Annotated in this window: 46 protein-coding genes and 1 riboswitch (2 of these 47 running past the window's edge); of the genes, 14 read left to right on the top strand and 32 right to left on the bottom strand. The window is 44.1% G+C overall.

Annotated elements, in window-relative coordinates; translation table 11 throughout:
* The 3 genes from rpoN to EXU57_RS11990 all read left to right on the top strand — a co-directional run.
* On the top strand, positions 1-648 hold the 3' portion of the coding sequence (gene rpoN, locus EXU57_RS12000; RefSeq protein WP_133268448.1) for an RNA polymerase factor sigma-54. It extends 774 nt beyond the left edge of the window; the window shows 648 of its 1,422 coding nt (coding positions 775-1,422); the start codon falls outside the window, past its left edge; the stop codon is at positions 646-648.
* Between the two features lie 28 nt (positions 649-676).
* Entirely contained in the window at positions 677-2,176 is a 1,500-nt protein-coding gene (locus EXU57_RS11995; protein WP_133268447.1) for a sigma-54-dependent transcriptional regulator, read from the top strand.
* 236 nt (positions 2,177-2,412) lie between these two features.
* Positions 2,413-3,852: a hybrid sensor histidine kinase/response regulator gene (locus tag EXU57_RS11990; protein ID WP_133268446.1), complete on the top strand. Its 1,440-nt coding sequence runs from the start codon at positions 2,413-2,415 to the stop codon at positions 3,850-3,852.
* A 185-nt stretch (positions 3,853-4,037) separates the two neighbouring features.
* Here EXU57_RS11990 and EXU57_RS11985 read toward each other — a convergent pair whose 3' ends face one another.
* The gene (locus EXU57_RS11985; RefSeq protein ID WP_133268445.1) at positions 4,038-4,553 is read right to left on the bottom strand and encodes a hypothetical protein; all 516 of its coding nucleotides are present in this window, start codon (positions 4,551-4,553) and stop codon (positions 4,038-4,040) included.
* Positions 4,554-4,848: 295 nt separating this feature from the next.
* Positions 4,849-5,856 carry a YihY/virulence factor BrkB family protein gene (locus tag EXU57_RS11980; RefSeq protein WP_243745582.1) on the bottom strand — a complete coding sequence of 336 codons (1,008 nt, stop codon included), beginning with the start codon at positions 5,854-5,856 and terminating at the stop codon, positions 4,849-4,851.
* A 97-nt stretch (positions 5,857-5,953) separates the two neighbouring features.
* Here EXU57_RS11980 and EXU57_RS11975 point away from each other — a divergent pair, with 97 nt between their 5' ends.
* The gene (locus tag EXU57_RS11975) at positions 5,954-6,139 is read left to right on the top strand and encodes a lmo0937 family membrane protein (RefSeq protein WP_317130029.1); all 186 of its coding nucleotides are present in this window, start codon (positions 5,954-5,956) and stop codon (positions 6,137-6,139) included.
* Positions 6,140-6,577: 438 nt separating this feature from the next.
* Here EXU57_RS11975 and EXU57_RS11970 read toward each other — a convergent pair whose 3' ends face one another.
* The gene (locus EXU57_RS11970; RefSeq protein WP_207955467.1) at positions 6,578-6,916 is read right to left on the bottom strand and encodes a hypothetical protein; all 339 of its coding nucleotides are present in this window, start codon (positions 6,914-6,916) and stop codon (positions 6,578-6,580) included.
* A gap of 169 nt (positions 6,917-7,085) precedes the next feature.
* Positions 7,086-7,556 carry a ferritin-like domain-containing protein gene (locus EXU57_RS11965; protein ID WP_133268442.1) on the bottom strand — a complete coding sequence of 157 codons (471 nt, stop codon included), beginning with the start codon at positions 7,554-7,556 and terminating at the stop codon, positions 7,086-7,088.
* Between the two features lie 236 nt (positions 7,557-7,792).
* Between EXU57_RS11965 and EXU57_RS11960 the strand changes: the two genes are divergently transcribed.
* A complete protein-coding gene (locus EXU57_RS11960; RefSeq protein WP_133268441.1) occupies positions 7,793-8,254 on the top strand; it encodes a hypothetical protein in 462 nt (153 codons plus the stop codon).
* Between the two features lie 211 nt (positions 8,255-8,465).
* On the opposite strand, the gene EXU57_RS11955 is transcribed toward EXU57_RS11960, so the two are convergent.
* From EXU57_RS11955 to EXU57_RS11945, 4 genes are all read right to left on the bottom strand, one after another.
* Positions 8,466-10,781: a BamA/TamA family outer membrane protein gene (locus EXU57_RS11955; protein ID WP_133268440.1), complete on the bottom strand. Its 2,316-nt coding sequence runs from the start codon at positions 10,779-10,781 to the stop codon at positions 8,466-8,468.
* Positions 10,771-15,978, bottom strand: coding sequence for a translocation/assembly module TamB domain-containing protein (locus EXU57_RS11950; RefSeq protein WP_165958118.1), 5,208 nt, complete (start codon positions 15,976-15,978; stop codon positions 10,771-10,773). Before EXU57_RS11950 ends, EXU57_RS11955 begins: the two co-directional genes overlap by 11 nt.
* A 304-nt stretch (positions 15,979-16,282) precedes the next feature.
* The gene (locus tag EXU57_RS25100) at positions 16,283-16,453 is read right to left on the bottom strand and encodes a hypothetical protein (RefSeq protein WP_165958117.1); all 171 of its coding nucleotides are present in this window, start codon (positions 16,451-16,453) and stop codon (positions 16,283-16,285) included.
* Between the two features lie 383 nt (positions 16,454-16,836).
* The gene (locus EXU57_RS11945; protein WP_243745581.1) at positions 16,837-17,085 is read right to left on the bottom strand and encodes a SemiSWEET transporter; all 249 of its coding nucleotides are present in this window, start codon (positions 17,083-17,085) and stop codon (positions 16,837-16,839) included.
* A gap of 564 nt (positions 17,086-17,649) precedes the next feature.
* On the opposite strand from EXU57_RS11945, the gene EXU57_RS11940 reads away from it, so the two are divergent.
* Genes EXU57_RS11940 through EXU57_RS11930 form a run of 3 tightly spaced genes read left to right on the top strand, consistent with a single transcriptional unit; the run spans position 17,650 to position 18,771 of the window.
* Positions 17,650-17,985, top strand: a complete 336-nt coding sequence (locus tag EXU57_RS11940) for a YtxH domain-containing protein (RefSeq protein WP_133268437.1) — start codon at positions 17,650-17,652, stop codon at positions 17,983-17,985.
* Between the two features lie 46 nt (positions 17,986-18,031).
* The gene (locus EXU57_RS11935; RefSeq protein WP_133268436.1) at positions 18,032-18,385 is read left to right on the top strand and encodes a phage holin family protein; all 354 of its coding nucleotides are present in this window, start codon (positions 18,032-18,034) and stop codon (positions 18,383-18,385) included.
* Positions 18,382-18,771, top strand: a complete 390-nt coding sequence (locus EXU57_RS11930; protein ID WP_133268435.1) for a hypothetical protein — start codon at positions 18,382-18,384, stop codon at positions 18,769-18,771. The genes EXU57_RS11935 and EXU57_RS11930 overlap by 4 nt, the downstream gene beginning before the upstream one ends.
* A 97-nt stretch (positions 18,772-18,868) precedes the next feature.
* Here EXU57_RS11930 and EXU57_RS11925 read toward each other — a convergent pair whose 3' ends face one another.
* Together EXU57_RS11925 and EXU57_RS11920 are read right to left on the bottom strand one after the other, a co-directional pair.
* Entirely contained in the window at positions 18,869-19,117 is a 249-nt protein-coding gene (locus EXU57_RS11925) for a hypothetical protein (protein WP_133268434.1), read from the bottom strand.
* Between the two features lie 9 nt (positions 19,118-19,126).
* A complete protein-coding gene (locus tag EXU57_RS11920) occupies positions 19,127-20,227 on the bottom strand; it encodes a DNA topoisomerase IB (RefSeq protein ID WP_133268433.1) in 1,101 nt (366 codons plus the stop codon).
* Positions 20,228-20,615: 388 nt separating this feature from the next.
* Here EXU57_RS11920 and EXU57_RS11915 point away from each other — a divergent pair, with 388 nt between their 5' ends.
* Positions 20,616-22,073 (top strand): NAD-dependent succinate-semialdehyde dehydrogenase, encoded by a 1,458-nt coding sequence (locus EXU57_RS11915; protein WP_133268432.1) that lies wholly within the window; start codon positions 20,616-20,618, stop codon positions 22,071-22,073.
* A 49-nt stretch (positions 22,074-22,122) separates the two neighbouring features.
* Here EXU57_RS11915 and EXU57_RS11910 read toward each other — a convergent pair whose 3' ends face one another.
* The 7 genes from EXU57_RS11910 to EXU57_RS11880 form a co-directional block, all read right to left on the bottom strand.
* On the bottom strand, positions 22,123-22,479 hold the full coding sequence (locus tag EXU57_RS11910; protein ID WP_133268431.1) for a DUF6970 domain-containing protein: 357 nt from the start codon (positions 22,477-22,479) through the stop codon (positions 22,123-22,125).
* Positions 22,480-22,747: 268 nt separating this feature from the next.
* Complete coding sequence (locus tag EXU57_RS11905) at positions 22,748-24,553, bottom strand: AMP-dependent synthetase/ligase (protein WP_243745580.1); 1,806 nt, start codon at positions 24,551-24,553, stop codon at positions 22,748-22,750.
* 74 nt (positions 24,554-24,627) lie between these two features.
* Positions 24,628-24,906: a 2TM domain-containing protein gene (locus EXU57_RS11900; RefSeq protein ID WP_133268430.1), complete on the bottom strand. Its 279-nt coding sequence runs from the start codon at positions 24,904-24,906 to the stop codon at positions 24,628-24,630.
* Between the two features lie 79 nt (positions 24,907-24,985).
* Entirely contained in the window at positions 24,986-26,218 is a 1,233-nt protein-coding gene (locus EXU57_RS11895) for a DUF1015 domain-containing protein (protein WP_133268429.1), read from the bottom strand.
* A 491-nt stretch (positions 26,219-26,709) separates the two neighbouring features.
* Entirely contained in the window at positions 26,710-27,780 is a 1,071-nt protein-coding gene (gene serC / locus EXU57_RS11890) for a 3-phosphoserine/phosphohydroxythreonine transaminase (protein WP_133268428.1), read from the bottom strand.
* Positions 27,781-27,857: 77 nt separating this feature from the next.
* Complete coding sequence (locus EXU57_RS11885; protein ID WP_133268427.1) at positions 27,858-28,826, bottom strand: zinc dependent phospholipase C family protein; 969 nt, start codon at positions 28,824-28,826, stop codon at positions 27,858-27,860.
* A complete protein-coding gene (locus EXU57_RS11880) occupies positions 28,823-29,476 on the bottom strand; it encodes a DUF502 domain-containing protein (RefSeq protein ID WP_133268426.1) in 654 nt (217 codons plus the stop codon). Before EXU57_RS11880 ends, EXU57_RS11885 begins: the two co-directional genes overlap by 4 nt.
* A gap of 314 nt (positions 29,477-29,790) precedes the next feature.
* Between EXU57_RS11880 and EXU57_RS11875 the strand changes: the two genes are divergently transcribed.
* The 4 genes from EXU57_RS11875 to EXU57_RS11860 all read left to right on the top strand — a co-directional run bounded on the left by EXU57_RS11875 (position 29,791) and on the right by EXU57_RS11860 (position 36,737).
* The gene (locus tag EXU57_RS11875; protein ID WP_133268425.1) at positions 29,791-30,414 is read left to right on the top strand and encodes a TetR/AcrR family transcriptional regulator; all 624 of its coding nucleotides are present in this window, start codon (positions 29,791-29,793) and stop codon (positions 30,412-30,414) included.
* Positions 30,411-31,802, top strand: coding sequence for a TolC family protein (locus tag EXU57_RS11870; RefSeq protein ID WP_133268424.1), 1,392 nt, complete (start codon positions 30,411-30,413; stop codon positions 31,800-31,802). The genes EXU57_RS11875 and EXU57_RS11870 overlap by 4 nt, the downstream gene beginning before the upstream one ends.
* A 33-nt stretch (positions 31,803-31,835) precedes the next feature.
* The gene (locus EXU57_RS11865; protein ID WP_133268423.1) at positions 31,836-33,047 is read left to right on the top strand and encodes an efflux RND transporter periplasmic adaptor subunit; all 1,212 of its coding nucleotides are present in this window, start codon (positions 31,836-31,838) and stop codon (positions 33,045-33,047) included.
* Positions 33,048-33,164: 117 nt separating this feature from the next.
* Positions 33,165-36,737, top strand: a complete 3,573-nt coding sequence (locus EXU57_RS11860; protein ID WP_133268422.1) for an efflux RND transporter permease subunit — start codon at positions 33,165-33,167, stop codon at positions 36,735-36,737.
* 395 nt (positions 36,738-37,132) lie between these two features.
* On the opposite strand, the gene EXU57_RS11855 is transcribed toward EXU57_RS11860, so the two are convergent.
* The 12 genes from EXU57_RS11855 to EXU57_RS11800 all read right to left on the bottom strand — a co-directional run bounded on the left by EXU57_RS11855 (position 37,133) and on the right by EXU57_RS11800 (position 50,467).
* Positions 37,133-37,759, bottom strand: a complete 627-nt coding sequence (locus EXU57_RS11855) for a phosphatase PAP2 family protein (RefSeq protein ID WP_165958116.1) — start codon at positions 37,757-37,759, stop codon at positions 37,133-37,135.
* Positions 37,737-39,311: an ArnT family glycosyltransferase gene (locus EXU57_RS11850; RefSeq protein WP_133268420.1), complete on the bottom strand. Its 1,575-nt coding sequence runs from the start codon at positions 39,309-39,311 to the stop codon at positions 37,737-37,739. Before EXU57_RS11850 ends, EXU57_RS11855 begins: the two co-directional genes overlap by 23 nt.
* 123 nt (positions 39,312-39,434) lie before the next feature.
* A complete protein-coding gene (locus EXU57_RS11845) occupies positions 39,435-39,833 on the bottom strand; it encodes a hypothetical protein (RefSeq protein WP_243745579.1) in 399 nt (132 codons plus the stop codon).
* A 61-nt stretch (positions 39,834-39,894) separates the two neighbouring features.
* Positions 39,895-41,001 carry an NAD(P)/FAD-dependent oxidoreductase gene (locus EXU57_RS11840; RefSeq protein ID WP_133268419.1) on the bottom strand — a complete coding sequence of 369 codons (1,107 nt, stop codon included), beginning with the start codon at positions 40,999-41,001 and terminating at the stop codon, positions 39,895-39,897.
* A 209-nt stretch (positions 41,002-41,210) separates the two neighbouring features.
* Positions 41,211-42,083, bottom strand: a complete 873-nt coding sequence (gene sucD / locus EXU57_RS11835; protein ID WP_133268418.1) for a succinate--CoA ligase subunit alpha — start codon at positions 42,081-42,083, stop codon at positions 41,211-41,213.
* Between the two features lie 333 nt (positions 42,084-42,416).
* On the bottom strand, positions 42,417-43,223 hold the full coding sequence (locus EXU57_RS11830; RefSeq protein ID WP_133268417.1) for a family 16 glycosylhydrolase: 807 nt from the start codon (positions 43,221-43,223) through the stop codon (positions 42,417-42,419).
* Between the two features lie 251 nt (positions 43,224-43,474).
* Positions 43,475-43,927: a GNAT family N-acetyltransferase gene (locus EXU57_RS11825; protein WP_133268416.1), complete on the bottom strand. Its 453-nt coding sequence runs from the start codon at positions 43,925-43,927 to the stop codon at positions 43,475-43,477.
* Positions 43,927-44,778, bottom strand: coding sequence for an alpha/beta hydrolase (locus EXU57_RS11820; protein ID WP_133268415.1), 852 nt, complete (start codon positions 44,776-44,778; stop codon positions 43,927-43,929). Before EXU57_RS11820 ends, EXU57_RS11825 begins: the two co-directional genes overlap by 1 nt.
* 77 nt (positions 44,779-44,855) lie before the next feature.
* Positions 44,856-46,223 carry a M28 family metallopeptidase gene (locus EXU57_RS11815; RefSeq protein WP_133268414.1) on the bottom strand — a complete coding sequence of 456 codons (1,368 nt, stop codon included), beginning with the start codon at positions 46,221-46,223 and terminating at the stop codon, positions 44,856-44,858.
* A gap of 287 nt (positions 46,224-46,510) precedes the next feature.
* Positions 46,511-47,773, bottom strand: coding sequence for a homoserine dehydrogenase (locus EXU57_RS11810; RefSeq protein ID WP_133268413.1), 1,263 nt, complete (start codon positions 47,771-47,773; stop codon positions 46,511-46,513).
* Positions 47,774-47,822: 49 nt separating this feature from the next.
* A complete protein-coding gene (gene metX / locus EXU57_RS11805; RefSeq protein ID WP_133268412.1) occupies positions 47,823-48,935 on the bottom strand; it encodes a homoserine O-acetyltransferase family protein in 1,113 nt (370 codons plus the stop codon).
* Positions 48,936-49,144: 209 nt separating this feature from the next.
* Positions 49,145-50,467 (bottom strand): O-acetylhomoserine aminocarboxypropyltransferase/cysteine synthase family protein, encoded by a 1,323-nt coding sequence (locus EXU57_RS11800; protein WP_133268411.1) that lies wholly within the window; start codon positions 50,465-50,467, stop codon positions 49,145-49,147.
* A 459-nt stretch (positions 50,468-50,926) separates the two neighbouring features.
* Positions 50,927-51,040, bottom strand: a riboswitch (SAM riboswitch).
* Positions 51,041-51,779: 739 nt separating this feature from the next.
* Between EXU57_RS11800 and uvrA the strand changes: the two genes are divergently transcribed.
* The gene (gene uvrA / locus EXU57_RS11795) at positions 51,780-54,725 is read left to right on the top strand and encodes an excinuclease ABC subunit UvrA (RefSeq protein ID WP_133268410.1); all 2,946 of its coding nucleotides are present in this window, start codon (positions 51,780-51,782) and stop codon (positions 54,723-54,725) included.
* A 63-nt stretch (positions 54,726-54,788) separates the two neighbouring features.
* Here the strand turns inward: uvrA and EXU57_RS11790 are convergent, their stop codons facing one another.
* From EXU57_RS11790 to EXU57_RS11780, 3 genes are all read right to left on the bottom strand, one after another.
* On the bottom strand, positions 54,789-56,243 hold the full coding sequence (locus EXU57_RS11790; protein WP_133268409.1) for a PKD domain-containing protein: 1,455 nt from the start codon (positions 56,241-56,243) through the stop codon (positions 54,789-54,791).
* A 547-nt stretch (positions 56,244-56,790) separates the two neighbouring features.
* Complete coding sequence (locus tag EXU57_RS11785; RefSeq protein ID WP_133268408.1) at positions 56,791-57,579, bottom strand: ABC transporter ATP-binding protein; 789 nt, start codon at positions 57,577-57,579, stop codon at positions 56,791-56,793.
* 12 nt (positions 57,580-57,591) lie between these two features.
* Positions 57,592-57,671, bottom strand: partial view of a hypothetical protein gene (locus EXU57_RS11780; protein ID WP_133268407.1) — the final stretch only. It continues 1,159 nt past the right edge of the window; 80 of the gene's 1,239 nt are visible here — the last part of the coding sequence; its start codon lies beyond the right edge, outside the window; its stop codon occupies positions 57,592-57,594.

The raw sequence follows: 57,671 nt of genomic DNA, 5'->3' as shown, positions 1-57,671 counted from the left end.
GTTAACAACAATATCCTTCCCGACTTCATCCTTACGGTAAATGATAATGAAGAAATCGAGATCAACTTGTTTCGTTCCCGGTCCTCATCATTGTACATTAACCAGTCGTTAATGGAAACTGTCGACTCTGCTAACCAGAGAAAAGACAAGACGGCCGCACAATACCTTAAAAGTAAATTGAGTTCTGCACAATGGTTTGTCAACGCCATCAAACAACGTGAAAGCACAATGATGCAGATCATGAAGGCAATCGTTCAGCTGCAGCGCGAATACTTCCTTTATGGAGATGTGAGCCTTCTGAAACCCATGATCTTAAAGAACATTGCAGACAGGGTTGGTGTAGATATCTCAACCGTTTCAAGGGTTACATCAAATAAGTATGTTGATACGCCATTTGGTATCATTCTCCTCAAAAATCTCTTTACTGAAGGGATCATAAATCAGGAAGGCGAGGTAATAAGTAACCGGGTAATTCAATCCGCAATTGAGGCTGTGATTGAAAAGGAAGATAAGCTCAATCCCTATACTGATCAACAATTAGTCGCTATATTAGCAAGTAAAGGCATTAATGTAGCCCGCAGAACAATTGCGAAATATCGTGAGCAATTACAAATACCCGTCGCTCAACTTAGGCGCATGTGGGCATAAGATAACATAAAACTTTAATAACCATTAAATGAGTAAAATATTAGTTATTGATGACGATGTGGACATGTGTCTTTTATTAAAGAGATTTCTAACGAAAAATGGCTATGAAGTAGTACTTGCGCATAACGGCAAAAAAGCAATTGAATTCCTGGAACAACAGCAACCAGACCTCGTGCTTTGCGATTTTCGTCTGGAGGATTTTGACGGCAAGGAACTGTTGATAAAAATAAAGGATAAGTATCCTCGTACACCCGTGATCATTGTCACGGGTTATAGCGATATAAAGGTAGCTGTCGATGTAATGAAACTTGGGGCATACGACTATGTTACCAAGCCCCTGTTTCCCGACGAAATTATCCTGTCTATCAAAAAAGCACTCGATAAAAGTTCATCTGTTCCGGCTGACTCTGACGCGTCACCAGAGTCTATAGAAGAGGCAAAGAAGAGCCGTGCAAAAACCATTACCTCAGGGCAGTATATTTTCAGTGACAGCCCCGAGTTTAAAAATATCCTGAAGCAAATAGACCTTGTCGCTCCAACCAATTACAGCATTCTTATTTATGGAGAAAGCGGAAGTGGTAAAGAAGCAATTGCCCAGGAAATCCATAAACGCAGCAAACGCCATGATCAGCCATTTGTGGCCATTGATTGTGGTGCACTTTCTAAAGAGCTCGCCGGTAGCGAGCTCTTTGGTCATGAGAAAGGCTCTTTTACCGGAGCATTAAATCAGAAGATCGGCAGCTTTGAGATTGCAAATGGAGGTACCATCTTCCTTGATGAAGTTGCAAACCTATCATATGATATCCAGGTTGCACTGCTCAGGGTTGTGCAGGAGAGAAAGATGCGGCGTATTGGTGGAAATAAAGATATCGATCTTGATGTACGTATTATCATTGCGAGCAATGAAAGGCTGCTGGATGCTGCTAGAAAAGGGAAGTTCAGGGAAGATCTTTACCACAGGTTCAACGAATTTAGTATCGAAGTTCCACCATTGCGGGATCGTAAGTACGACCTTATGATATTCGCAAACCATTTTCTGCGGCTTACCAACCAGGAGCTTGGAAAAAACATTCGGGGATTTTCGCCCGAGGTCGAGGCCATATTTAAGAACTATGTATGGCATGGTAACCTGCGAGAGTTGAAGAATGTGGTTAAAAGGGCTACTTTATTATGCGACACGGAATACATAATGCCCATCGTACTTCCCTTCGAAATAACAAATTTCACCAAGCTCCAGTTTGATGAAACTCCTGATGAAGTAAATGCTCCGGCTCACCAGGCACCACAGGTTGATATTCCATCAAATACATACAGTTCAGCTATTCCTGAACCGGTTTTAAGCAAGCCACTGGTAATAAATGAGCACAGCCTGAAAGGTGCAAGTATCGATGCAGAATATGAGATGATTGTAGAAGCATTGCGCAAAGCAAATTATAACAAAAGCAAAGCTGCCAAGATTTTGAATGTTGACCGTAAGACCTTGTACAATAAGATGAAACAATACAAGCAATTCAACAGCGATCTGTAATTCGTAACTCGTTACTGCACGAACTACACAATCGGCGTATAAGCAGGTAATTCAAATTAGGCGTAAACTCCACCAATAAAATATCACCCCGGGGCACCACATACGGGTGCCCTGAATTTTTTTTGTTCTAATGTTTTCCAATCGTGTCCCTGTTATTATTCGTAGTTCATTTAAACCAAATCATACATCCTCAGGCGTGTAGGTTTTCAACTGGCAGGCAATAAATAAAAATTTAAATGAACAATCCAGCGTTTCCCCTTCAGATCCTCATTGTTGATGACGACGAAGATGATTTTTTTCTGACCTCAGATTATATCAGAAATATCCCGAACAGGAACTTCACCATTGATTGGTCTTACAACTATAATGATGCGCTGAATAAGCTCAAGTCAAACAACTACGATATTCACTTTGTCGATTATCGCCTTGGTATAAAAACAGGACTCGACTTGTTGCAGGATGCGATACAGGCGGGTTGCGAGGAGCCCATTATCCTGCTTACCGGTAAGGGTACCCAGGAAATTGATGTAAAGTCAATGGAAAGCGGGGCATATGACTACCTCATTAAATCAGAACTTAATACAGAAAAACTTGAACGGTGTATCCGTTACTCGCTTGAGCGTGCTGCCTCCATAAAGGCATTAAAAGCCAATGAGCGTAAATACAGGAACATGTTCGAAAAGTCGAAAGATGTTGTGTTTTTATCCAACATAGATCTTGAGATTGTTGACATCAACTATGCTGCTACAGAACTCCTGAATTATGAAGCAGAAGAGTTGTTGAATGTGCCATTTACCTCATTGTTCATCAAACGGGATCCAAACTTCTTTATCGCGATCCTTAACGAGATGGGTGAGATCAACGATTATGAAGTAGACTTGCTCACAAAAAATCAGGATATCAAAAACTGCATGATCTCCGCTTCTGTTGAAATCAACAACAATGGAGAAAAGTATGTGCAGGGGATCATTCACGATAATACCAGCAGGAAGCGCGCGGAGAAAACAGCCTTGCAGGCAGAGAAACTTGCCGCCACCGGCAGACTTGTGCGCACGCTTGCACATGAAGTGAGAAACCCATTGAACAACATCAACCTCTCGGTTGAGCAACTGCTGCAGCAAGAGTCAAATGCCGACGCTGAACTATACCTGGAGATCATTCAACGTAATGGCAAGCGTATCGGCGACCTGATTACCGAGCTGTTAAACTCTTCCAGACCTTCTGATATTCAACTTAAAAGGGCGTCGCTGCACGAAGTTATGGATAAGGCTATTTCAGCCGCTATCGACCGGATGACACTGAAAAGAATCGATCTCCAGGTTCGGTACTCAGAAAATGAAGCCTTCACCTTACTTGATGAAGATAAAATCCAGATTGCCTTTCTCAATATCATCATCAACGCCGTGGAAGCGATGCAGGAGGAGGTAGGCAAACTCGAAATTATCATACTGACTTCAGGTGATACCCATGTTGTAGAAATAACTGATAATGGCTGCGGTATCAGTGAAGAAAACATGCAACGCTTATTTGAACCTTACTTCACCTCTAAGCGAAATGGTATGGGGCTCGGACTTGCTTCTACGCTCAATATCATTCAATCTCATAATGCGGATGTAGACGTGAAATCTGAATTGGGCAAAGGAACCACCTTTATAATTACGTTCAAGAAAGACTAAATCCGCATTATAGGCGCTATAATAACAAAGGCTATCAATAACATGATAGCCTTTGTGTTAACCCTAAAAATCAACCCTATTAAAACTCAGAAACGATTTCTTCCCGGCAGTTATCTATAGAATGCTGACCCTCTTAAACGGTTTGCCTTAGCTTTTACTAAATATCTGCAGTGTTCATTACCTTGTTAAAAGCCATAGCCCTGCAAACTTCTGGACGTACTAAAATCGAAACGTTTCTCGTCCTGTTCTACAAGAGCAAGCATATTGTAAACCATTGTTTTCATTTTAGCAAGAAAGCGGTTTTTCCTGGTTACATCCTTCTCGTAATAATCAGCCTTGTGAATCTTGACAAGAACTAGCATTTGATCGTTTAGGGCTTCATTTATCTCTGTGTTAGACAGGTCCAGCGATTGTAGCTCCTCAGGATCATTTATAATCCTCGCTCTTCCAAATACGTTTACAAAAAAGCCCTTCCCTTTTTTGAAGTAATTCAAACTTACCGGGAATTCTTTTTCAAATTGGCTCAGTTCCTGGCGGGGGCGTGGCATCAAAATGTAAATGTTACCTGCTTCGTCAATCTTGAGGGTGTTAATAACACTGGTTGGTAATCGTAAAACGCTGTTTACGTGGCAATGAAACAGGGCGATACCAATCTCTATTATTTTCAACGAAATGAAGTGTAAATGTTTATCTGCATTCATACGATTTATTTGTGTTAGTACTTCTAAAAGTGTACCGTATTTTTTGTTTGGTTGAAAACTTTGCTGAACATTAACCCTCAATGGTTTGGTGCAATTTTTTCCCGAAAATCTCTTCATGTAACCACATAATCCGGGTTTGGCCCTGAACTGCTTATTTCCGGTTTCCGGGCTAAGGGGGTGTCTGCTGAAGATGCACAAAGCCGTATGCAGGTTGCATGGGTTTGAGCCATCTTCCTGAACCTAATGGATGGCGCGGGACAACTGAAAAGGCAAACTGGCTAACCCGTCGGGTGGCTCACTCCTTTTTCGTGGGGGTACGTTTAGGCATGATGATTTCCCGTGCTTCCTGTTTGATTATAAATACCGCTGTCTTATCCGGAACAATACCTCCCCCGTACTCCAGTGCATAGATCTTCGTAAACTCGGCGCCAAAATACAGGATGATCGAGGTGTAGTAAACCCAGGTGAGAATAATGATGATTGCCGCAGCGGTTCCATAGGTGGTGCCTAATGAAGAATTCCCCAGATAATAGCCGATCGCCGATTTCCCCAGGATAAAAAGCACTGCGGTAAACGTCGCCCCTATAAATGCGTCTTTCCACTTGATCTTGCCATCGGGCAGCACTTTAAAGATCACTGCAAACAGAAGACTGATCGTAAGCAGGAGGAGCCCCAGGTTTAGCCCGTAGAACAAGTAAACAGTTGTGTCGGGAAACAGCCTTGTTAACCGTTCGTTCAGAAGATCCATAAGGGTGTTTATGACCAGAGAAACCACCAGCAAAAATCCGAGGCTGATGATGAGTGAAAAAGACAGCAGCCGGTTAAATAATAGTCGAACGAAGCCACGTTTGGGTTTTGCTTTCAACGACCAGATGAAATTTATTGAGTCCTGGATTTCGGTAAATATCCCGGTTGCCCCTATGATCAGTACTATTCCACCAATGATTGCTCCAACGGTGCCTTTTTTAGATGCCTGTATGTTTTTAATGATCTGTTGAACCTGTAAAGCTGCGTCCGCTCCGATTAGACCAGACATCTGGTTGTAAAGCTTACCCTGCACAGCCTCCATTCCAAAGAAAACACCAGATAACGAGAGTACAATCACCAACAAAGGACCGATTGAAAATATGGTATAGTACGATAAGGCTGCGCTTAGCTTAACGCAATTATCTTCGATAAAGGCATTGAAAGCTCCTTTTATTACTTTAAAATATTTCTTTATCACCTTCATAATCATGTAACTACCTAAGAAATCCAGCAACTTCGTGCCACTCACATTTATACGGCTACATGCCTTAGGCACTTCTAGTGGGGAAGAATTTACTCGCTACTAATGATTTCCTAAAGATTTGGAATGTTTTTGTTCGTTTCACCTAATTGTATTATACGTTGTAGTACTAATGGCAAGGTTTTTTAACCTCTTATGTAAACACACAACAATGAGAAGCATACTTTACATCATCGCAGTTATTGCGGTAGTCGGTTGGTTACTTGGGTTCTTTGTATATAATGCCACAGGCCTAATACACATTCTGTTAGTCCTTGCAATTATAGCATTGTTAATCGGGGTCATCAGGCGAGCTTAACCGCATAGCGTACCGCTAAACAATATGTTAGAGAACTGAAAGTTCATTACTATTCTAACTCTACATATACCGAAGCTACTGTTTATAACAGTAGCTTTTTCTTTTTAGTGCCGAGCCATAAAAGGAAGGCCTATTTGCTGTAATAAACAAGCGTCCTTGTATAGAAACTGGGCTCTTCCACTGATATTGATTCCATGAGATCCAATCAAATTCCGGGTATGCAATATTCGTTTGGTTGATAGACATACGCATAGGAGATGCAAGCGGCGGTACATCATTGTACGATCGTCCGGGTAATCGTGCGGCTGCCATAGTAGCAAGCGCCGGTGCTAGCTTTAGACAGTTATGCAACCACAATATCGCCCACTGGTTGGTAAACTTCACACCATAAAAAAAGCACCCTCGAGGGGTGCCGTCATAGGTTAGCAACAGCCTTTATTATGATTTGCTCGTTTTTTTCTGGATATTTTCTACCTGCTTCATAAACTCTGTTACGTTATCGTCAGAGTAAGCTCCGTAAGCATCAACAAGAGTCCCTTTAGTTCCGTCCATGGTTTCAATTACATACATAATTGATGTATCAGCCGGATCGGATGGACCCTCGAAACGAAAGAAGTTCACGATGTTCACTTCTTCAGGATTATAAATTTTGTCTTTGTTTTGTGACCGAAGGCCATATTCTGTTGCACTGAAATTGTCATCGTAGCCATCAAGTACCATCTTGTTGAGGCAAAGAGCTAGGCTCTTCATGTGTGGCATCGTTGCATTATTTTCCATAAATATATTGTTTGAAGTATAGTGGAATGTTGTGTAATAACTATAAAGAAAAATCCTTGCCAAGTCTAAACAACAATATAGTAGATATCGGATTTTCGGTATTTAGAATCGAAATATAAAATAAGAATAGCCGGAATGTTTTCCGGCCATTCTTAATATGATGAGACGATTACCGGTTTATGCTTTCATGCATGTCACGATACTTCTTAATAATATCATGTGATTTCTTCAATGCTTCTTTTTGTTCAGCGATAAGCTGTCTTACTTCAGTGCTCAGGTATGCGTCCGACTCTAACGCAGCAGCGTAAGCCTTTTGTGCAACATCTTCGCCATATTCACAAGAAGCAAGAATGCTCGTACGATCCTGTCCGGTTACGGCGGCCTTTAAGTCCATCCAAACCCGGTAAACCTTCCCGGAAACAGTGGTATCGTCAGCAGGATCTCCACCCAAACGAGCTACTTCCTGGGTAAGTTCACTAACGTACTTCGAACTTTGATCAGCCATCTCCCTAAAGATTGCCTGAAGATCAATGTCACTGTCTTTTGATTCTTTAATCGCCCTTTCATAACCTTCAATCCTGTCGTGGTTGATTCTGATCAGGTCGTTTAAAACGCCTACAAGTTCATCTTGCTTTTCCATATTTGAAATTTTAGAAATTAAAAATTTGCTTTAATTAGCTAATAAAAAAAATGTTCCAGATTAATCCTCAGCAATTTGATTTTTAATGCAGTAAAGATTTCACTTTTTCCAGGTCCATGTGGAAATTATTTCCCGCGAATAGCACAAGCAGTTGCTAATCAACCCATTTATTCACCTTTCTTTTTTATCAAGCCGGTACAATGGCATGAAGTTTAGTCGAAAGTAGAAAACGATATATGAACCGACTCTTCATGATCATCTTTTTCCTGGTTTCTTGGAGTGAGGACAGCACAGCGCAAAGTATGGGCAGGTCTTATAGAACAGCCCTTGGTGTAAAGGTTTGGGATGGTGCAGGAATATCGCTCAAGTCTTTTGTTACACCAACTAACGCGCTTGAAGTGATTGGATACTTCTATCGCAATGGCTCACGAATAACAGGCTTGTACGAGATCCATGGCAACGTTGGGGGCGCCCCTGGTTTAAGGTGGTATGTCGGACCCGGGGCTCACGTTGGCTTCTACAATAAGCGATATGGCAATCGGGCATTCGCCGGCATTGACGGTGTACTCGGTCTCGACCTCAAGATCAATAAAGCACCTTTAAACCTCTCCGTCGATTGGCAGCCCTCTTATGAATTTGGTGAAGACCGGGGCTTTACCGGAAACTGGGGTGGGGTGGGTATTCGATATACCTTTTAGGTTTTTAGTAAATAATAAAGCGGCTCACCGGAAGGTGGCCACTTTATTATTTCTGCTTATGAGCTATCGGGCTCCGCTAGTATACTTGTATTTTTTGGGAGCCGGCTGAAGAACTTTATTCGACTTTTGTTGTGTCACTCCCTTGTACCGCAGTAACTCTGTTCTGCAGAAAGAAGACCACCTGGAGGATACATGCAATGAATACTGTACACTAGAAAGGAAGACCAATTGCAAGGTTTAAAACAGTATTTGTTCTCCTGAATTCACGGTTGCCGAATTTGTTTATGACAATGCGATCCCCGGTTGGTCTCCTGGGATCAATCAAAGGAACTGCAAGGTCAAGACGCAGTAATAAGATCTGAACATCGATACGTAATCCAACTCCGGCATCAACGGCCATTTCCTTTAAGAATTCCTTCGAAAATTTACCGCCGGGTTGAAGTCGATCTTCATTAACCAACCAAACGTTACCAGCGTCGAGAAATACTGCAGCGTTAAAGATGCCGGTAAGTTTAGCCCGGTATTCTGTATTCAGTTCGATTTTTACATCTCCTGTTTGATCCGGATAGAAGCCACGTGTTCCTACAGCTTGTTGTGCTCCGTTGTAAGTGCCCGGTCCGAGAGACCTGCTTCGGAAGCCGCGCAAGCTGTTATTGCCACCTACAAAAAATTGCTTAATGAAGGGAAGTATGGTTGAGTTGCCATAAGGTATACCCACTCCAACAATTATCCGGTTGGCCCATTGATTATTTAAGCCTGACTTGAAGTAGTAACGTAAGTCAAGTTCTGTTTTAACATACTGCGAAAAATCAACACCGAATATCTTTGCAGTGTCTCCTTGTTTTACGTTGGCCCCTGTTGCCAGTCCCCAGATGTTACCCGATAGGTCGAGTAAACCATTGAAATACATTCCCTGAGGATTCCGCTCGGTTTTTCCTGCGAGTTGGTTATAGTTAAACGTATAGTAAGAACCTAAAGTAAACTGCTTTGCTATGGTGCGGCGTAACAATGGTAAATTCCTGATGCTGTCGTTAAACTCGCGGCTTACATTAAGTGGCTGCACAAAGTTTATGGCGATGGGATTAAACTGGTGCTCCTTTTGTAAGTTCTCTTTCCAGATATATCCAAAATTCGCACGGAACGAATTCAGCGTGTAATAGGGCCTGCGATTTAGCACATCATATCCGAGTTGAATATTGGTGCGCGGAACGAAAGAGCCGGATGTATTCAACCTGACCAGCGGTACTACAAACCGGGGAAAGGTTAAGTTAGCTTCAGCCCCGGTTCGAAGTGTATTAATCCCACGAACCTGCGCACTATATTGAACTTCTGTTCCAAAGTACGCGCTTACCTGAAGGTGTTCTGCACCCCTGAAAACGTTACGGTTTCTCCATCGAAGGGTGATATCAGAACCGGTGGCATTATTCGACTTTGTATTACCACCAAATTCAAGACTCAACGACTTTTTTGGCAAAGGCGTCAGGTAATAAAATGCATTCAGCTTAAAAGAGTCTGGTAGGACTTCGAACCGGTTTTTCACGAACTTAAAGGTGCCGAGGTTAATTAACCGGCTTAAGGAAAGGTTATGGTCAGTTCGGTTGTATAAATCTCCCGGCTGAAAGCGCATCATGCGATCAAATACCTGCGGCTTAAATGTTTTCCTACGATCTATAACATGATAACCACCCAAAAATACCGAGTCAGCCTTAAGGGTGTCTCTTCTGGCGGAATTTAAATTGTAGTTTGAATAAATGTAAACATCGCTAATGGTATATGCCTGGCGCTGAACCATAGGAATGCCAGGCTTAAAGTTTACGTGAAGGTTAGTAAGTTGATTGCCTATCGTAGAGTCAACAAATACAATCAAATCATCGGGGCTAAAAAAGTAAAATCCTTTTTCTTTTAACGATACGTCGATCCGCGTTCTCTCTCCCTTAATAACATCGAGGTTAAAAGGATTGCCTTTCTTTAAAATTGTTGAGCCTGAGATCTCCCTGATGGCTGCACTTATGGCGCTGCTATCATCAGGAAAGGTAACATTGTTAATCGTATATTGCCCTCCTGGTTGAACAGTATAGTTTGCATGTGCCTTCTTGTTCTTAACAACGGTATCTCCTACGGTACTTGCATGAAAATAGCCACGGTTTTCCAGGTGGTTCGTAAGCACCTGCTCATTTTTCTGAAGATTAACCTGGCTAAGTAAAACCGGAGGCTCGCCAAATTTTCTAAACAACTTATTTAATCCTTTTTGCTTTTTCGGATTTGCCATGTTGTAGATCATCAGCTTAAAAGGCACGCCCAGGATCTTAGAGTTTGGCTTAGGGCGTGTTAAGCCGGCAAGGTCTGTCTTTAGCAGCTTATTTTCTTTTTTGCTTGCTGCCGAATTGTTAACAGTAATATTTGCCCCGGTATATAAAGCGTCATTAACGGGAACCGTCTTCGTTGTACTGCATGCACTCAAAATCAGAAAGGGAATAGCAACGAATGCTACTGCTGATCCTGGGTATACTGTTCTTTTAATATTCATCTGTAGCGTCTTTGTCTGTAGCTGGAATTGTTTTACGATTATCAGCTGCCGATTTTAAATCCTGCGTAGTTGATCTATCCTCTGCCGGTGCAGCAGGAGTTGATTGTTGATTATTATTGTTACGATTGTTTCGTCTCAGCCTTCTTCCGGGTCTGAATATTTCTTTGAACGTATTGTAATCAACGGACATGATAAATCGAAGGCCGGTTTCAACGACGAAGCCCTGAACAATTGCCTCGTATTCATTTTTGCGATATCCCCTCAACATATATTTTCCGTCCTTACTCAACATATAGTCAATGCTGATATTACCGGCAATACTATTTGCACCTTCTTGGGATTGCTGTGGCCCCTCAAGTTCGAAGTTATTGCCAACCGTTACCTTCAGCCGGTCATTCAACAGCCTTTTTGATAGCGCTACATTGAAGTCGGTCCTGGTGCGTTGTTCACCGCTGGTGTAGTCCTCCGATGAGTTTACATCGAAGTTTATATCCACCCCTGCAATAAGATCGCCTGCGAGGTTATTCAACTGTTCCGTAAGTATTTTTGAAACGCTCTGTCTTGCATATAAACCAGCATTGAATCCACCCCCGCTACTGCTCTCAAAAGGATTTTCGGACACAAAACGATTAAGCAACAAAAGGGCAAACACTTGTTTATTCAATTCAGATGGTTCTGTCTTCAGCTGGTCCAGGCGTGTGTTGATGGTATTGATACTTGCCACATTAAACCTTGACATATTCTCTGTGGGTAATCCGATATCAAACGTCAATTGCGGTCTTAGTAGCTCGCCTTTCATGATCAACTTAACCTGGAAGGGAAGTTTCTGCAGGTAGATATTTTTTGCCGTTTCACTCTCCTGGTCTTTTACAAGGTCCCAGGCAGAAGTATTAGCCACATACACTGCTGTCACGTCAAGGTTACCCTGGGTTGGCTCACCTGTCCACGTGATCGTACTTCCTTTTTGTATCTCAAACCTGCGGCGAAGAAAATTGAACGATAGTTCATAAGCTCCCTGTTCAACTTCGTAATTACCTGTCATTGTAATCTTGCCGCTTGGGTCGATACCACCGTTCAATAAGGCTGCACCTTTAACCATTAAAAAGTCGCCATTGCCTTCATCAACAATAAGATTAAATTCAGCTTCTTTTACGATTTCTATATTGGCTGAAATGTCAAAACCGGTAACTCCTGAGGAATTAAAAGATGTGTCATATTTCGCAAGGGTGGCCTTAAATAACGAATCTGTTTCCGGTGCATCCATGTCCACAAATTCAATAACTCCCTCCCTGTCTACAACACCTGGTTCGGATTGTGGCAAAACAAGCGACAACCTGGTATCTTCATTAATGCGCAAGCTTCCGTCTACGGAAGGTGCTGACTCGGTGCCTTTAATCTGGAGGTTACTGTTAAAGAAGAGTTGTCCGTAATAAAGGCTGTTTGGTTGTTTAACACTGTTCAAGCCACGAAAATTTCTGGCGCGTACCGTCATATCGAAACGGTATTTAGTAAAGTCGGTAGTATATGCCATACCATCTACCACGAGGCTGTTATTGGCAGAGTCCCGAATTGTAAAAGTGTCGAAGCCAATACCCTGGTTATTGATTTTTATAGCTTCATTGTCAATTCTGAAATAACTTCCCAGCATTACAACGTTGAATGCGGTGTTATTAAAGTTTATAGCTCCGTCAATATCCGGTGATGCAACTGTGCCTTTAATGGCAACCTGCCCCGTCAAATTACCGGAGGACTGGTTAAGCGCACCCATACTGAAAGCCTCAATCGTACTAAACGGCAATTGCCGGATATTGAGGTTCATATCAAAATTGCTCTGGTTGTTGGGTTTAAGGTAGTAATTACCGGTTAAGCCAACGTCGTTACCCCTGCCAGTAATGGTTACATCAGTTGCAAATACATTTTGGGTGTTGTTGTTAACTTTTACATTCACATTCCCAATAGTATCTTTCTTAAATGCCAGATCATTAATGGTAAGATCAGTTGTGAATGATGGCAAGGTTAATAAGTCTTTGAGGAGCACATTTCCATTCACCAGGCCATCTACCAGCAACGAGTCTTGCTGAACAAAACCCGTGAGCGTTGCAATGCGGAAATTGCTAAAGCCAACCTGCATAGGACTATTGGCACCTGGCGAAGTACTATTGATACTTAGTTGCTGGTTACCCTGTGAAATCGCGAAATTGCTTGCATTAATATCTTTCCCATCATAGCGAATAAGATTTCCGGCGTTTGCACTCCAGTTCGCATAATTAAGCATCAGGTTGTCGGGGGCAAGAGAGAAAAGATAGGTGTTGCCGTTTTGTTGAGCCAACGATCCTCCGAGGCGGTATTTGTCTTTAAGGGATTTGTCTTTAATGTTAAGGTCGAATACTAACTGGTTATTGGCCAGAGTTGCATTTAGGCTCGTTGCATATATGGCGAGGTTCGTACCACTGGATAGTTGACCCACGTTGGTGGCTATCCGTAATGCGTTACCCTCGGTGGCAGCATTTAGCGCAACACCGCTAATGGTATTTGTGCCGTAAACGATCAGTGGGGCATTCAGGTCAGCTTTCCATCCACTTGTGTTCGAGAAGTTACCCGTAAGCGTAACCGGGTCCATACGCGTTAACTCCGGTGCAAAGCCTTGTAGGGTAGGGTGATTTACAATAGATACATTAACATTTAAATTGTAAGGATCAGTAGGGATGGGTTTAGAAGCAGGAATTACGGCGAAGTACGGCTGAATAGATTGCTGAATGATGTTGCCCAACTGGGTAAGTTTGAAATTGCCATCAAGACGGGCATTCACGAAATCCGTTTTGAGGTCAACGGTTTGATTGCCGTTTTCATAACCTGCAAGCATGGAAATAGAGTCCATCACCAGGCGCTGCCCATTCATAAGCAGTACTGAATTGGTAACAAACAGGCTTCCTGCCAATGCATCGGGATTCAATTCAGGGAAATCAGCAATGATGTTTCCATGGTAGATAATAGCGTCCGGTGTAAAATTCAGCGCCTTGGTATTAACACTGTCAATCGTTGCGTTCAGGTTGATACCTGGATATTTGCCGGCCATGCTTCCAGTTGCGGCAAGAGAAAAATTCAGGTTTGGGTCAGCCATGGAAGCATTGGCTCTGAACTGTTGATTAGCGATGCCCGCATCAAGCCTGAGATTCCTATAGATATACTTATTGATGTCAGCAGATATGATTGTTCCTTTGATAGCAGCATTCGCGGTTTTAGGATCAAATCCCCGTCCATTAACATTAAAGCTCGCTGTTAGCCTACCCATCTGCTTTTGGTTCTGCATAATTGTCCCGAGGTTCAATTGGTTAACCGCAATTTGTGCGTTATAAGTAGCTGCCTTCGGGTTGCTGGTGTTTGCGATACTTCCGTTTACTTTAACGGAACCCAGGCTTGTGTTCACGGCAAGGTTAGCCAGCATTTTTGCCGGATTTCCTTTGATTGTTCCATTAGCAGCGATATTTTCCGGTACAGTGATGTTGTTAGGAATCGTGTTCGGCGGTACGAACGACATAATATCTCGCCTGGTGGTGCTGAAATTTCTTATGGCGAGATCGGCGCTTACTTTCTTCGGGTCAGGCAGGCCGTAAATATAGCCGGCCACATCAACTTTTGTATTACCTATTCCACTGGCCTGAAAGCGGTCGATATGCAGCCTTGCGACACTACCACTGATCCTGCTGTTTACATATAATGTCTGCGAGGGCTGTGAGAATGCCGGTTGGGCGGCAAGTTGAGGAGCAAACAGCAATATATCTTTCACCTGGATTTTGGTGTTTGCAAGATCAATATCCATCTCAAGAAGACCAATGTTCTTTTGTATACTGGCAAGTGATGGATAACGGATTACGGCACTTCTTTGTATAGTGGTGCCAGGTGTCTGGATTAGAAGGTCCTCCAGTCTTGCTCCTTTATCGGTGTAGGCAAAGTTGACTTCAAATTTGTTCAGGATAAAGCCACTCTTTTCCTTCATACGCCCTTCAGTGATATTTGCAGCGATCGAATCGTTGCTAAATACAAAGCTGTTTGCATGTAAGGTCAGATCTTTTATGTCCATATGGCCATAATCCATACCGCGTCGCATTACCGGCTTTGATGCGTCATCAAAACGAAGATTATTCTGGTTTAGCTCTATGTTGTTGACCCGGAACATCAGCGGCAAACTTTCAGAGGGCACCTCCTGATCGTTTTGATTTGTCACCTTTACGATGTCGGATTCCTTACCGGTTTTACCCATTTTCACAAAGCCATCAAGCTTGTTCAGGATTACACGATCGAGTGTAATGGCTGTTTTCTCAAGGTTGATTTCCCGGGGATATACATTTAGCCGGTCAACTTTGAAATGACTGCTTAAAGCGGACGTCTCGTTGTTGTAAGCAAGGTCCAGGTTGCTGAGAAGGAGTTCTTTATTGACGAGCTGGAGAAACTTGGGTGCGGTTGTCGCGCCGGTGTTTGCATCAACCGGTGCAGTATTCACTGTTTGTACTTCCAACGGTTTGGTCTGGGTAATATATCCCCTGAAGCCATCCAGGTTTATCGTGGGTATTTCAAAGCGGAGATTCGTCGGATCAAATGTTTTTATACGGGTATCAAAATGATTAATCGAGAGATCCATATCATTTCCCGTAAGTACATCGCGGTAAACCAGTCGTGTTTTGTCGATGATGATTTTATCGATGGCCATCTTCATCGCCGCAGTATCAGCAGGTTTTGCCGGAGTTGTGGGAGTGGCTGGTGCAAATGCATCAACAATAAACTGGAAGTTGAAAGTCGTATCCGGAAGTTGTCGTTTTATCTTGGCCGTAATTCCATTCAGATTTATTTCATTGATCTGGATTTCCGACTTTATTAGCTTGAACATATCCAGATCAACCTTAAGTTGGTGACCAGCCAAAAGGGTGTCCTTTGTGCGATCCTCAAAATATACGTCCTCCAGCACCAGCATCTTTGGAAAATCAATATCCAGTCTTCCAATTGCAACACGGGTGTCTAACTTGTTTTCCAGAAATGCTACAATTTTCTTTCTTGCAAAATTCTGGACGGGAGCTGTTTGAATCAATATTAGTAGCAGGACCACAAGTCCTATCAGGGAGATTACGAAAATGGCCAGACCTCTGCCGATTTTAGCTAATACAGATCTTTTTTGGGTGGGTTGTTTTGTTTTTTCTTGCATAATCCTGTACTCAACGGTTACATGCTTATAATTCCTCATAAGCATTCAAATAACAAACCATCTTTTAAGACAAAGCAATTCAGGGAACTACATGAGAGAAGGATCTTACATGTAAGATAATGGCAGAAGTAAACGAAAGTGAGTGCGGAATATATTCCCCACCGAAATTACACCGTATGGCAGCATGGTGCCATCGGCGATAGGGCATTCATCAAAAGGAGACCACCAGCTTCATTAAACAGGCATAACCCTAAGTTTAGGACTTTTCGGGTTATGCCTGTTCACATGGTTTTGGAGCAATAGACTATCGTCTGGCTTTGTTAATCAGCCAAAGAACAAGTACAATGATAATTACGACAATGATAACGCCCATCCACATTCCAGCCTGAAAAATTCCGCCAATCGCTTCGCAACTCGTTAGTGATAGAACGGCCATGACCAACACTGATGCTAATACCAAATTATTTTGTTTCATATCGATTTATTTATTTCTGAATTATTAAACTATTTTATTTTTTTACCTCAACTTACTTACCTGTCTGACCACTTTCAAAATTTGGCTGAAAAGATGCCTGTACATACAGGCTAAGCTAAAAGTAGTACAGTAGATAAAAGGTGTCTCTAAAGATGGCGGCTTTGCTTGTTTGCTTACAAATCTCCTTAACCTGTCCTCAGCAACCATTAACGATTAAGATCATTCATCTTCAATTGTAGTGCCATGGTGATTTGCTGTTCTATGTATAAGTGCAATTGCGAACACCTGCTTCTTACTTTAGCAACGTTGGTCCTGCAAGCAGGTTATTCTATTTCTTGAGCGTATAATGTTCGCGACGGCATAATGCAAACACACACCTCTGACTATTTATATTTTAAGCGAAGAACCACTGTGGTTATATTCAACAATAATGAAAATGCATTTGTAACAATGATGGGCAGATCTTCACGTAAGATTCCATAGTAGATCCAAAGTGCTACTCCGAGCATTAATATAATTAACATCATGATGGATACGTCTTCAGCCTTCTTTTCCCGGATAATCTTAATTACCTGTGGCAGTAGGGAAGAGGCTGTTAAAATACCGGCGATTATTCCAATGGTTTGGGTCACATAAATGATTTAAAAGAAAAACGAGGTACTCAGTCTAACTGTTAAATTCATTCCATGAATGAGGGCTGCGACCTGTTCAACATCTTCCGCAATACGCCGCGTACTTCACAGGATTATGTTCTTGGTCGTATACAGGTTTACCCTACTTAGAGTACCTCAAGGTAAGTGTCGGGGGCCGTGCCAATTGAAGTGCACGTACACATACTTGTTCCTATTCGAAATTGTCGGCTCTTTTTCTGTGGTACCGATGCGCGCTTAAGTACGTTTAGTTTGCGTGTATCAAGTACCAACAACTGGTTTTTTTAAACCGGCAGACTGCACTCTTTAATCTAACATGAAATGAATTCCGTAGATTGTTACCTTAGTCAGCCACTTATCCCTTTCGATTATAAACTACTCCGAAAGGGATCGGTGGGAAAAATATTCCCCAAGGCATATTGGCTCTCAATGCTTTAATAATGAGAATAGAATATAATTTTATTTAATACGGATGGCACCGTTTTTTTAAAACATGATTTTGAAAACCGTGATTGAATATTCACTTAACACTAAAAACCATCTATTATGAATTCAGGATCAAAAGTTTTATTAGGCGTACTTGCCGGAGCAGCTGCAGGCGCTATACTCGGAGTTTTATTTGCACCCGATAAAGGAACCGAAACAAGAAGACGTCTTAACGAGGGTGGTCGCGATGTAGCCTCAAACCTGAAAGACAAGTTTTCTGATCTTGTTGACGGTATTGCTGATAAGTATGAGGCGGCGCGCGAAGGTGCTTCTGACCTGATAGAAAAGGGCAAGCAAAAAGTTGGACTTTCAACAAACCAGGGTGGTGTTGCCGGTTCAACAGGTGGATCATATGACACCGGAGGAAACACAGGAGGCCCATCTTACACTTCTTAATCAGCTTCTTTTACAACACGTTCCCGGTGATTATTAAATATTTTGTATGAATAACCAGTTTAATGTAGTGGAGTCGCTGATAGGCAATTCTAAAGAATATGTTGAAACCCGTTTTAACTTACTCAAACTTAAATTAGTTGATAAGTCATCTGACCTGGTTTCAACGGTACTTACTTTCATACCCCTGATTGTAATTGGTTTATTGGTTTTTTTCCTTTTAAATATTGGAATTGCACTATTAATTGGCGATCTTCTGGGGAGAGCTTCGTGGGGGTTTTTAGTTCTAACGGGTATTTACATAATCATCGGGTTTATTTTATATTCAGGTCGCAATAAGCTGATAAAAGTTCCTTTTGCTAATATGCTCATTCGCAAATTTTTAAAAAATACAAAAATATGAATCCAATTAGCAATGTAGGAGAACTAAAGCAAGCAATTGCTGACCTGGAAAAAAGAAAAACCAGCCAGGAAGTAGTGATCAAGGAACAATTTGCTTTATCGAAAAAAGCGTTGAAGCCGGCGAACGTTCTTAAAAATACTTTTGCAAGGGTATCAGAAATACCTGAGGTGAGAAGAACGATGATCAACACCATTATAGGTTTCGGACTTGGATTTTTGTCGAAGAAAACGGCCAAGTTTTTATCTGAGGACTCTTTGAACAATATGGTTACTAAACTTGTTGATTATAGCGCAGATCATGCGCGGCAAAGTAACCCAGAAGGACTGTTTTCCAAGAGCATACATTTCGCACGACTGGCTTTAAAAGAAGAAGTGCTGACTAAATAGACTATTCTTAAATCAACATAAACGATGGGCCACCTTTTGAAGGGTGGCCCTTTTGTTTACCTGTAAAATTATGACGAGCGTTAAGGAAGGTCAACCGCTATGCACTTTGTTGCATTTCAGTAAGTGCCTGGATCAAATTCTCGAGTAGTTCTGGTTCGAGGTCTGGCGCCATTGCATTTCCGTCCCGTAATAAAGACCAGTCACCATTATCATCACAATAAATTCTAAAATTGATGTAGTCTTTTAGTTCAACTTCGTATGTCCAGCCCGAGTAATCTTCTTCCGGCCAAACTGTTCCTTCAATAAGGGCTCCTTTGTACTTAAATGTCAGGTCTAAGGGTTCCATGGCAATCGTTTAATTTGATTTGAGAATACGCATCAATATCTTTTCTTCACTTGTAAGATCGGACTTGTTATCGTCTTTTTCTATTTCATCTAACCTGTTTACGTATTTGTCGAGCGTATTCGTTTCGTACAAAGAGATAATCATAGGATGAACATAATATTTTTTGCAAACTGTCCGGGTATTTCCCAACAGTTTAGATACAAGGTCGAGTGCGGCAACAACGTTCTTTTTCTGATCTGCCTGCTTTTCCGAGAAACCTAATTCCTTTAATGCCAAAAGGGCCTGAACCGTACCTGACCAGGTTCTGAAGTCTTTAGCAGTAAACTCGCCACCACAAATATTTTTTATATAGTTGTTTACCATTCCCGAGTCTATGCCCTGCCGTTTACCCTCATCATCAATGTACTGGAACAGTTCTTTACCCGGGATATCCTGGCATTTCTTTACAATTTTAGACAGGCGTTTGCTTTCTATGTTGATATCGTGATAAACGCCTTTTTTACCTTTGAACGAGAACGTAATTCCACTCCCTTTTATTTTAACGTGTTTGTCCTTCATGGTTGTTAAACCATAGGAGCCATATATCTTTTCATATGAGCCATTACCGATTCTAATATTGGTGCGCTCCATTAAACTAACAACAGTAGCTAAAACTTTCTCCTGTGGTAAACCAGGGAGAGCAAGGTCTTTTTCCAGCTGTAATCGAAGCGAAGGAAGAACAGTGCCAAAATCGTAAAGCCGGTAGAACTTGGTATGATTCCGTAGGGCATTCCAAAGTGGATGATACTTGTACTGTTTTCTGCCCCTTACATCTATACCGGTAACGAGCAGATGTCCGTTATGCCTCTTACATATCCATACATTCTCCCACGCTGGTGGTATCACGAGCTTTTTTATTCTTAGAAGTTCGGCTTCATCATCTATCTTCTCATCCTGGTAAACGTATTCGAAACCGTCGTTCGTCTTAACACGCATGATGCCCGGTTCGGTATCATTAACATATACGAGGTTTACAGCAGCAGCAGTTTTCGCGGCATCCCTGATTAAGGATTTAATCTTTCGTCTTGGGATCTGTGCGATTGGATCTTCGGGTTGAGTGGAGCTGAGCATTTTGGGATATATAATGTATTAGAGATCGAAAAACCATACCGGATTTTACATGATGAAATACCCTATTTTTAGTTAACGCAGTTTACTTGTATCAGTGAAAGATTGAAACATGTAATCACTTCATCACTTTTGACAACTTTAATAAGTGTGTTAATGAGAGGATATCTGAGCGATGCCTTTTTCTTCAGATTTGCATACATTGTTTCCGGCTAGTATGTACAACGAACCAACCTATATTTTGTTTATATTTCCTCACCACGTTTCTGATGGCAGATTTCTATAGACCCACCTGCCAGTGTACGGGGCTTTAACTCTATCCTGGAATTCAAGAGGTAAAAGCCGTGGTAATTCATTCGTGAGCATTCAAATGTGAACTAAAACGAGAACTATGCAACTTAATAATGGATCCCTGCTTCAATGCCTGGCATTCATCAATAATCAGTGGAACACAACATCTGATGATAAATACTTTGAAGTGTTCAACCCGGCTAACGGTGAACTTGTAGCGAATGTTGCAGATTGCGGCCCGCTGGAAGCACAGTCGGCTATCGAAGCCGCTTCAGCTGCGTTTCCCATGTGGAGTAAAAAGACAGCATACGAGCGTGCAACGATCATGCGCAGGTGGTTTAATCTACTGCATGAGAATGCTGATGATCTTGCCTTGCTGATGACCACTGAACAAGGAAAGCCATTAACAGAAGCAAGAGGGGAAGTAATATATGGTGCATCGTTTATCGAGTGGTTTGCCGAGGAGGGGAGGCGAGTATATGGCGACGTGATTCCAACACCCTTAAACGACAGGAGAATTCTTACGTTAAAACAACCTGTCGGAGTGGTAGCAGCAATCACACCCTGGAACTTCCCGATTGCCATGATCACGAGAAAGATATCACCTGCGATTGCAGCCGGTTGCACTATTGTGCTAAAGCCAGCATCACTAACACCTCTCTCAGCGCTCGCCATTGCACAATTATCTGTCGAAGCTGGATTTCCGCCAGGGGTTATTAATATAGTTCCATCCAGTGCCGCTGCAGAGATCGGCAAAGTACTTACTACCCACCCTCGTGTGATGAAGCTATCATTTACAGGCTCAACCGAAACGGGAAAAACGCTAATGCAACAAGCTGCATCAACAGTAAAAAAGATATCTCTTGAACTTGGAGGAAATGCTCCGCTAATTGTTTTTGACGATGCAGATGTTCAGCAGGCGGTTACGGGAGCTATTAAAAGTAAGTACCGCAATGCGGGTCAAACTTGTGTATGCACCAATCGCATATTTGTACAAAGCGGAATTTATCATTCTTTTGTATCGGCTTATTCAAAAGCAGTAAGCGAATTAAACGTTGGCGAGGGTACCCGCACGGACGTGCAGATAGGTCCGCTGATAAACGGGAAGGCCTTGTCGAAAGTGACCCGGCTTTTAGATGATGCCGTAAGTCATGGTGCGCGGGTTACAACAGGTGGTCACGTACACACTGCGGGTGAGTTTTTTTTCGAACCAACTATTGTTGAAGATTGTACAGCAATGATGGCCCTAAGCCGCGAAGAGATATTTGGGCCGGTATCCGCTATCTACAGATTTGAAACTGAAGCCGACGCTATTGCAGCTGCAAATGATACCGAATACGGCCTTGCAGCCTACTTCTTTTCCAAGAATATTGACCGTATATGGCGGGTTGCCGAGAGCCTGGATTATGGCATTGTTGGAATAAATGAAGGCATTGTGTCACACGCTGAGGCACCCTTTGGGGGCATGAAGCAAAGTGGGATCGGCCGGGAGGGAAGCAAATACGGGATAGAAGAATACCTTGAAATTAAGTATGTATGCATGGGCGGCCTTGTCTAGCACCCATGCATACGCAACTTCTCTTAGCATTCGGCTACCCGGCATTATGCTAAGGCTTGGTCCATACAATTCTTATTAGTTCGGCGTTCTCGTAAAATGGATCACCATTACATAGATTTACTGATGGCCCGCCAAAGCCACCAACTGAACACAAAGGTTTGCAATCGTCAGACCTGATGTCTGTAGAGCCATCGGCGATGATCCGGTAATCGGGTTCAAATGCATATACGATTTTGCCCTGGTAACGGTATTCCGTTACTTCTCCCACAGACCAGTTTGGGTTATTTTCATTGTTCTGTATATCTGCTTTAATACAGGCAGGCAAGTCGACGGGCAAGTTGGTTTTTCGACACGATGATGTTACGCAAAGGAGGCAGGCTGCCAGGATGATTAAGTAAGGTTTCATAAAGGGTTTTTCAGCGCTTGACATGCGCTGTTTCTGTACCGTTGCATCAGGTACAGAAATCCCGGATAATTTAAGAAATATTTGCAGACACTTGACTCAGAGGAAAACAAAGGCTCAGCAACCCTGTTCAACAGGATTATAGCTTTAGTAATTAAGCTGAAGCATGTTGCAACAAAGCACCCTTATTCTTAATTAATCTAAAGCACAGGGATACTTACATTGATTACTTCCTTAGTTACAACAATGCTATCGGTTGTTGGGAAAACTGCTACTGATGTATAGGCGTCTCCTGGTAGATCCGCTCTAATGCGTTCCGATATTTTTCCATGATCACCTTTCTTTTCAGGCTCATTTTAGGTGTCATCTCACCCGTATCTATGCTCCACTCCTGCGATAACAGTTCAAATTTTTTGATCTGTTCAACATGATTGAAGTATTTGTTGAAGCTTTCAACAAGTTCCAGATAGTAGTTAATTACTGCAGGGTGGTGTATGGCTTCTTCGGCAGAAGTAAAAGGGATATTGTTATTGCGCATCCATTCCCGCAGCATTGGAAACGATGGTACAATCAAGGCACCCACAAACTTTTTTTCTGCACCAACAACAATTACCTGCTCAACAAAAGGGCTCTCTTTTAACTTATTCTCGATTGGTTGAGGTGCAACGTATTTACCACCGCTTGTTTTAAAGAGTTCTTTCTTACGGTCGGTTATTTTCAAGTAACGACCGGAGTCCCAAACACCGATATCACCGGTATGCAGCCAGCCGTCAATTAAAACTTCGCTCGTCAGGTCAGGACGTTTGTAGTAGCCGGCCATCACCGTTGGGCCTTTAACGAGGATTTCGCCGTCTTCGGCAAGTTTGACTTCTACGCCATTGATCGGCGGGCCCACGGTTCCAAATTTAGTATCTGTAGGAGGGTTTCTCCGGTTTACACATATTACCGGGCTGTTTTCGGTTGGTCCGTAACCTTCGTAAACAGGTATTTTTGCAGCGTTGAATATCCTGAGCAACTTAATTTGGCAGGCAGCACCGCCTGTAATGATGAAGTCTATTCTTCCACCAAGTGCTTCGCGCCACTTGCTAAAGATAAGTTTGTTAGCCAATGCTAACTGTGTTTTGTACCATATACCGCCACTCTCGAGGTTATCGTATTTTTCTGCAAGCGCAACCGCCCAGTAAAACAGCTTGCGCTTGACGCCTGTGAGATCATTGCCCTTAAGCATGATCTTTTCAAAAACTTTTTCGAGCAAACGCGGAACGGTCGTAAAACCATCGGGTTTAACTTCTTTTAGATTATCGCCAATCGTTTCCAGGCTTTCGGCGTAGTAAATACTAATACCGCTGAACAGGTATATATAGCTAACCATTTTTTCGAAAATATGGTTTAGCGGTAAAAAACTGAGCACTTTAGAGGTCGGTGAGTCCGGAAACCTAAAACTGTCTTTTGAGAAATACACGTTTGTGTATATGTTCTCGTGGCTAAGCATTACGCCTTTTGGTGTTCCTGTAGTGCCTGATGTATAAATTATAGTAGCGATGTGACTTGGAGGTATTGCGCTTTTTAGTTCGTCGACCTTAGCTGGATCAGCACCTGGTTGCTTTAAAATACTTGTCCAGTGCAGAGCTCCTTCAATTTCATCGAAAGTGAAAACGTTTTGTAAAGAAGGTATCCGGTCACTAACCGTTTGAACCTTATGCAGGAGATCGATACTGCTGACGAAAATATATTTAACTGCCGCATCTTTTAGAATAAACTCCAGTTCAAGCGGGTTAGTGGTGGGGTAAATGGGAACCAGGATACCGCCGGTTTGCTGAACGGCCAGGTCGGTAAAGATCCATTCAGGCCGATTGTTGCTGATAATAGCAACCTTATCTGCACCTTCGGTTGTCATGTCGTTGCCACTCACACCCAGTGCAAACAGGCCGGCACTAAATGCATTAACGGTATCTCTAACCTCAGATGTACTGTAACTGGTCCATGTGCCATTGATTTTAGCGGCCAGCATATCCGTTTTAGGGAAGTTCTGCATTTGGTGTTCTATACAATCGAATAGCCTTTTAACTTTCATCATACGCAAACAGGGTTAAAACACAATAGATAAACAATCAACAGGATAACGGGCAGTGGCTGATCGCCAGATCCACTTCAGCGATTTTCGTTCTTAAGCTGGTCGAATTCTTTGTCTACAAGGTCGCTTTTTGTGCCATAGTAAGCATGAAAGTATTGCCGTGCAACACTAAAGCCCCATAGTATCATCACCCAAAACGGCCAGGGGAAGCCTTTCAGTCGCCTTTCAGGATCTGAAGTTAGCCACCATATACACCACAAGAGTGTATTTACGATAAGGTAGGAGTACAATGATCTTCGGAATTCTGCTCTTCGCCTTGCAACCTTCCACAACCGTGCATCGTGTTGATCATCCATAATAGTAAAATTACGAACATCAAAATAGCACAAATGAACTGAATAAAAAAGCAATTGACGGGCAGTCGAAAATAGTTGATCAGCCAATCAGGTGCGTCAGTAACCCGTCGCGGAGTTTAGGTTCGAACCAGGTGCTTTTGGGTGGCATTACGTTTCCACTATCGGCAATGTCGAAGAGCTGGTCGATGCTTACAGGGAATAGTGAGAATGCAACTGCGCCGTCGCCTTGCTTTACTCTTTTTTCCAGTTCAGCAAGTCCCCGTATACCGCCAACAAAGTCGATCCGTGTATCAGTGCGCGGGTCTTGTATGTTTAGGATTTCAGCAAGCACATTGTCCTGGAGGATCGTAACGTCGAGCACGCCGATCGGATCAGTTTTAATGATCCCGGGTTTTGCGGTGAGCCTGTACCATTCACCATCGAGGAACATTCCAAATTGGTGAAGCTGACCAGGTTTAACCGCCTTATTGCCGGCTGGTTCTATCGTAAACTTCTCTTCTACCTTACGCAGAAAGTCCTCCTTTGAATGTCCGTTAAGGTCTTTTGCAACACGGTTATAGTCCATGATGTAAAGCTGGCTTGATGGAAATAGTGTTGTAAGGAAAAAGTTGGCACCTTCCTTAGCGGCTGCTCCAAGATGTTTGCGAACCTGTGCTGCCGATGCTGCCCGGTGATGACCATCAGCAATATAGGTATGCGGAACGGAGGAGGCAAACAAATCGGTAATCTGCGCGATTGTAGCGGTATCATTCACCACCCAGATTGCATGTTGTATATTATCGTCGGCCTTGAAGTTGTATATCGGGGTGCGTCCCGCTTTCCAATGCTCAATCAAAGTGTCTATTTCCGATACCTGGCGATATGCCAGGAAGACATTGCCTGTTTGAGCTCCGGTTGTTTTGATGTGGTTAATACGATCCTGTTCTTTTTCAGGACGTGTGAATTCATGCTTTTTGATGATATTGCTCTCATAATCGTCTACTGAACTTACACAAACCAAACCTGTCTGGCTCCTGCCATCCATTACCAACTCATAAATGTAGTAGCATGGCTTACTTTCCCTGAACAGGATGTTACGTTGTACAAATGCATCAAGGTTCTGCCTTGCCGTATCGTAAACAACCTGGCTATGGATATCTGTATTTTCAGGAAGGTCTATTTCGCTTTTGGTGATGTGTAAAAACGAGAAGGAATTACCCTGCGACTCAACTTTTGCTTCTTTGCTGTTCAATACGTCGTAGGGTTTCGAAGCAACCTTCGGCGCCAGTTCGGCTGCGGGCCTGAGTGCTTGAAAAGGAGAAATCTTTGCCATCAAAAATAATTATTGAACCCGCAAGATACTAAATGCGGTTTCATGTTGCCCTGCTGTTAGTAATTGTAGTTTTTGTTGCAGATGAATGGGGATGACCCGGAGGGAAAGTTGCAGGTAAGCCCAGGTAGTGTAGCTATAACTTAAAACTGGTATAGGCGTAAATATAATTCGCCAGATTTACAAGAGTTAGTACGAAAAGTCACGAAACCTGTTCTGTCATTGGCAGGATGTAAGTGGTTGCACTCATCGCAATAGGCAAGTGAAAATCCTCATGGAATAGCTCATTCCTTTAAGCATGCGAGGGCCTTGCTGAGTAGTATTGTTGACGCTGAAGTGAGTGACACAACCGGAGCCCAAAAGTGTTCCTGAAGCTGGTGCCAAAAAAAAGATCCCATCAGGGTTGCGCAGCCTTACCATTGCACTCACATTCTATTAAAGTGCAAGCTGTACTGCTTGTATGAAAGATTAATTTTACTTACTTTATTTCCTGCTCACCCGTGCTGCGATGCAAAGGCCTTCATAGCGTCGCACACTACCTGTACGCTGGATAGTGGCAAAGCATTATAAAGCGAAACCCTGAAACCACCAACGCTCCTGTGCCCTTTTATGCCATATAGGTTAAGGCTCTTGCAATAGTCGATGAACAGCTTTTCTAAACCGGGATCCTTCATCACAAAAACGGCATTCATTTTACTCCTGTCTTCCCTTGCGACAGGACCGGTGAACTGCGGAAGACTATCAAGTGTATCGTAAAAAAAGGATGCTTTCTCATCGTTGATAGCTTCCATAACTTTTACACCACCGAGGTCCTTTAACCATTGCAGGGTAAGCATGCTTACGTATATGGCAAACACCGGCGGTGTATTGAGCATAGAGCCATTCGCAATATGGTTGCGGTAATCCATAATTGTAGGCAACTTACGGTCTACCTTACCAAGAATGTTTTTATTTACCACCAGCAAGTTAACACCCGCTGCACCCATGTTTTTTTGTGCGCCTGCGTAAATAAGGTCAAACGCATTAAAGTTTAATTCACGACTAAATATGTCGCTGCTCATATCGGCAACTAACGAAACACCATTGCTTTCAGGTATGTGCTGCCATTGCGTGCCTTCTACGGTATTATTGGTGGTGTAGTGGAGGTATTTAGCATTATGAGGAACGCTGAAAGTTTTTGTTATGTAGGTGTGGTTTTTATCGGCTGATGAAGCAACCACGTCAACGTTTCCAAACAGCTTTGCTTCTTTTATTGCTTTGGATCCCCAAATGCCATTGTCGATGTATGCTGCTGTTTCATTAGTGTTGAGCAGGTTCATAGGCACCTGCATAAACTGTGTGCTTGCACCCCCGTGCAGGAATAAGACCTCGTGGTCGGCGTCGAGGTTCATCAGTTCTTTTACCAGTGAAACAGCCTTATGCAAAATACCTTCAAATAACGGCGTGCGATGACCAATCTCCAGAATGGAAAGGCCTGTATCATCGATGTTGAGAATGGCTCTTGCTGCCTGTTCTAAAACAGCCTGTGGTAAAATTCCGGGACCTGCATTGAAATTGTGGACCATAGTAATTATTGAGGGCGCAATTTAGGTAATAATAATTTTTGCAACCTTCAAGGGTGGCGCAATTGACTTCAACCCGTTTAATCGTTTTCGGTGCGACCCCTGGCAGGGTTGTTCCGCCATGCACGATTAAGCGAATCAAATTCGCTTATTTCGCTTGCCGTAAAGCTAACATCAGTCAGCTCTTTAAGGTCGGGTTGACCCGCATTTACCCAGGCTGTATACCACAGCGAGGCTACGGACCGGATGCTTTCACGCATCCGGGTTTCAACCATGTTTTCCAGCTTTTTGTTATAGGCTATAGAAAAAGCGGCCGAGTACTGGCGGATAAGTTTTCCATTGCGATCCTCAAAGGCAAACTTTTGGTCTCCGGGAAACTCCTTTGTTAAGCTTGCTTCGGCCTGCAATACCTGTTGTGCCAATGCAGCACTTTCGAGCACCCGGCTCCAGGTAAAAGCAGGAACGTTTTCGATATATATGGCTTTGCCAATGATAAAGTCGAATGTCGTTTCTGCCAGCAGTTCCGGTATTCTTCCTTCCCAAAACGCGTGTATACCTTTCTGCCCGGTTAGTTGTCCATCGTGATTTTGGGTAGCATGCAAAGGCACGTGGGCGTCGGCTACATAGTGTGCAAGATCGGCGGCAGTTTTAAGAATCTTAGCCCCGTTCTTTTCTTTGAAAGCGTTAGTTAACCGTTGCACCATGATGTTGATCCACCAGGGAACAATCCCTTTTGACTGAAGGGTGTCAAGGGTATATTTTGCAATAGCATCCTCCCACTTCCTGGGCAAGGCATCATAGGGATACGGCCCATAGTAATCAATATCGATGTAGTGCCTTGGGGCCTCTTCGGCAACTACGTAACGTCGTTTGTCGGCGTCGGTGGCGTGGTCGCTCAGGAAGCGGATATGGGGTTTAAACATTACCATCATCTCGGGCGGCAATAAAAAAGCGGCATAATAGTTTATTCGCTGATGTGCAAAAAAGCCCCAGCAATAACTGTTTATATAACAACAGCAAAGCAGGCAAATAAGCACTAGCCGCTTCATACCTGCACCTTATTTTCAACCTCAGTTACGCCACCACTTACGGCAAACTTCATGGCATCCCCCGAAGAGATTTCATCCATCAAACGGATCTTATCGCGCGGTACAACATATACGATTCCACTTATCGCATAGGAATGCGGAACATATACTGCGGCATGACCGGGCAAACCCAAGGCACTGCATTCAACCTGTGTCATAAAGCCCATCCTCCAAACATCTGAACCATCGACATTTACCATTACAGGTTTGTCGAACTTTCGCTTGTTACCGGCAAAAGCTTCCATAAAGTCTTTTACGGAAGAATAGATAATCTTTATCCCGGGTGTTCGCTCAAGCAAGTGACCGAAGAAGTCGACAATTTTTCCGACTATATACGATGATGATATATAGCCTACGGTGATCACAATTACCACAACCAGCACAAAGCCGAGCCCGGGTATTTTGTAGGGACGACCGGAATCATCCAGGCCAAATAACCCAGGGAAAAGACGGTAAAGCAGGTTTGGTAAAAGGTTGTCAACGTAACCAAACAAAGAAAGCACTGCCCACAGTGTAATTGTAATGGGAGCAAGGATGATCAGGCCCTGTAGAAAGTACTGCAGGATTTTTCGCCAGTCCCATGGTGGTTGAAATCTTGAAAAATCAGTCATAGAAAAACGAACTTGGATTATGCGATGGTTAGAGGGTTGCTGATGTAAGTTAATTCGCAGGATGCAAACTATGCGCTTGAATTTTCCCCTTTGGGACACGTTAATTGCTCAAAGAACTAATGCATACGTGTGGCGAGTTAGTGTTGTTGACTAACTGCTAGGCACATAATTTAGGATGGCCTTAAACAACATTATTGCCGTTGTAAACCAGATCAACCTCCTTTTACCGTTCATAACAAATATTTGCCGCATAAACATTTGGAAACTTTGGCTACGTAAACAGTTTCCGTAGTTTTACCCCTGACTTCCCGATTATGGATACAAGGCAACGCATTTTAGAAAAAGCGCTCGAGCTGTTTAACAAGTTTGGTATCAGGCGCGTAACAATGGATGAGATTGCCAGCCAGGTGGGCATGAGTAAAAAGACCATTTACCAGGTGTTTGTCGACAAGGATGAGTTGGTAGATGCGGTAATTGGCGTGCACATTACAGATAACAAATGCCGTTGTGAACTTGACCGGCAAAAAGCCGACAACGCGATCCACCAGGTTTTCCTGGCAATGGATATGACCCAGGAGATGTTCTCAAAAATGCATGCAGGCATACTATACGACTTGCAGAAATTTCACCCGAACACCTTTAACCGGTTTGCCGAGTTCAGGGATCGTTACCTGTACACCATTGTTGATGATAACCTAAAATGGGGGATTGAAGAGGGTCTATACAGGGAAGACATGAACCTCGACGTAATCATCAAAATGCGTTTAACTACCATGTTTCTCCCGTTTAACCAGGACATATTTCCATCGCATAAGTACAACCTGGCTGACGTGGAGAAAGAAACCTTTGAACATTTTATGTTCGGCGTGGCTACAATAAAAGGCCATAAGCTGATCGATACATACAAACAAGAAAGATTAAAAAATACCAAACAATGAGGAAGCAGTTCAGAATATTTTCCTTTTTACTTCTGCTGGTCGCAACCTCGGGCTACCGATCGACGGCCCAGACACGTTACGACTTAACCGTTCGCGAGGCAGTAGAGCTCGCATACAAAAACGTAATTGAACTAAAGAATGCCCAACTTGATTACCGTATCCAGGAAAGTGTAAACAAAGAAACGGTTGGCAGGGCACTTCCACAGGTTTCTGCGAACCTGGGAACCCAGTACTTTCTTCAACTGCCGCTGATCCTGTTTCCCAATGCTGCCGATGCAGGGATATACAATGTGCTGGTAAAAGAGAAGTTGCTACCCGCGGGAACCGTAATTCCAACACCAAGTTTACAGGCGGTGAGTTTTCAGCAACCCTGGAACCTTGCTGCAAGTGCATCACTGCAGCAATTGCTTTTTCAGCCTGATGTATTCGTGGGCTTGCAGGCCCGGCAAACCGCGCTCGATCTTTCTGCATCACTGGTGGAGCAAACTAAAGAGCGGGTAAAAGACTCGGCCTACAAACGGTACTATGCTATCCTCATCGCGCAAAAACAATCCTACTTTTTAAACGAAAGCATCAAGCGCCTGGAAAAACTTTACCACGACGACTCGGTATTGTATAGCAATGGCTTTGCAGAAAAGCTGGATCTCGACAGGGTGCAGGTACAATTGATCAACCTGAGAACAACTGCCAATCTTGTTGAAACAGGGGTTAAGTTGTCGTATGCAGCATTAAAGTTTGCCATTGGTTTAACCCAGGCCGATACGGTTGTACTAAAGGAAGAACTCACGAATGAAACAATTAAGGAAGATGTGCTCGACGACAGTTTTAAGTACGAGGATAGGGTAGAAATTCAAACACTTGGGTACACAAGAAGACTGCAGGAATTAAATGTAAAAAGGTACCGGCTTGGATATCTGCCAACTGTTGCACTAACCGGCAACTACTCGATAAATGGTTTGGGACAGAAATTTTTTACCAGCAAAGAAACACGTTGGTTAAAGAGTTCCTACGTGGGCGTTAATATCAACTTACCCATCTTCGATGGTTTTCAACGCAGAGAAAAAGTTCGCCAGGCCCAATTCGATGTGGATAAACTGGATAATAACATCAACCTGACTAAACAAGGAATCGACCTTCAACAAGTTGTAACAAAAGAAAGTTTTAAAAGTGCATTATTGAATCTTGACGCACAACAACGCAACATGCAGCTTGCTGAAACCGTGTACAATACCACGAAGAAAAAATTTGAACAGGGTCTTGGCTCGAGCTTCGAAGTATTGCAAGCTGATTCGGACTGGCAAACTGCACAAGCCAACTATTTCAATGCCCTCTACAATGCAATAATCTCCCGCATAAGTTATAAAACAGCGCTGGGAAAACTTGAATAACAATAACATCAGCCAACCATAAATTACCTCTATATGCGATCGACAATAAACTTATTTTTTGCTTCCGTAATTACGCTTTCGTTGCTTGCCTGCGGAGCGAGTCAGAAAGAAGAAAAGGCAGATCTCTCCGACAAGAAAGCCCAACTTGAAAAGCTGCGAAAAGAGCAGTCGAATACCAGTCTTGAAATTCAGAAACTGGAAAGCGAGATTGCCACCCTCGATCCGGAAGCGGCTAATGCTGCACAGGCAAAGCTGGTGGTACTGGATACGATAGGGCAGGAAACCTTTACCCATTATATCGACCTGCAGGGCAAGGTGGATGCGGAAAACATTTCTTACATCACACCCCGCGGAATGGGCGGACAGGTTAGAGCCATCTATGTAAAAGAAGGTGATGCCGTAAAAAAAGGCCAGTTGCTGTTGAAACTCGACGATGCAATTCTTCGCCAGCAGGTTGTTACTGCAAGACAATCCATGGGGGCCACCCGTGCACAACTTGAACTCGCACGTAGTTTATACCAACGCCAGAAAAATGTTTGGGAACAAAACATTGGTACGGAAGTGCAGGTGCTGCAAGCCAAAACCCAGGTAGAGGCACTGGAAAACAATCTGAAAACACAACAGGAAAATGTTCGTGCAGCCGAAGAACAATTAAGAACAACATCTGTGGTAAGTAATGTAAGTGGTATTGCAGAAGAAGTAAACATCCATGTAGGGGAAACTTTTACCGGCGCACCAATGCAGGGCATTAAGATCGTAAACAACAGTAGCCTGAAGGTGGTAACCGATATTCCTGAAAATTACCTTGCCCGGGTTTCAAAGGGCACCCCCGTGGTAATTACCGTTCCCGATATCAATAAAACTTACAATTCTACCATCTTCTATGTAGGCCAGTCGATCAATGCAAGTTCACGTGGATTTACGGCTGAAGCAAAAATACCCAGCGACAAAAACCTGAAGCCAAACCTGACGGCAACAATACGGATACAGGATTACAAGAAGGCAAATGCGGTGACTGTTCCGGTGAATACATTGCAAACTGATGAAACCGGCAAGTTTGTTTATGTGGCGAAAAAGGAGGGAAAAAATCTTGTTGCACGTAAACGAAGTGTACAAATAGGTGAACTCTACAGTGGCGAACTGGAGATTAAAGATGGTTTGCAACAAGGCGACGTAATTGTAACGGAAGGATTTCAAAACCTCTACGATGGTCAGTTGCTTACAGTAAGTACTGCTGCACCTTAGCATTTATAACAAAGCAGCTTTTCCATTGCATCTACGTGTGCAATGGAAAGAGTATCGCGTGCACGTTCACAAAAACCAAACGTATCGTGGTGAATACCATGGTATAAAACTTCATGTATGAGCGCATTAGAACATTTAAGAACAAAGTTCAAGGAGTTCGGACCTACTACCTGGTCGATAAAAAATAAGACATCAATTTACCTGCTGATCATTTTTGTCTCACTTGCAGGTGTTTACCAGTTTGCAACCCTGCCTAAAGAACAATTCCCCGACATCGTTATCCCGACGATTTACGTGCAAACGGTTTATGTGGGTAACTCTCCACGGGACATGGAGAACCTCGTAACCCAGCCGATTGAAAAGCAAATCAAGGGTATCACCGGTGCCAAGATCAACAAAATCAATAGTACTTCTATCCAGGATTTCTCTGCCATCATCGTAGAGTTTAGTACCGACATCGACGTTGATGTGGCCTTGCAGAAGATGAAGGACGCCGTTGACAAAGCCAAGAAAGACTTGCCTACCGATCTTACCCAGGAGCCCAACGTTCAGGAAGTCAGCTTTAGTGAGCAGCCGATCATGTTTGTGAATGTAAGCGGCAATTACGACATGGTTAAGCTAAAGCAATACGCCGATGACCTGCAGGATGAACTGGAAGAACTATCACAGATTACCAGGGTCGACATTGTTGGTGCACCTGAAAGAGAGTTCCAGATCAACGTCGACAACTTTAAAATGCAAAATGCAAACATCACCTTTGATGATATTGCGGGAGCTGTTTCGCGGGAAAATGCTGATATCTCCGGTGGCTTGCTAGAAGTGGGCAACATGAAACGAACCCTGCAGTTAAAGGGGCAGTTTAAAACGGCATACGATATCCAACAAATCATTGTAAGAAACACAACCGGCGCACCGATCTATCTAAAAGATGTTGCGCAGATACTTGATACCGTAAAGCAAAATGAAAGTTATGCGCGGCTAAATGGTAAAAACGTTGTTACACTCAACGTAATTAAAAGGGCCGGAGAAAACCTGATCGAAACCTCTGATGATGTTAAGCGAACCGTTGAGGAAATGAAAAGGGATAAGTTCCCGCGCAACCTTGACGTGGTGATTACCGGCGACCAGAGTAAGGCTACCCGCACATCGTTCAACGACCTGGTAAACTCCATAGTCATTGGTTTTATCCTTGTATTGTTGATCCTCATGTTTTTTATGGGTTTAACCAATGCCTTTTTCGTAGCGTTATCTGTGCCGCTTAGTATGTTCGTTGCCTTTATGTTCCTGCCGGCCGCCGACCTCATCACCGGTTCCCATGTTACGCTGAACTTTATGGTGCTGTTTGCCTTGTTGTTCGGCCTGGGTATCATCGTGGATGACGCTATCGTGGTCATTGAAAATACACACCGGATTTTTGTTGAAGGCTCAGGCAGAATATCGCCGACAATATCGGCTCGTATGGCTGCCGGTGAAGTTTGGATACCCGTTCTTGCGGGCACACTGACAACGCTTGCACCGTTTTTTCCGTTGTTATTCTGGCCGGGCATCATTGGTAAGTTTATGATTTACCTGCCTACGATGCTGATCTTTACACTTGCAGCTTCGTTGATTGTTGCCTTTATCATGAACCCCGTGTTCGCAGTGGATTTCATGAACCATCCCGACGAGTCCGGCGTGAAGAGGAAGTCGGGCATATTCCGGAAACCCGGCTTTTGGATCCTTGTTGGAGCAGGCATTCTTTTCGATATTCTGGGTGTAACCTTCCTGGGTAACCTGTTGCTCTTTTTTGCACTGCTTGTATTGCTGAACGTATATGTGCTCGACGATCTGATCCATAAGTTTCAGAACAAAGCATTGCCCGCAATTATGGCTCGTTACGAAACCCTGTTGCGCTGGTCGCTCGTGGGTTGGAGGCCCGTTCATTTACTGCTTGGTACGGTTGGTTTGTTTGTCTTGTCGCTGTTCGTATTCATATTACGTGGTGTGCCCGTAGTGTTCTTCCCAAAGGCCGATCCCAACCAGATATATGTTTACATTAAGCTGCCGGTAGGTACCAATGTTGATTTTACCGACTCGGTAACAAGGGTGCTTGAAAAGCGGGTTATGAAGGTGCTTAACATGGAGAATGGTCGTCAGAATCCGCTGGTAGAAAGTTTGATTTCGAACGTCGCTATCGGGGCATCCGATCCGAGCAGTGGCGACCGCAGTACCCGTGCTGAACTTGGCCGCTTACAGGTTTCGTTTGTAGAATTTGAGAAGCGACATGGTAAAAACACAACCCCTTACCTCGACTCAATTCGCAATGTAACCCGTGGTATCGTGGGTGCGGCAATTTCAGTAGACCAGGAACAGGGTGGCCCGCCAACGGAACCACCGGTGAACATCGAGGTATCAAGCGACGACTTTGATCACCTGACCAAAACCGCGGTTGATCTTAAAAACTACCTCGACAACAGACAGATCCCTGGCGTAGAAGAACTAAAGATGGATGTCGACCTGACCAACCCCGAGATCACTTTGACCATCGATCGCGAGCGTGCTTTAAGTGCAGGTGTATCAACAGGCCAAATTGGTATGCAGTTGCGTACCGCCCTGTTTGGAAGGGAGGTGTCAAAGATTAAAGAAGGTGAAGATGAATATAAAATACAATTGCGCAATCTCGAGGTGCAACGCCAGAGCTTACCGGATCTGTTGAATATGCGGGTGGTGTTTCGGGATATGGCAAGCGGACAGGTGAAGCAGGTTCCGATCAGCTCATTGGTGAAGGTAGATTATACGAGCACCTATGGCAGCATCAAACGTAAAAACGTAAAGCGTGTGATTACCCTGTATTCCAATGTTACCAGTGGCTTTACCCCAACCGATGTAAATGAAAAACTGGGTGCTGCAATTGGCGACTTCAATAAGATATATGAGGATACATCCATCAGTCAAACGGGCGAGGGTGCACAACAGGCGGAGACCGGTGCCTTCCTGTTCAAAGCCCTATTGATCGCACTTGCACTCATCCTCTTTATCCTGGTACTGCAGTTTAATTCTGTAAGCAAGCCAGTGATCATCCTAACGGAAATTCTCTTTAGCGTTATCGGTGTGTTGCTCGGTTTCGCCATCACCGGTATGGAAGTGAGCGTGGTAATGACCGGTATCGGTATCGTCGGTCTTGCGGGTATCGTGGTTAAAAACGGTATCCTGGTAATTGAGTTTGCCGATGAGTTGCGGGCCCGTGGAATGAAAACCCGTGAAGCTGTCATCAAAGCCGGTAAAACACGTATCATCCCGGTAATGCTCACTGCCCTTGCTGCTATCCTTGCATTGATCCCATTGGCTATCGGTTTCAACATCAACTTCATCACCATGTTCTCCGAGTTAAATCCGAACATCTTCTTCGGAGGTGATAGTGCCAGGTTCTGGAAACCGCTGTCTTGGACAATCATCTTTGGACTGTCATTCGCATTTTTCATGACGCTGATTATTGTGCCTGCGATGTACCTGATTGCGGAACGTTTGAAACGACCCATGCGTAAAGATTTCGGCGGTACCTGGGTTAGCATGATGGGCATTCCGCCATTAACTTTTCTCTTTATCCCCATGATGGTATATGCAGCCATCCGTCAACGCCAAAAAGTTGGAAGACGGTTTAGGAGAATGGGTGGGAAAGCCAGCGAAACCTGGATCCGAAGCTGGTTCTAAAATAACCAACGACACATATATAAGCCACCTGGAAACGGGTGGTTTTTTTTATGGTACCAGCAGGAGATACTTTGGGCGACATCGTTGCCACGCTCGGTTCAAAGGCAGAACAAGGAGGAACAATTAAAAAGTAAAAATTAAAAATGCAAAATTCAAAAATGGGTTCCTGCACAACATGAACCCGGTACGCTGTACTAAACTAGTCATCCCCAGAACCATTCACTTATCAACCAGTCAACCAATCAACTTATCAACAAGTCAACTTATCAACCAATCAACTTTCTTCCCAACCCCTCAATACCCAATACTTTTATACCCACTACTGCTCAACTTATCAACCAATCATCTACCAACTTTCTTCCCAACCCCTCAATACCCAATACCTCAATACCCAATTACCCACCACCATATCGTTTCTGCACTACATACGCCAGGCTAACAGAAAAAATAGCAACAATAATTCCACCGCCGAGATCTAGGGGAAAGTGCTGCCCAAGGTAAACCCTGGAGTAACCTACCAGCACAGCAACAATAAAAGCCAGCACCAGTGTATCTACCCGTTTTACGGTAAGCGCAAACAACAGCACAAAAGTAAAAGCGGTTGCCGTATGACCTGATGGAAAACTGCTGGTAGCGTGTACGGTTACGCCCTGCACAAAGTGCACCTGCGAGAGATCGTCGAATGCTTTTGAGGGGCGAAGTTCGTCCGGAAGGATGAAGTACTTGAAGACCTGCGTAAAGATGGTGGTAAGGGCGAATGAAGCTAAGATGAGGGGCAACAACTGTTTGCGTTTTGTACGAAAGATCCAGATGAGCCAGAGCACCCAAAGGATCCCATCACCCATAAACGTGAAGTACTGGAAAAACAAATCAACTGCTGAGCCGAGATCGGTATTGAGGAGGAGGAAAAACTCTTTTCTACCTATTGCGAATGACAGGTAAAGGATCACCACCGCCAGCAACAACGAAATGCCTGTTGCAACAAAGAATCTCTTGGTGTTAAGGTTTATCGTAGCTCGCATATACAACGGTCGTTGGAGATTCAAAAAGGTCGTGATGAGAAGCAAGCTTTTTGAGCGGCAACTTTTGCAGATCGGCTTCATTGTCCATGCGACTGATTACAACTGCGTCTGGGTTTGCGGCAATGGCATTACGTAAGCTTTCAACGTCGAAAAATTTTTGCACGTTTTGATCGAGGTAGAAATTAAAGCCGGGATTGTAGAGTTTATACGACAACACCACCTTGTACTTTTTTACCGTCGCCAGCGTTTTTGCAACCGGGTTCTGCAGGTACAACACGGGGTACACAATGTGCAGGGCAAGGATATTAAGCAGGCTATATGCTCCTGCAATACGAATGATGCGGAGATAATTCGTGGTGTTGTTCCACCGGAGTAAAGCCGCGATCATAGCAAGCGGGGCAACCAGCAGAAACAAGGCAATTGTGCTTACGCGTGAAGCTTCGTTTTCAGCTTGTATGGCAAAGTAGCCGCCGATAGGTACGGCAAACAATACCACCAGAACAATAAAAAGCGGGTATTTTTTTAAGCCCAAATCACCATTGATCACCTTGCTTAAGTAGTGCCCGATTATGATGGCCGCGAATGGATAACATGGCATCGGGTAGTTCGGGAGTTTTGTGCTCGAAATGGAAAAAAATACCACAAATGCGAGCACAACGATCCCTGCAAACTTAATGAAGTCGTCATCGAAAACCGCCTTTCGTGCTTTTGTCACCTCGCCCAAAAAGGAGGTAAACGGCAGCATGCCGATAAGGACAAACAGTATGGTTACTATAAACAGTCCACCGTGCCCTTCCTGCGGATCCGAAAAACGGTTCAGGTTATGTTCAATAAAAAAGCCTTGTGTCCAGGCCCCATTTGTTGCCTTGTGTACCGCCAGGTACCAGGGGGCTGTTATGGCAGCAATAACGAGCAATGCCAACAACATTTTCCAGGAAAAAACATAGGCCCAATTCTTTCTGAGGATCACCCATACCAGCAGGCATAGTCCCGGTAATGCAAGTGCGACGGGCCCTTTTGCAAGTGTTGCAAGCCCGAATGCAACGGCAGCCAACAACAGGTACAGGAGTTTGCCTTGCTGCAGGTAAGCATAGCCCGTAAAAAGGCCGGCAGCAATAAAAAATATCAGGTAAGGATCGGGTACAGAAAGCCGGAATTCGAATAGGAATTGAGTGGATGCGGCAAGTACAAGTGCAGCACAAAAGCCGGTAAGCGCACCTGTATACTTTTTGCTGAACATAAATGTAAGCAGTACAGTAAGGCAACCAAGCAGGGCAGAAAAGAAACGTGCAGCAAATTCTGATACACCAAACAGTTTATATGCCGTCATCATAAAATAGTAATGCAGTACCGGCTTATCTGTACGCAACTCACCATTAAACGTAGGCACAACCCAATCGTTTCGCTGCAGCATTTCACGGGCACACTGTGCATTTTTTGCTTCGTCCAGAATGTATATCGGAGCTGAACCCAGCTTAAAGAAAAGAATAAAGAAAAGGATGGCCATCAACCATATAAAATGCTTTTGATGGAATGTTTGGTTTGTTTGCAAGTGGGTTTTTTTGCTCGCGGCAAAACTAGTGAAAACAAGCAAGCGCAGTCAGCGTAAATTGAAGACGGGACATGAACGTCAACAGCAAACCGGATGGAAGCCCTGGAGTAGAACAATTGCACCTTATAACGTAACCGGCTCTTCTTTGTGCCTGGGCTTCCAGAGAAGATAATAATATGCCAGCGTCAAAATGCCAAGGGCAAATGGCACAACAGTTAAATCCCGGTAAGTGATACTGCCGGTGAGTATCTTTTCGTCGAATTCATAAAACTCTGTGATCATCCAATAGGAATTAGCGGCTATCCAAAAAACTATGGAAAGGTTGTGGCAGATTTCCGACATGAATTGGCGGGTTCGGTATGCAATGATCACCGCAATTACCAGGGTTGGTACAATCATCGCCAGCCCCAGGGGTTTCCACACCAGGCACCAGCTGATGTCTTTAAATAGCCAGAACACGATATGAAGATTTTCCATTCTTCTAAATGCAACGGGTATCACGTAATTCTCTTCTGCAGCCATGATCTAAAAATAACGGTTTCAAATATTTTTTTACATGCGAATCGCAACCATTGGGAATTTACTAGTTCATCGTGCGGGCAAGTACTTTCGCAAAACGCGTAACGTCGGCATCATGGTATATCGGTGTGCCATTTATCAAGAAATCGGTCAGCTGTTTAGCAAAAAATGGCGTCAGAGAACAACCTTTAGCGCCCATTCCGTTCAGGATTCCAACACTTGGATATCTGGGATGAACCCCGACAAAAGGTCGTCGTTCCATATTGGCTGGTCTTTCTGATGCGAGGTGATCAACGATAGTGTACGGGAGTTTTAACCAGTATTTCAATTGTTCTTCCACTTTTAAGCGCCAGGCAGAGGTGGGCATTAAATCCGTAAACTCCCATTCATAAGTTGAGCCAATCCAAAACAGCCCATCTTCCCATGGAACAATATTAATTCCCTGTTTATAAATGTTGTCGGCAGGCAGGCCGGGAATAGAAACAATCAGCGCTTCACCTTTCATTCGGGTATATGGTAAATTCTTAAAGTAGGGGTTCGTAAAACCCCTAACCCCTTCACAACAGATGACGACTTTTGCGCGTATATCTTTGTATTGTACCTGGCTACTGTCAACTAAGCACTCCTCCCATTCAAATGCTTCTTCCCGCAGGCTGTTTCTTTGCATCAGCATCGTTCGCCATCCCGCGAGTAGCTCGTTAAGGTCCACCAGTAAACATGAACGAATTTCACCTACCCCAAAATGATAGTTGAACAGGGTTGTTAGTGCCTCCTGGTTGCCGGGAATGTGCAGGTAATCTGTTTCTTCAGCAAGTCTTTTTTCAAAAGATTCCTTCATTTGAAGTCCGGGAAAAAAATCAAGTATACTGCAATGTTCAACCAGCCTTGTACCCAGTTCATCTCCGAGCGTAGTATAGGTTTCTAAAGCAAAAGGCAGAAGTTCCTCTATTCGCCAGGTTCGTACTATTCTTCTGCCCGTAACCGGGTTAACTACCCCACTTGCTACTTTCGAAGCAGTAAAGGGCTGCGGCTCATCAATAACAATTACCTTTTTTCCCGCTTTTTGAAGGTTCCAACTCAGCAGGGTTCCACAGATGCCCTGGCCTACGATCAGGTAATCACAATCGGTATAGCCGAGGAAAGTGCTCGGGGAAACAGGTAAATCTTGCATGGGGTATGGCGCTTGAAGATGAACGTAGCGAAGTGCAAAGCACCGGGTTGAAAATAGAAGCAATTGGGCCGGGACAATTCGCTATCGGATGTCAGGATTGCTACACGTGAACTTTGTAGCGGTTGATCATGCCCTCGCAAAGCAAAACCATTATTACAGGAAAACCCGGCTGATTAGCCGGGTTTCGTTATTCTTTAAAGGCAGCAAACTTATTTGATCGCCTGCGCCATTGTCTTTCCAATATCTGCGGGACTGTCCACTACGTGAATGCCGCACTCACGCATGATCTTCATTTTTGCAGCGGCTGTGTCGTCAGCGCCACCAATGATTGCACCGGCATGACCCATCCTGCGACCGGGAGGTGCTGTTTGACCAGCGATAAAACCTACAACGGGTTTTTTGCTTCCGTTTTCTCTTATCCAGTTAGCAGCTTCTGCTTCCATGCCACCACCAATTTCACCAATCATTATAATCCCATCTGTTTCGGGATCGTTCATCAGCAGTTCAACCGCCTCTTTGGTTGTGGTTCCGATGATTGGGTCGCCACCAATACCGATTGCGGTACTGATACCCAATCCCGCTTTAACGGTTTGATCCGCCGCTTCATAAGTAAGCGTACCTGATTTTGACACAATCCCAATACGTCCCGGCTTGAAGATAAAGCCTGGCATAATGCCAACTTTTGCTTCGTCCGCGGTGATTACGCCTGGGCAGTTCGGCCCAATTAACCGGGTTTGTTTGCCAATGAGGTAGTTCTTTACTTTAACCATATCCTGCACCGGAATACCTTCTGTAATGCAAACCACGAGTTCTATTCCCGCATCTGCAGCTTCCATAATAGCGTCTGCGGCAAAAGCTGGTGGAACAAATATGATACTCACGTTAGCACCTGTTTTAGCTACAGCATCAGCTACAGTATTAAAAACAGGCTTGTCGAGATGCGTACTTCCGCCTTTTCCAGGTGTAACCCCGCCTACCAGCTGGGTGCCATATTCTATCATCTGGGAAGCATGAAATGACCCTTCTGTACCGGTAAATCCCTGTACAATAACTTTAGAGTTTTTATTCACTAATACGCTCATGGCAGTCGTTTAAATGTTTTATCCCGATAATTGCCGGGAGCGCAAAAATAAGGTCAAAAACCGAAATGTAAATACTAATTGAAAAATGGCGGGAAAAGAAGATATCGCAGGTTATTTCACCTGAACAAGTGCATATTGGCCATTAACGTTAAAGCAATTAGGCGTGATTTTCAGGAGGTAAATAAATCGGGGTACGGACTAACCGTTCAGCTAACTGTAGATCTTTTCACCAGCTCTTATCATGGCCGATCATCCGGGTCAAAGTCATATGATGCTATCGTGGCGACTCACGCAGATAAGCCAACCAGTAGAATTAGGCGTGCAATTAGAATACTATTTTGTTCGCTTGTAGTACCGGACATAATCAATTTGGTAAACAAGCGGAAAGCTGTTGTAGTCGATAGTTCCACCGCTTTTACCACCCATCGCAAGGTTAAGCAATAAATAATGCGGTCTTGAAAATTGCTGCCATTCAGCTCCAGTCATTTGTGCGGGCGTGTAGGTCACATAATTTACATCGTCAAAGAAAAACCTGATGGCATCATTTTCCCATTCTATGGCATAATTGTGAAAGCCTGCAGTTACATCAGTAGTAACCTGGTATGGTCCAATCATCGGAACGTCTTTGTTTTGATCATTTCCCTTGTGGAGGCTGCCAAAAACATAAGATGGAATATGTCCGAGCCATTCAACAATATCAATTTCACCACAAGCTGGCCAACCAACCGTTTCGCGGTTTTTACCAAGCGTCCATACTGCCGGCCATGCACCTTTACCTGAAGGCATCTTTACACGGGCTTCAATTCTCCCGTACAGGAAATCTACTTTGCCTTTGGTAATTACACTTGCCGACCTGATGGCTTCTTCGCGGTTTTTGTCGTAGGTCGCAGTAATGTGCAACAGGCCGTTTTCTACCCGGCTATTTTCGAGGCTTGCGGCCTTATAGAATTGCTCTTCATTATTGCGAACCTTTCCTGTTTCATAGTCCCAGTTGGTGCTTTTTGGTAAGCCGGAATAATCGAATTCATCAGCCCAAACAAGTTCATAGGCTTTGTCTTTCACGGGGGCTACCGAAGGCGATTTATCGCAACCTGCGAGCAACATCAAACCAAGGGTGAACAGCGATGTAATTTGTTTCATCAGTCGTATTAATATTCAATGTTTAGTCGGCATCCATGGTGCAAAGGTTGCCTCTCCGGGTACTTATTACCCGAAATGAGGAACATGCAATGGCAAGCGGATATCGCCGGTTAACATGAATATTGAATAGATTGGCTTGTTGGCAATCGGGGAAATAACAAACATACGCTGAACTGAAATCCAGGTGTTCACGTGATTGCGCGAACCTATACAGCAGGAATTATACCAAACTCATATTGATTCACGGTATTTTAAGGATATAACATCATTTCAATATGTGCTATACCATCTTCCAGGTACACTTCGCTTGTCTGTTTAAACCCGAATGATTCATAGAATTGTTGGAGGTATAGCTGACCCCCGATTTTTATCGGGCTAACCCCGTGTAGTGCATAGCAATATTGGATTGATTTCTCCAGAAGCTCCCTTCCTAACCCTGTTCCCCTGAATGATGGGGAGGTAACTACGCGCCCGATAGAATTGTAATCGTATGCAACACCCGCAGGAACAATCCTGGCGTATGCGGCAAGTTTTTCGTTAACCCAACCTGTTAGGTGGTGACTCTGCTGATCTTTATCGTCGATGTCCAAAAAAACGCAGTTCTGTTCCACAACAAACACCTCGCTGCGTAAACGCAAGATAGCATACAGCACTTTATTCTCCAACCGGTCGAAACAGGCATAACTAAATTCGGCTTCTTTCATTATTGCACATTTTGCCTGATGAACTTCACGGTGCTTGCATAGGTATCAGCAATATTAGCGTCGAACCACCCATGACCTGCACCGGGATAAATGGTCATTTCAACCTTCACTTTAGCGGCTTCTAATTTTTTCTTTAGGTTTATGGATTGTGCAACCGGAACCACCGGGTCTGCCTCACCATGAAATATCCTTGTAGGCACAGATTGTGGGGTCACGTAATTAATCGGTGATGTTTCTTTATACCTCGCGGAGTTGTTGGTCGGAGTGGTGCCTAGAAAATTGCGGAGCACCGGTTGCGAGCCTGTGGGAAAAGGATGGTTGAAGTAAAGATCCGTTAGGTCAGTGGGACCAAACAGGTTAACTACCGCCTTTATGTTTCCGTCATTAAACTTATAAGCCTGCAGCAAAGCCAGGTGAGCTCCCGCACTTGCACCTATCAGCACTATTTTCGAAGTGTTTACCTGGTACTCATCGGATTTACGCTTTATAAAGTCAAGCGCACTTTGCACATCGTTAATTTGTGTCGGGTAGATGTTGTTTGGTGCGGCTGCAAGACGATAATTGATATTAAAAATCGCAAAGTCGGGAAGGTGATCACGAATAGCCTTTATCCCGGCATTAAATTCCGATTTATCTCCACCGCTCCAGCTTCCTCCATGTATAAACACGATCACTTTTGTTGCAGTGCGCGTTCGACCTGCAGGTAAAAATACATCTACTTTCTGGGCCCGGTGGGTACCATAAGATACGTCCAGGTAGTCTTGTTTTGCCAGGCTCACTTCCTCGTTAGTTTTTTTATTGAACGATAAACTTGTTGTAAGAAGTAAACACAGCAGCAATGGTGTTGCCATAATGTTTAAAGAGAAGTTTAGTTAATGCACGATGTGTCGGTAACGGAAATCACTATAAGAACACATCCGACCCGTTACTATCGCCCTACTGCGGGCACAACCGGTAAGCCTTCATTTTCGTCGGTTGATACAGATTGAACAGCAAAGAAGTAATTGTCTTTAGAGTAAGGAATACGTAACTCAGTATTACTTGTAAAAAACTTTTTTTGCCATACCGGGCTGGTCGTTTCCCTCAACAAAACATAATAACCCTTTACCTTACCAGTTGCCGGTGCTTTCCAGTATAAATAAGTTGAGTTTGTCAGGTTTTTCACGTCAACCTTAACCTCCTGCGGAGCCGTCGGAGATTTCGCCAGGTTGGCAAGACTTGCCAGGTTCACGCCTGTATTTTTTCGCAGGTATTCGAAGTCCATAAATTCTTCCAGATCACCATATCGAACACCTTTTTCGGTTCTTACGTCCTGGTGTTGATGTTCATAATTTTCATTCATTTCTGTTATCCGCACTGCAGTAAAACCATTTTGTACAAACGGTGTATGATCCCCACCTCTTAAAAAGCGGTCATTACGGTACACCATCACAATCTCAAGGTTGTCTACATATCGCTCACCGGTTTCCTTAACATACCGCGCCAGCTGCCTCGATCTGCCATCGTTTTCAAGCCCGTAGGTTCGAATGTTTGCAGCATTTTTATCAAGTTCAAATAAGGGTAGCCCCTCACTAAATACGCGCAACCTGGTATTGTCGATTATATTGGTTTCGCTGCTGTTATTGCTACCCATGATGTCGTTGTTCAGCATCGCATCGATATTCCAGTTTGCGGCCTTTGCTTTTTTTGCAAGGTATCCGCTACCCAACAGGCTTTGTTCTTCACCGCTTACCGCTACAAAGATGATCGTTGCAGGAAAAGAATACCGGCTCATGATCCTTGCGCATTCTATCACAGCTGCCACCCCACTGCCATCATCATTAGCGCCGGGAGCATCAATCGTTCTGTTCATAACATCTGTTGCCCGGCTGTCGAGGTGCCCGCTAATCAAAAATATCCGGTTGTCCTTCGGATCCGTTCCTTTGAGCGTTGCCATAACATTCCCTAACAGTATTGGTGTGTCAACCCGCCGTCCATCAGCAGCCAGGGTAGTGGTATCAATGATGGCAGTCAGTCTCCCTCCGGAGTTTCTTGCAAATTCATTAAACTTCGAAAGCACCCAGTCCCGCGAGCTGCCGATACCTTTGCCGGGTACCTTTCCGGTACTCAGTGTATTACGGGTTCCGAATGTTACCAGCTTGCGCACATAAGCACGCATCGAGTCGGCCGACACTTCCTTAACCATCTTGTCGATAGCAGGGTCCCTCACAACAATGGTTTGCGAATGAACCGGCGGCGTAGTACAAACCAGAACAATAAGCAATATGGCACACCTGGTAAAAGCTGTTGTTAACATTTAAATGGGTTTTGTAATCTGTTTTTATTTTGGAAAAATGCCCGCCGAAATATGGCAGTAATTGTCTGCATCCGTATGAACCGGTTCAAATCGGCTTATGTAAGTAAGCAGAAGGTTGGGCGTACGATCGGTGGCAAAGTTAAGCTTCCAAAAAATGCGCCGCGGTACCGCAAAAATGCTAATCGTTAAATTCCCATTAAACAAAAAGGCTGCTCCATTTGGAACAGCCGAATTTAATTGTAATGAAAAGTTAGGGTTGCAGCGCAAACCGGTTTGCGTAGGCTCCGTTAATGAGGAAGGATACCCGCAAGTTCAAGACTGCGTTTTTTCAATTTTTTTATTTCTACATTATCAATAAACGGTTCAGCAGTAAGGATTAATGAGATACCAGGCTGTTTCCACCAGTTTTTCTTCAGTAATTTCTCAGCATGTATTACCCCGGTCAAATAATTCCTTCCGTGATCAATGTGCCATTCCTCAACCCATTCAAAAGCGTCTTTTTCTATATCGCTGATTTTATCAAAGCTTACATATATCTTAAGGTAAAAATCATTCGTAAGCTTAGCCGGGGTGTGATGATACAGTTTTTTGTACTCGTATTTGTAGTCGTACCGAAGGGCGGAAATATCGCTCAGTACTGCCGAACCTGTCGGCAAGCTTCCGGCTCCTTTGCCATAAAAAAATTGCTTGTCCGCAAATCCACTTTCAATTACCACACCGTTAAACTCATTTTTTACAAAAGCAAGGTGATCATCGGCGCGTACAAATTGTGGTAACACAAATGCGGCTACTTTGCCGTTACTCAGCTTTTTTGCCTGGGCAACGAGTTTAATGTCGAGGTTTTTTTCTCTTGCAACCACCGCATCACTCAATTCAATATTTTGTATCCCGGTAAACAACAGGTTTTCCGGCGCTTCCACTGTTCCATAAGCATGCGCCAACAGAATGATCCATTTGTTTAAGGCATCATAACCTTCCACATCAAGCGCCGGGTTACTCTCCGCAAAACCAAGCTGCTGCGCAAGCAGGAGGGCTTTGTTGAAATCCAGCTTTTCTTCAAACATCCTGGTGAGAATAAAATTTGTTGATCCGTTTACAATCGCTTTAATGGAATGCAACAGGTCATTGTCGTAATACTCTTCCAGGTTCCTGATTACAGGAATACTAGCACAAGCTGCTGACTCGTACAAAAAAGGCACCCCTGTCTGTTGTTGAAGCTTCAACAGCGCAGGCAGGTGTTCCGCAATCATTTTCTTACTGGCACTTACTACAGCCTTGCCATTGTTAAGGGCAGTTGTTACAATATCGAATGCTGCATCGGCATCATCAATAACCTCAACAATAACGTTGATGGATTTATCTAGTAACAGTTCGTCTTTCTCCGTGGTAAATAATTCGGCCGGTGCATTTCTTTTCTTGCCGGGATTTTTTATGGCAATCTTTTTTATGGTCGCGTTAAATGAAGGCACCTGCTGCAGCACTTTGTATAAACCTTCACCTACAACACCAAATCCAAATAAGCCAATAATAAGTTCTTTATGTTTTTCCATTTCAATCATCCATTTAGATAAATAATTCCCATTGTTCGCCACATCCCGGCTAAGGTTTCGGGCTCCCTTTTTTATCGCGACTGCTTAAAAAAAGATATTGTGCATAAGCCGGCGGTTCCATGGGTGGGGTCAGGAAGGCTTCGATCTCCGCGGCAATCTTTTCAAACTCCAGCAGGAATCCATCGTGCCCATACTGCGAGCTGATTACCGCCCACTCTGCGCCGGGTATGTGTTCAGCAATGAACTGCTGTTCCTGTACCGGAAACAGGATATCCGATTCAACACTGATCACAAGGGTGCGCGCAGTAATACTTTGCAGCACCTCTTCCGCATCGGCACGCCCACGTGCAATATTGTGCGCATCCATTGCTTTGCTCAGGAAGTAATAGCTGTAAGCATTGAAACGCTTTGCAAGTTTTTCACCCTGGTACCGCTGGTAGCTTTCCGACCTGAACAGTTGTTGGTCTACAGGCAGGTGCCCGGTATCAGAAGTATGGCTTTGCTGTGCATGGTCATAAGTGTGGTAATTGCGGTAAGAAAGCAAGGCCATCGACCTCGCAATTTTCATCCCCTCGATTCCCGAGGCTGGGTCTTCGTCCTTCCAGGTAGGGTCGCTTTCAATGCACCAGCGTTGAGAAGCGTTAAACGCAATTCCCCAGGGAGAATGTCGTGCATTGGTTGCAATAGGTATAATGTGTTCAAACGCAGATGGCTCTTCAACTGCCCACTCCAGCAATTGCTGTCCACCCATGGATCCGCCAAGGCCAACATATATCTTTTCAATGCCAAGGTGTTCCTTCAGGTGCTGGTAAGCGCGAATCATATCGCGTGTCGTGAACCATGGAAAGTCGCGGTAAAAAGGTTTGCCTGTTGCTTCGTTAATGTCAAGTGGCGAAATGCTGCCATAACAACTGCCGGGCATGTTCACACAAACAATAAAATATTTCGAAGGGTCAAAAATGTTTCCCTCACCCACGAGTCCATGCCACCATTCAAGCGGTTCGCTATTGGCGGTAAGTGCGTGAAATACCCACACCGTGTTGTTGCGTTCGGCGTTTAGGCTGCCATGTGTTGTATAAGCAAGGTGTAAACGGGGAAGCACCTTGCCCGACTCCAATTCAAATGAAGCGTCGTATTGAAATATTTTTTTGGTTTCAGACATTCATTCCTTGATTTAGCTTCTGTTGTGTCACTCCCTTGTACGGTATCTTTTCAGGCAGCAGGTATTGTACAAGGCATCTGCCCTTCTTTCAAAACTTGTTAGCCACGGCTTTGATAATCATACTACCGCTCCTGCTTAAGTTCCTGTACCTACCAGGCCCGGCGTTATTTAGCAAAGCGATATCGTTTATCGCTTTGCCATCTCTAAAATTAACCTACCAGTTCTCCTGAAAATACTTTTTGAAACGCCTGCTCGAAGTCTGCTTTTATGTCTTCTATATGCTCGATCCCTACGCTTATGCGCACCAGGTTTGCAGCCACACCTGCAGCTACTTGTTCCTCTGCACTAAGCTGTTCGTGTGTTGTTGAAGCAGGATGGATGGCCAGGGTTTTAGCGTCGCCCACATTGGCAAGATGACTGGCAAGTTTAAGCGAGTCGATAAACTTGCTTGCATTGGCTTTATCGCCCTTTACACCGAAATTCAGTACCCCGCCAAAGCCATTTTTCAGGTACTTCTTTGCTAGCTTATTGTACTTGCTGCTTTCCAGTCCGGGATAAAGTACGAAATCAACCTGTGGATGTTCTTCGAGCCACTGCGCGAGTGCAAGCGCGTTTTCACAATGCCTTTGAACGCGTAACGATAGGGTTTCGATTCCCTGCAGCAATAAAAATGCATTAAACGGGCTCTGGCTTGATCCAAAGTCGCGGAGTCCTTCCACCCGTGCCCGGATGATAAAAGCAATATTTGGTAATCCCAATGGATTGCCTTCACCAAAAATCTCCCAGAACTTAAGTCCATGATATCCTTCAGAAGGTTCTGTAAACTGGGGAAACTTGCCGTTGGCCCAGTTGTAATTACCACCATCGATAATTACACCACCAATTGCTGTCCCATGTCCGCCGATCCACTTGGTAGCGCTTTCAACTACGATGTTTGCGCCATGCTCAAGCGGGCGAAACAGGTAGCCGCCTGCACCAAAAGTATTGTCGACAATCAAAGGGAGATCGTATGTTTTAGCCAGTTCGGCAAACTTCTCAAAGTCTGGGATATTCAATTGAGGGTTACCGATCGTTTCAAGATATATCGCCTTTGTATTCTTATCGATCAATGGCACAAAGCTTTCTACATCGTCACCATTTGCAAACCGTACGTCCACACCGAGCCGCTTGAATGCTACTTTAAACTGGTTATAGGTACCCCCATATAAAAACGAGGTGCTGATGAAATTGTCGCCAGCCTGTAATATGTTGTTCAGTGCAAGAAACTGGGCAGCTTGTCCGGACCCGGTTGCAAGGGCAGCCACCCCGCCTTCGAGCGCCGCGATCCTTTTCTCAAAAACATCGTTGGTAGGGTTCATGATCCGGGTATAGATATTTCCGAATTCCCGTAAACCAAACAGGTTTGCAGCGTGCTCTGCATTTTTAAATCCATAAGAGGTGGTTTGGTAGATCGGTACTGCGCGGGCGCCGGTAGTTGGATCAATGTCCTGGCCGGCATGTAGTTGAAGGGTTTCGAAACGTTGGGTACTCATGTTGGTTGATTTAGATCGTTAGAGAAAAGTTAGATAAACTGTTGGTGTGAGCATGTACACAATGGCACTTCTGTATGCCTAAGCTAAGATGCGGGTACAAAGGGGTTTAGCGCTGAGCCTTTGCCCGTGAACCATTAACAGCAGGGTTGCCGCCAAATGCACATTGCATTGAACTGGGGAACGGAAGCGTAATCAGTATACAGGAAACTTAGCCAGTTGGAGGTGGCTGTGAAAGACTTTGTTGTTGTTGCATTGTTCATGTTTTCTTTTGACAGTTAAGTTCCTGCAGTATAACAGGAAGGTGAACATTTTGTTAAACAGGCTACACTTATCAACTCCGGTTCTCCCGGGTCATAGACCAAAAATCGGTACCGGTGGGCACAAAAAAAGCTCACCCGATTAGTCAGATGAGCTTATATTTTCACGAACAGGGGTTCGATAGATTAAAACTTTTACTCTGACTTATTTTTCCCTTTTACTCGGGATGGAGTTGGCACCTTCTTAAAATGGAGTACATCTTAAGGGTTGCCAAGGCTTCACAGGGCCATGACCCTCCGCCTTTCTGAATAAGTGTGCGATAAAGAACTGGTGCAAAAGTAGGGTTCAAAAATTGAATCGGCAAAATTTTAAATGCCTGGCTCGTTGAGAGGGGGAAGTCAAAAGTCAAAAGTAAAAAGTCAAAAGTCAAAATTCAAAAATCAACGTTGTGCCTGGTTCGGACAAATTAAAAATTAGAAATGTAAAATGCAAAAGAGCGGGTCCTGCTCAGTTTGCCATTTGTTGCCCCAGATCAGGTTGGTGTTCCTAACCGTCTGTTTCAACCGATCAACCTATCAACTGATCAACTCTGTTCACCCAATCCGTAATCCGCTAATCCACTCCTCTGCGTCAATCTCTGCTTCTCCCGTTCTCCGCGGTTGGGGAATGTAAAATGAAAAATGTAAAATGAAAAAGGGGGCTAGTGCGTGGGAAGAAGGCAAAATGAAAAATGTAAAATGAAAAAAGGGCTCCTGCTAAAGAAGTGCATCCGCCCATCCGCAATCCGCCAATCCGTAATCCGCTAATCCACTCCTCTGCGTCAATCTCCGCCTCTCCCGTTCTCTGCGGTTGAAGAAATGTAAAATGAAAAATGTAAAATGAAAAAGGAGGCTCCTGCTAATGAAGTGCATTCGCCCATCCGCAATCCGCCAATCCGCAATCCGCCAATCCGCAATTCGCAATCCGCCAATTCGCAATCCGAAATCATAAATTCCCAGGCCCCTCAACTCAGCCTGTTGCATTTGGTTACCTTTGGAAACTTTTCAAATAATCTATGGCTAAGGCAAAAAATAACACCCCGGTTCCTGTTACAACCGAGCCGGAAGCGGGGGAGTCTATCGAGGTTTTCGGTGCACGGGTACACAACCTTAAAAATGTAGACATCAGCATTCCCAAAAACAAGTTTGTCGTTATTACGGGGGTGAGTGGCAGCGGCAAATCCTCGCTGGCATTTGATACCATTTACAGCGAGGGACAGCGACGTTATATGGAGAGCTTTAGTGCCTATGCCCGGCAATTTATGGGCGATATGGAACGCCCCGACGTTGATAAAATTACCGGCCTCAGCCCGGTGATCTCCATTGAACAAAAAACAACCAATAAAAACCCAAGGTCAACGGTTGGTACCATCACCGAAGTGTACGATTTCCTGCGCCTGCTTTATGCACGCATCGGCGAAGCCTACAGCTACAATACCGGCAAAAAGATGGTGAAGTGGAGCGAAGAGGAGATTGTTGAAAATATTTTTACCAAATTTAAGGAACACAAAATATCACTGCTTGCACCTCTGGTGCGTGGACGAAAGGGACATTACCGCGAACTGTTTGAAGACGTTCGAAAGAAAGGATTTTTGAAAGTCAGGGTAGACGGCGAAGTCCTCGACCTAAAAGAAAAAATGCAGGTGGACCGCTATAAGATCCACGACATCGAGCTGGTAATTGACCGCCTGCAGGTGACTGATGATATGAAGGTTCGTTTGAGCCAAAGCGTGCAAAAAACCTTGCAGGTAGGTAAAGAGTTGATGTTCTTGCTTGTTGCGCCACCGGGAGCACCGGCCGGCGAGAAACTGCCGAAGGGCAAATCGGCCGCGCTGAACACGGACGATTTGCTGGTACAATACAGTAAACAACTGATGTGTACCGACACTGGCCTCAGCTATGAAGAACCTTCGCCCAACGCGTTTTCGTTTAATTCACCTTATGGTGCCTGTCCGGGTTGTAAGGGCCTTGGGAGTGTTTACCAGGTAAACATGGAAGCGGTTATTCCGGATTGGAGCAAAAGCATAAAAGATGGCGCCATTGCGCCCTTAGGTGAAGAAAGAGAGGCTTACATCTACAGGCAGGTCGTTCAGCTTGCCAAGAAGCACAAGTTTAGCGTTGATAAGCCCATTAAAGAATTGTCGGAAAAGGCGATGAATGTTATCCTTTACGGACAGGAAGAGGGAGCAACGGATATGGATGTGTCGAGCGACTTCCAGGCTGTGCCGGGTAACGTTTATGCAACCGAATACGAAGGCATCATAAACATGTTGAAAAGGTGGTTCGCCGGAAGTGGAAGTGAGTCGTTGCGCGATTGGGTTGAACAATTTATGAGCCTGAAGCCGTGCCCGGCCTGCGAAGGTGCAAGATTGAAAAAGGAAAGTTTATGGTTCAAGGTAAACGAAAAGAATATTGCCGAGCTCAGTAATACCGATCTCGATAAGCTGGTGGAATGGTTCAGCGAAATAGAGGTCCAGTTGTCGAAGAAACAAAATGCTATTGCCAAAGACATTTTGAAGGAAATCAGGGAACGACTGAGTTTTTTGCTCGACGTTGGATTGAATTATCTAACCCTAAATCGCTCCTCCAAAACGTTGAGTGGTGGTGAAAGCCAGCGCATACGCCTTGCAACCCAAATCGGCTCGCAACTTCAGGGAATTACCTACATATTAGATGAGCCTAGCATTGGCCTGCACCAACGCGATAACCAGCAACTGATTGTTGCCCTGAAAAATCTTCGGGATATTGGGAACAGCGTGCTGGTAGTAGAGCACGATAAAGACATTATGCTTGCATCAGATCACCTGATTGATGTTGGTCCTAAAGCGGGTAAACATGGTGGACAGATCGTTGCCCAGGGCGATCCCCGAACGGTACTTGCATCAGGTTCGGAAACTTCGCAATACCTCAGCGGTGCTAAAACCATTGCCGTACCAAAAGAACGCAGAGCCGGCAATGGAAAAAGTCTCGAGTTGAAAGGCGCAAAGGGAAACAACCTGAAAGACGTAAGCGTTAAAATTCCGCTGGGTCAGTTTATTTGTGTTACAGGTGTTAGTGGCAGTGGCAAGAGCACCCTCATCAACGAAACATTGTACCCCATTTTATCAAAGCATGCATTTGATAGTAAGGCAACCCCGATGGAATACAAGGCCATAAAAGGACTTGAGCACATCGACAAGGTGATTGAAATAGACCAGAGCCCTATCGGGCGAACACCACGGAGCAACCCCGCTACCTATTGCGGATTTTTCACCGAAATCAGGTCCTTGTTTGCCGCTATGCCTGAAGCAAAGATCAGGGGTTATGCAGCGGGTCGTTTTTCGTTTAATGTAAAAGGCGGCAGATGCGATGTTTGTGAAGGTGGTGGTATGCGGGTAATTGAAATGAACTTTTTACCGGATGTATATGTGCCCTGCGAGAAATGTAATGGCAGAAGGTATAACCGGGAAACTCTTGAGATACGCTATAAAGGAAAGTCGATCAGCGACGTACTGGATATGACGGTGGATGAAGCGGTCGAGTTTTTCCAGAACGTACATTTTCTTTACCGTCGGATAAAGGTGCTGCAGGATGTTGGCCTGGGATACATCACCCTTGGTCAGTCGGCAGTTACGCTAAGCGGGGGTGAAGCGCAAAGGGTTAAGTTGGCCACTGAGCTTGGCAAAAAAGATACGGGAAAAACTTTTTATATACTTGACGAACCCACTACCGGCCTGCACTTCCAGGATATTCAGCACCTGCTGGACGTTTTGAATAAACTCGTTGACCGGGGTAATACGGTGCTTGTTATCGAACACAACCTTGATGTGGTAAAAGTTGCAGATCACATCATTGATCTGGGCCCCGAAGGTGGTGCCGGGGGTGGAATGATCTTGTTCCAGGGTACACCCGAAGCCCTGGTAAACGTAAAAGGTAGCCATACCGGTAAATACCTGGCCATTGAACTTGAACAAGCAGTATAGCATTTCGCATATACAATAAAAAGTCCGGGGTAATCTGCCCCGGACTTTTCATTTAATTGTAGACTACAATTTGTAAAAGGATTTACTCCTGACACCATACATGGTAGTTACCCGGAAAAAATAGGGACCACTGAGTAATGCGCTTGTCGGAACAATGGTTGTATTATTACCTTTTTGCAGCGGTTTGATAATGCTCCACTTCTTTACCCCATAGATGTCGTGAACGGAAAATTCGGCATTGATAGGACTCATGCTCCATACCACTGTTGAAAGTTGGCTAACAGCGGGGTTCGGACCTACTGACACAATCTGTAGCTGCTCATTAGTAGGGCTGGTTGTAGAGTCGCCGATTCGAACTAGGTTACAAGTTGTACTGATACACCCTGATTTGGTTTTGATGCTTAAGCAAGCATTGTATGAACCGTTAACCATGTACTCCTTTACCGGTTGCATTATATTGCCGCTGAGTGCTGCACTTCCATCGCCAAAGTTCCATTTACGTTCAACAATACTATCGAGCCCTGCTGAGTAACTTAGGCTGCTGTTAAACCGTATTCTCTTAGTGGCAATCTTTTCAAATGTAAAACGAGCAGCACATTGATTAGCATTTCCCGTTACAACTACTTGTTGGCATTGCTGCGACTGGCAACCCCTGTTTGTTTTGATGGTTAAACATACCGTATAAACCCCATCGCGTGCATATACATGAGAAGGACCGGGGTTATTACCTGAGAGCGAACTGCCATCACCAAAGGTCCACACCCGTTCCCTGATCGTATCAGCAATAGCAGTTTCAGAACTATCACTGTTAAACCTGGTGTTGAAACCATTTGACACGGCAACCGGAGTAGCGTAGCTGAACTTTGCACGGCATTGCGTTACTGGCGGTGTGCTATCAACCAGGCTTACGGTTTTGCAGATTTGTTTTTCACACCCTGCTGCTGTCCAAATGGTAAGGCAAACCTGGTAGTGGCCACGGTGACGGTAAGTGTAAGCGGTGTTGATCCTGTTGCCGCCGAGGGTATCGCCGGTGCCAAAGCTCCAGCGGCGCCTGGTGATTGAGTCTGATGGAGAAGTTCCTGTTGAGCCGCTGCTAAAAAAGTTAATGGTAAGTGTATTCGGTACCCTATCGGAAATAAAGTGTGCAGTACAACTGGTAGGCGCAGGTAGGCAAATGGTAAAGTTACTTTCCACCACGTTCGATTGTGGTACGGCGGGTTCCTGAACGAGCATGGTGCCATTGCAGTTTTCGGTTGTTATGCGTAACCTCGTAATGGTATTTAAGCATTCAATGGTATCCCTGTAAAATCCACTGCTGTCCGTATATCGCTGGTGAAACTGCAGGCAGGTTGTGCCACCAACCAACGTATCGGTCATAATCATTACCCTGCGATTTGGTGCGGGATTGCCATTGGAATATTTCACCTGGCCCTTTACGATCACCCGGTTCGCCATTGCGGGTAAAACAGCAAACATCATTAAGAAGGATAAGAGGAGCGGAGTGTAAGCGCGTTTCATGCAGATTTGTTTTAGCTTGTCTGCTTACAGATGCCTGTTGAATTTTTCGTGCTGCCTGTACCCAACATAAATATTTTTCTTTCATGTAATTACCCGGGTGGTTACCGCTAAGTATGTGCATGAATTTTTTATTATTGTTTTTGCAACACCATTCGTGAACTTTAACGCATGATATTATCTCATCAGTCATGCACAGATTAATTAACGGCTTCTTAGTGGTCTCGTTCGTTCACCTCCATTTTTTAATTCATCAGTATCACTTGCATGAAACCTGAATTAAACCGGTGAATAGCGTTACAAAATGTACAAGTGAGTGACACAACGATGTTGACCAATGAATCCTGGCTGGCGACCAAAAGAATTCACCAGGTTCACGTTGGTAATTATTCGTGCAGATGGAACTTGTATTAATGATGAGTAATGCTTACTAATTTGATTTATTTATAGGAGTAAAGGTTTTGCCAAATAATAAACAAAATAAAAAGGCCGCTTAAGAAGCAGCCTCTGGTAATTAAATAACCGATTTAGTGGTATATAACAATAATCCTTACGGAGTTGAAGGCTCCTTGTTTTCGCCTTGTATCACCCGCATTTCTTTTGCGTCCTGCAGGAAGTCAGAAGCGAAAATGAATTCATTTAATTTTTCATCTTTACTGTAAATAATTTCTTCTTTTGATCCTTCCCATTGTTTATGTCCCTGGAACATATAAATAATATGATCCCCGATTTCCATTACGCTATTCATGTCGTGAGTGTTGATAACCGTGGTAATGTTAAACTCTGTGGTAAGTTCTTTAATCAGTTTATCAATTACCAATGATGTTTGCGGATCAAGCCCTGAATTGGGCTCATCGCAAAACAGGTATTTAGGGTTCAAGACAATTGAACGCGCAATACCCACCCTTTTTTTCATCCCACCACTAATCTCAGCAGGGAACTTTTTATTGGCTTCTTTAAGGTTAACCCGATCAAGTACCTCGTTCACCTTTTTCATCTTTTCTTTTGGCCGCAGGTTCGTAAACATGTCGAGGGGAAACTTTACATTTTGTTCTACGGTCATGCTGTCGAACAAGGCTGAACCCTGGAAGAGCATACCTATCTTTTGCCGCAGTTCTTTCTTTTGGTCCTCAGGCATATTGGTCATGTTCTCGCCATCGTACAGGATCGAACCCTGGTCGGGAACAAACAAGCCTACCAGCAGTTTCATTAACACGGTTTTCCCACTTCCGCTCGAACCAATGATCAGGTTGCACTTGCCGGTTTCCATAACCAGGTTTACATCGTGCAAGATGGTTTTATCGCCAAAGCTTTTTTTTATGTGTTGGGTCTCTATCATTGCGAACGTAATTTAATTTTTTTCTTGTCGTTGTAGCCGTTCCCTGTTGAGGTATAAAAACACGGCAATAATCAAACCTAAAAGGAAAATGT

The organism is Segetibacter sp. 3557_3, assembly GCF_004354985.1.
GTDB lineage: Bacteria > Bacteroidota > Bacteroidia > Chitinophagales > Chitinophagaceae > Segetibacter.
The sequence above is the reverse complement of the archived record's forward strand: the minus strand, read 5'-3'. Positions and strand labels throughout refer to the sequence as shown.

Excerpts from the sequence above, each read along its gene's own strand:
- EXU57_RS11995 (WP_133268447.1), top strand. The coding sequence starts at position 677 with ATGAGTAAAATATTAGTTATTGATGACGATGTGGACATGTGTCTTTTA.
- EXU57_RS11990 (WP_133268446.1), top strand. The coding sequence starts at position 2,413 with ATGAACAATCCAGCGTTTCCCCTTCAGATCCTCATTGTTGATGACGAC.
- EXU57_RS11985 (WP_133268445.1), bottom strand. The coding sequence starts at position 4,553 with ATGAATGCAGATAAACATTTACACTTCATTTCGTTGAAAATAATAGAG.
- EXU57_RS11975 (WP_317130029.1), top strand. The coding sequence starts at position 5,954 with ATGGCAAGGTTTTTTAACCTCTTATGTAAACACACAACAATGAGAAGC.
- EXU57_RS11970 (WP_207955467.1), bottom strand. The coding sequence starts at position 6,916 with ATGGAAAATAATGCAACGATGCCACACATGAAGAGCCTAGCTCTTTGC.
- EXU57_RS11965 (WP_133268442.1), bottom strand. The coding sequence starts at position 7,556 with ATGGAAAAGCAAGATGAACTTGTAGGCGTTTTAAACGACCTGATCAGA.
- EXU57_RS11960 (WP_133268441.1), top strand. The coding sequence starts at position 7,793 with ATGAACCGACTCTTCATGATCATCTTTTTCCTGGTTTCTTGGAGTGAG.
- EXU57_RS11955 (WP_133268440.1), bottom strand. The coding sequence starts at position 10,781 with ATGAATATTAAAAGAACAGTATACCCAGGATCAGCAGTAGCATTCGTT.
- EXU57_RS11950 (WP_165958118.1), bottom strand. The coding sequence starts at position 15,978 with ATGCAAGAAAAAACAAAACAACCCACCCAAAAAAGATCTGTATTAGCT.
- EXU57_RS25100 (WP_165958117.1), bottom strand. The coding sequence starts at position 16,453 with ATGAAACAAAATAATTTGGTATTAGCATCAGTGTTGGTCATGGCCGTT.
- EXU57_RS11940 (WP_133268437.1), top strand. The coding sequence starts at position 17,650 with ATGAATTCAGGATCAAAAGTTTTATTAGGCGTACTTGCCGGAGCAGCT.
- EXU57_RS11935 (WP_133268436.1), top strand. The coding sequence starts at position 18,032 with ATGAATAACCAGTTTAATGTAGTGGAGTCGCTGATAGGCAATTCTAAA.
- EXU57_RS11930 (WP_133268435.1), top strand. The coding sequence starts at position 18,382 with ATGAATCCAATTAGCAATGTAGGAGAACTAAAGCAAGCAATTGCTGAC.
- EXU57_RS11925 (WP_133268434.1), bottom strand. The coding sequence starts at position 19,117 with ATGGAACCCTTAGACCTGACATTTAAGTACAAAGGAGCCCTTATTGAA.
- EXU57_RS11920 (WP_133268433.1), bottom strand. The coding sequence starts at position 20,227 with ATGCTCAGCTCCACTCAACCCGAAGATCCAATCGCACAGATCCCAAGA.
- EXU57_RS11915 (WP_133268432.1), top strand. The coding sequence starts at position 20,616 with ATGCAACTTAATAATGGATCCCTGCTTCAATGCCTGGCATTCATCAAT.
- EXU57_RS11910 (WP_133268431.1), bottom strand. The coding sequence starts at position 22,479 with ATGAAACCTTACTTAATCATCCTGGCAGCCTGCCTCCTTTGCGTAACA.
- EXU57_RS11905 (WP_243745580.1), bottom strand. The coding sequence starts at position 24,553 with ATGATGAAAGTTAAAAGGCTATTCGATTGTATAGAACACCAAATGCAG.
- EXU57_RS11900 (WP_133268430.1), bottom strand. The coding sequence starts at position 24,906 with ATGGATGATCAACACGATGCACGGTTGTGGAAGGTTGCAAGGCGAAGA.
- EXU57_RS11895 (WP_133268429.1), bottom strand. The coding sequence starts at position 26,218 with ATGGCAAAGATTTCTCCTTTTCAAGCACTCAGGCCCGCAGCCGAACTG.
- serC (WP_133268428.1), bottom strand. The coding sequence starts at position 27,780 with ATGGTCCACAATTTCAATGCAGGTCCCGGAATTTTACCACAGGCTGTT.
- EXU57_RS11885 (WP_133268427.1), bottom strand. The coding sequence starts at position 28,826 with ATGAAGCGGCTAGTGCTTATTTGCCTGCTTTGCTGTTGTTATATAAAC.
- EXU57_RS11880 (WP_133268426.1), bottom strand. The coding sequence starts at position 29,476 with ATGACTGATTTTTCAAGATTTCAACCACCATGGGACTGGCGAAAAATC.
- EXU57_RS11875 (WP_133268425.1), top strand. The coding sequence starts at position 29,791 with ATGGATACAAGGCAACGCATTTTAGAAAAAGCGCTCGAGCTGTTTAAC.
- EXU57_RS11870 (WP_133268424.1), top strand. The coding sequence starts at position 30,411 with ATGAGGAAGCAGTTCAGAATATTTTCCTTTTTACTTCTGCTGGTCGCA.
- EXU57_RS11865 (WP_133268423.1), top strand. The coding sequence starts at position 31,836 with ATGCGATCGACAATAAACTTATTTTTTGCTTCCGTAATTACGCTTTCG.
- EXU57_RS11860 (WP_133268422.1), top strand. The coding sequence starts at position 33,165 with ATGAGCGCATTAGAACATTTAAGAACAAAGTTCAAGGAGTTCGGACCT.
- EXU57_RS11855 (WP_165958116.1), bottom strand. The coding sequence starts at position 37,759 with ATGCGAGCTACGATAAACCTTAACACCAAGAGATTCTTTGTTGCAACA.
- EXU57_RS11845 (WP_243745579.1), bottom strand. The coding sequence starts at position 39,833 with ATGGCTGCAGAAGAGAATTACGTGATACCCGTTGCATTTAGAAGAATG.
- EXU57_RS11840 (WP_133268419.1), bottom strand. The coding sequence starts at position 41,001 with ATGCAAGATTTACCTGTTTCCCCGAGCACTTTCCTCGGCTATACCGAT.
- sucD (WP_133268418.1), bottom strand. The coding sequence starts at position 42,083 with ATGAGCGTATTAGTGAATAAAAACTCTAAAGTTATTGTACAGGGATTT.
- EXU57_RS11830 (WP_133268417.1), bottom strand. The coding sequence starts at position 43,223 with ATGAAACAAATTACATCGCTGTTCACCCTTGGTTTGATGTTGCTCGCA.
- EXU57_RS11825 (WP_133268416.1), bottom strand. The coding sequence starts at position 43,927 with ATGAAAGAAGCCGAATTTAGTTATGCCTGTTTCGACCGGTTGGAGAAT.
- EXU57_RS11820 (WP_133268415.1), bottom strand. The coding sequence starts at position 44,778 with ATGGCAACACCATTGCTGCTGTGTTTACTTCTTACAACAAGTTTATCG.
- EXU57_RS11815 (WP_133268414.1), bottom strand. The coding sequence starts at position 46,223 with ATGTTAACAACAGCTTTTACCAGGTGTGCCATATTGCTTATTGTTCTG.
- EXU57_RS11810 (WP_133268413.1), bottom strand. The coding sequence starts at position 47,773 with ATGGAAAAACATAAAGAACTTATTATTGGCTTATTTGGATTTGGTGTT.
- metX (WP_133268412.1), bottom strand. The coding sequence starts at position 48,935 with ATGTCTGAAACCAAAAAAATATTTCAATACGACGCTTCATTTGAATTG.
- EXU57_RS11800 (WP_133268411.1), bottom strand. The coding sequence starts at position 50,467 with ATGAGTACCCAACGTTTCGAAACCCTTCAACTACATGCCGGCCAGGAC.
- uvrA (WP_133268410.1), top strand. The coding sequence starts at position 51,780 with ATGGCTAAGGCAAAAAATAACACCCCGGTTCCTGTTACAACCGAGCCG.
- EXU57_RS11790 (WP_133268409.1), bottom strand. The coding sequence starts at position 56,243 with ATGAAACGCGCTTACACTCCGCTCCTCTTATCCTTCTTAATGATGTTT.
- EXU57_RS11785 (WP_133268408.1), bottom strand. The coding sequence starts at position 57,579 with ATGATAGAGACCCAACACATAAAAAAAAGCTTTGGCGATAAAACCATC.